Source organism: Thermoanaerobacterium thermosulfurigenes (genome assembly GCF_051201035.1).
GTDB lineage: Bacteria > Bacillota > Thermoanaerobacteria > Thermoanaerobacterales > Thermoanaerobacteraceae > Thermoanaerobacterium > Thermoanaerobacterium thermosulfurigenes.
Window position 1 is genome coordinate 1 of sequence record NZ_JBPODR010000014.1, and the last position, 57,671, is coordinate 57,671.

Below are 57,671 nucleotides of genomic sequence, written 5' to 3' on the forward strand. Positions count from 1 at the left end.
TGGTCTGCCCATGTTCATTTTTAATAATACTTTTCTTTTTCATTTGTAAATACTCCCCGATATATATTTTCTCTTATATATATCGAACATTTCGGCATTATTCTACACTCATATATAGAAAACTTTCTATGCCGTCAAAATTATTATTAGTTCGATATTATCTATATTTGTTGATATAAATTCGACATAAAATGTTATTTCCCTTCTATATATAAAATCGTTAATTTTCTTATATTTTAAGAATATAAACCTAAATAATTTATTAAACATCAAAATTCGTTAATGATTGTTTTTAATAAGTTTTGTAAATTTTATATGATATATTTAATATTTATATATCAATCTTTTTCAATAAAATTTATTTTTTACTTTTAGATTTTACTTCATACTTATTGTTAGTAAATTTTGAATTTAAGTAATCATCATTTAACACTTTTAATACTTCCCAAATATCCCTTTTATTCTTAAAATTTATTTTCTCATTAATCTCATCTAAACTAAAAGCTAACTCAAACTCTTGTTTGGCGTTTCTTATATCCTCAAATGTCAAGTCTCTATAATATTCATTATTACTTATATCTATTAATTTTTTTATTTTTTTAGGATCTGCTAAGCACCAATTAATAAAATCATCATTTATATCAATAATATTTAAATTTTTAATTTCTTCAAGAAATGTAATAGCATTATTTTTATATTCATCCATATAATTAAATATTTGCTCAAAATATGTTTTATTTAATATAAATATATTATTATTATAGTAAAAAGCATCAATTTTATTATCAAACAAAAATAAATCCTGAATTATTTTATTAAAATAACCATCTTTATAAAATAAACCAAATAGACCTTTTTTTGTTATAACTTTACTTTTATTATATTTTCTAAAATAAAATATATTATTATCGACTGATTCAATTCGAATACAATATGCCCATAGATACCTTAATAGCTCATCATCTATTCTAACTATATGGCTTAAATTCGATTCAATAATACTTCTAGTTATTTTACTAAAATTCGGCACATTCGCACTTTCTATATATTCAATTTCATTTTTATCTGAATAATAGCAAGGGTTATATTTTATAAAATCAATATCGTCTATATTTGAAATTTCTTCTAATACACTAACAAAAATCTGTAAAAAATCATTTTTTATGCCATAATTTATTACTGTATCAAAAATTTTGTAAATTAAATCGCTATTTTCTTTCTCTCTAGTAATTAGATAAAGATTTATTACAAGATTTCTATTTTCCTTTATTATCCCTAATAGTTTTTCTAATTCATTTTTCATTTAAATTGGCCTCCAAAATAACGTTATCTGCAATTTTTTCATATAATATAAATGAATTTGTTTTGCTTTTACTAATTATTTTTTTAGAAATTAATATATATGAATTATTATATTCATCGGTTATCTCATAAATATTATACTTTAATAAATTTAATATCGGATTCATAAAAATTAAATTTGAATTTATATATATCCACCCTATTATAAAAAACAATATCATTATCGATAATATATCATAAATGTTACTTAATTCAAATCCTATAAAAGGAATTATATATGAAACTATATAATTTAATGTTTCATCATTTTTAGATATTACTTTTGTTATTTTTAATTGTTTAGGAGCTATTATATGATTATTTAAGATATAAAACAATATCATATTTGATAATATTATAAAACTACTAAATAAAATTAATAAAATAATTACTTTTTTATTATTTAAACATTTAATATTTTTTAAGATAAGTATTGCGAAAAGTGGTGTATATGAACTTATAAATAAAAATATCTTTACCCATTTTTTCATAAATACCATCTCATTTACATAATATTTATTCGATCTATTTCAATAGCATAAACACAAAAATATCTATAAATCTTTTTATTGGTTTTAATTTCAATTAGTCCTCACTCCTCAATAGCTATATTGGTTAAAGTGATATACATTTGCCATTACTAAACCAGCATAATTTATTAAGTTCTCTCTCTTTGTCCAATTTTATAAATAACCCATATTTATAATTTAAATCATAATCTTTATCTGTAAATATCATAAGCTTAAGTCTATCCATAATTGTCGTCTTTATTATTTGATTTCTTTACCTCTATGACTAATAAATTTTGATTATTTCTCCCTCGATTATGTACAATAATATCAGGTTTAGCTAACTTATCAGCATCTATTTCTGTTATAAGTCTATCTATTTCGCATTTAAAAATTTTTTCATATTTCTTAAATGATTTTCCCTTTAATCTCTTCAGATCGTATCCATATCTATTGTATTCACAATCAACATTATAATTAAAAATACATCTTCCAAATATATAGCAAGCCTATGTGTTATTGATTGTTCATTAACATCATGCTCTAACAAATACCTATCATTATGGTATAGCTTATCTAAAGCATTTTTTTATTAATATCTCAATTCCTTCAATATTATAATTTTACACATAATATTTTTTATAAATCTCATCCATCTCCTTTAAAACTTTGTCTATAGAGTAATCTTGAATAATTTTCCTCCCATCATCTCCCATCTTCTTTCTTAAATCTTCACTTTCAATCAAATCTTGTAAAACATCAACAGTCGCATTTACATCGTCTAAAGGCACTAAATAGCCATTTACCCCATCTCTCACTAAATCTCTATTTCCTCTTACGTCTGTTGCTACAACTGGTTTCCCTGCAGCCATTGCCTCCATTATGCATCTTGGTAAGCCTTCTCTCATACTAGTCAAGGCAAATATGTCCGAAATATTTAATAAATCTGGTATATTATATCTAAAACCTAATAATTTAACTTTGCCGCTTAACCCATTCTCCTCTACATACTTTTTTAAGTAACATTCATATTCACCTGTCCCTACAATTAAATAATATACATTGCCAAGACTCTTTAATTTTATCAATGAATCTAATATCTGTTTATGATTTTTATTTGCATTTAATTCTGCAACAGTCAATATCACAATATCTTTCTCATCAAAACCAAATTCCTTTCTCATTTGTTTTCGTTTATTTTCATCACTTATAGTATATTTATCAATATCCAGTCCAACACCATGAGCATAAAAAACAGCGTTACTTTTTCTTAGCTTAAATCTTTTTGCTACATTATAATCTTCATCATTCATTGTTATAAGACCATCAGTCCAATGAGCAGCTAAACGCTCCATGGTATAATAAATAAGCCAGTTCTTTATTGACGCCCCTTTGTAGAAATGAAAACCGTGAGCAGTATAAATCACAGGTTTTGTCCCTGTTATTTTTGCAGCTAAACGTCCTAAAAAAGCACCAACAGGTGTATGAACATGGATTAATGAATATTTATTTTCTCTCATTATCTTTATTAATTGATTAAGTGCTTTTAAATTAGAAAATGAGTATGGAGATCTTTCAAAATCAATATCACAACATACAATTCCTAATTTTCTTAGTTCATCTCGTCTATTTCCCAATTTCGTCGCCACATGAACTTCATATCCCTTTTTTTGAAAATACTGTATGAACGGAATATGAAAATTTAATGTATGTGATTCAACTGTTGCTATAAATAAAATTTTCTTCATCAAATATCACCAGATTTTAATTTATTTACAAATTCAATTATTTACCACATTTTTTTAATTTATTTGTGTAATTTCCTGTAATTGTGCTCCTAATACGAACCAGTATAAAGCCATAGGAATATATATAGTAGGTGTTTCTGTTATTGCAACTATTGGCAATACAAGAGACATATATAAAAAAAATTCAACTTCTGTTTTTTTGATTATAATTCTAATTCGAGTTCCACCTACAAGCATGATTAAAAAACTAACTACATAAGCAACACTTCCTTGTAACATTAATCTAACCCAATCACTATCGATAGCATTTCCAAGAACCAATTCTGGAGAGCCAAATGTACCTAAAGGATAGATTTTTAATATTTTTAGACTTTGTTTCCAAACATCTACTCTCGTTGAAAAATTTTTATCAGCATAAATTCCATACAAAAAAACTTCTATTGCACTTTTCAATCTATTAAAAAATTCAAAATCTATAAAATTAAATTTTATAAAAAACATTCCAGTTAGTATTGTTAAAAAAAATAAAATATAGATTCTAAAAAATTTTTAAAAACTAAATTTTTTTGGTCTTATTAGATTGATGCTTAAACTTACTATAAAAAAGAAAATCAATCCAAAAAAGCTTCCTCGAGATTGACTTAAGATAAGAGTTAAAAAGCTTAGAGCAATTAAAATAAGTTTTAAATGTCCATTTACTAAATACAATGAAAATCCAAAAACTATTAATGCCCAAAACCCGAGTGTATTAGGATTTACAAATGTCCCAATGCTTCTTCCAAAGATCGGAGATGCATAGAGTTGTTGGGATGTTACATCCCACATATAAAAACGAAACCAAAAAATTCGTGGAATAAACCCTTTTTGATATAAAAATTGAAAGAGCGAATATAAGAATTCAATAACTATAGCTACAAATAAATATTTCCTAAATATAAACTCCCATGCTGTTATTCGCTTGCTAACCCAATAGCCAATTATTAAAAATGATATTCCTGATATTAAATTCAAATTGAATATAGTTCTTAAAGGATAGCTCATTAATAGAACTCCCATAATAGGAAGTAAAATCGTTAGAATAACAAAAGGACACCAATACGAAAAAAATTTGCTTCTAAATAACTTTAATGCACTACCTTTTGATTTTATAAATATGTAAAGAAACAATAAGACAGTTATCAAAGCAGGAACAGAAACTATTCCCTTTCCTCCTGTTTTAATTTTTAAAACAAATCTTTCCGCAAAAAGTACATAAAAAAACAGCCAAAATACAATAAATTTATACAGCAGATTATTGCTCTTATTATTGCTCATAATCACTCTCTCTTCCTTGCTATTTCTTTTAAAACTTTTTCTGTTTCTTCTGCCCTCTTATCCCAAGAATGTTCTTTTAAAACAACTTTCCTTCCTCTTTGCCCCATCTCTTTTCTCTTATTTTCGTTATCATAAAGATATTTAACCGCTTTTGCGATTTCTTCCGGACAATCCGGTGAAACTACTATACCGCATTGATGCTCTCTAATAATATCAGCTTGCCCTGGAAAGTCTGTAACAATAGCAGGTACCCCACAGGCTAAAATTTCATATACCTTTAATGGTGAAAGTCCTGTATTCGAACGATCGCCAAGATTATTCTTAGTGCTCAATCCAGCAACACTATTAGCTACTATTCCTGGTACTTCTTTGTAAGGTATTTTGCCAAGATATATAACTTTGTTATTTTCTCGTACTGCCTTTTCGACTTTTGGTCGTTCTACACCATCTCCCATTATTACCAGTTTTACATTTTCAGGCCACTCAGAATTTTGGGAAGCTTCTAATATCGTATCTATCCCCTGCCATGAAGCCAGTGCACCAAAAAATACGACATAGGGTTTTCCTAATTTATACTTTGACTCAGCATTTGGTGTAAACAAGTCAGTATTTGCTCCATTTGGGATTATATAAATATTTGAGTCTCTTAAGCTTCCAATTTCATTTATTATCCATTCTTTTAATTGAGGTGTGACCACAATTATTGCGTCAGATATTTTATACTGAACTTTAATTAACCACTTGAAGAAGCCTTTAAAATACCTTGTCCATGGCCACGCAATAAATAAATCTTCATAAGGCCCATTAATTTCTTGAACAACTGGTAATTTTCTTAATTTAGCAATTACAGAAGTAGGAAAGGCTGCAAAGTGGGATCTTATATAAATAATATCGTCTTTCTTTAATTTTATTAAAAGTTTAAGCTGTACAAATATAAATTCAAATAACCTTTGTAAAATACTAGGAGCAAAATCTTTTTTGCTGTAAGAAGGTTCAAAAAGTTCCACATCCCACCCTCTTTTTCTTAATCCGTTTATTATCTCATGTACATGAGCATAACTCGCCTGACCTTCTTGCGTTGCCTGTAAACATAAATATTTTAATTTCATTCCTAATCACCTTAATATTCATATCTATTGTTTAATAACAGACTCATATATCTGTATAAATTTTTTAGCATGACTTATATAACTATGATTCTCTTCTACATATTTTCTTGCGTTATACCCAATTTCTGCTCTTAACTCTTGATTCCTCTTAATGCTTTTAAGAGCTCCTGCAATTTCCTCCGGAGACTTTTGAGGAACTAAAATACCTGTTTGTCCATTTTTTACAATCTCTTTCATTCCGCCAATATTGCTACATATAACTACTTTGCCACATGCCATCCCTTCAAGCATTGATAAGGATGTAGCCTCTTCTACATCATCAGAAGTAATAGAGGGCACAAGTATAATATCTGCAAGTTGGTAGTATTCAACAATCTGTTCATAGGGAACAGCATCCAAAACAATAGCCCTTTCATCATTACCAAGTTCATTAATGATATTTTCTTTTTCCGGTCCTCTTCCAATAAAAATCATCATGACATCATTATCATCCATTAACTTGAGCGCTCTTGCTGCAAAAATTACTCCATTCTTTTTTACATACCTTCTCGGTACAAGTATTATATATTTGTCTGGAGAAATTCCTTTTCTTATACGCAACTCCTTTTTCTTCTCCTCACTTATTGGTTTAAAAGTTTCTGTATCAATAAAATTATAAATTACAAAAACTTTATCTTCGGGAATACCAAAACTATTTACTACATATTCCTTTAGCCTACTATCAACCGTAATAATAGCCTTAGCTCTTTCTAAAGCTATTTTTTCTATTTCCATAGCATAATCAAAAATGTCCATTTTTTCTTTTTCATTATAATCTCCATAGTTAATAGTCTCTCTAGCAAAATACCCATGTAAAGTAAGTATAATATTGCCTTTAATACCAACTGCCGATACAACATCGTGGCATTTACTACTTCGTATGAGTTAAAATTTATTTTATCATAAAATTTAATCATATTATCTATCGTAAATTTGAATTGGACGTATTTATTTCTAAATTTTTTTAGAATTTTTGTTATAAAAGCTATTTTGGGAGGAACATAATAGTAAGTATCCACGTTGACCCCATTATGTTGTAACCCTCTCTCTAAAAGAAATAAATGAACATGCTTACCCCCAGATTTTACAATATAAGGATTATCAACTGATGCTAATGCCACTTTCATAATTCCTCACCTACTCTCTTAAAGTTTTATTCAGTACAGATTTATATACTTCTAATTCTCTATCTATAATATTTTCCCAACTATATTGTAAAGCTCTTTCCCTAAGCTTTTCTGGCAATAAAGGACGATTTAGCAATTCTACAACGTTATTAGCAAAGATATTTACAAAATTTTCTTTTAACTCAACTACCCTCCCAAACTCCTCGCTTCCTATAACTTCTGGTATACCCCCTGCATTACTGCCAACAGTTGGAACTCCACATGCTAGGGCTTCTAAAATTACATTGCCCCATCCTTCTTCTGTACTTGGTAACACTAATACATCTAAGGTATTAAGCCAAATTGGTATATCGTCGTGCGGTATTCTACCTGTAAAAATAACTTCAAGATTATGTTCCTGACATTTTTTCTGGATATAGTTATATAATTCTCCATCTCCAATCACAATAAACTTTACACTGTTATAACTTTTTTTCACTAAATTAAAAATTTCCGGAAGTAATTGAGCGTTTTTAATAGGAATTAAGTTGCCTATAAACCCTACATATTTATAATCCGTTGATAATTGCAATTTTTCCCTTATCTCAAATTTATCCATTGGAATAAACTTTCTTACATCAACACCATTCGGTATAACTATGGAATTGTTACCTTTATATCCCAAAACTGAAGCGGCTATATCTAATAATTTTTTACTTACGAAAATTGCCTTATCGGCATGGTTTAATATTTCTAATGTACTTTTTCTAATCTCTAGATTTGCTTTTGGATATGTATGGATATCGCTTCCATGTGCAGTAACAACATAAGGTATTCCGTATTTTTCTTTAAACAACAAAGCTATATATCCAGTGGGATAAGTAGGATGTGCGTGAATTAAGTCAAATTTCGATATAGCAATAGTATTTTCTATTATACGAAAAAATTTTGTTTGTAGATGTTTGTAATATTTATCTTTGTCAATCAATCGAGTAAAATAATCGTAGATATTTAAGTGGTAGATTATATAATTGTAGTAGCTCATGCTTTTATTTTGATTTTTTACTCCTAAGTCAGGTGCATAAAAAGATTTATTTTTTAGCAAGTATACATATTTTGATAAAGTTGAATGTTTTACAACAGTAGCATATGCCTCGAAGTCAACCTTCCTCTCGATAATCTTTTCTATTCTCCTAGTTATAAATATACCCGCCATTGGATTTTCACTATAGGGAAATATATTGGTTAAATATAAAATTCTCATATTCTATCCCTCGGTTAAACGATATAATTCCTAATCTTTTAAAATTCTAATAATCTTCTCCCCGCTATTTCCTTCACCATAGATATGTTGTTGGACCTTGAAGTTCCTATTATCAACAAATAATTTATAAACTCTATACAACTCTTCTGAATCCACAAGCTTATTCCAACCTATCTCTACTAATTCTTTCCATCCTGTATCAGGCATAACAACTAAAGCTCTCTTTCCAGCAAAATAAGCCTCTTTCTGTAAACCACCACTATCTGTTATTACCATAAAACATTTTTCTAAAAGTCCCATTATGCTTAGATAATCAACTGGTTCTATAATAGTAACATTTTCTAACAAAAATTTTAAACCAAATTGATTTATCATTTTTTTAGTTCTCGGGTGCATTGGAAATATTACTCTCATATCATGGGCAATCTGAGAAAGACCACTCAATATACTTTTTAATTTTTCAGGATTGTCAGTATTGAAATCTCGATGTATAGTACACAAAATATATTCATTCTCTTTGAGTCCCAATTTTTCAACCATCTTATAGTCAAAATATGGTCTCATTTTTAAATATAAATCATACATTACATCGCCAACAAAATACACACCTTCTCTTATATTTTCTTTTTCAAGATTTTTTACAGCAAGTTCCGAGGGACAAAAAAGATATTGTGAAATGTGGTCAGTCACAACTCTGTTTATTTCTTCAGGCATATCCTTAGGCTGTTGTCTTATACCTGCTTCTACATGTGCAACAGGAATTTTTAATTTTGCTCCAACTAGTGCCCCAGCAACTGTTGTATTAGTATCTCCATATACAATGATTACGTCAGGTTTTTCTTTCATTACAACCTCTTCAAAAGCTATCATAATCTTACCTGTAACAACACCATGACTACCTGAACCCACATTTAGGTTATAATCTGGCTTTCTCATTTTTAAAACTTTGAAGAAAACATCTGACATTTCATAGTCATAGTGCTGCCCAGAATGGACCAGTATTTTTTGGATATCATTTTTGATAAAGTGCTTTTGTAAAACAGCTTCTTTTATAAATTGCGGTCTTGCACCTACCAAAGATATAACTTTCATTTTGACCTCCTATTTCATAAACTCTCTCGCCGGATTACCTATCACAATCTTACAATCTTCCACATCTTTTGTCACAACTGAACCAGCTCCAACAAAGGCATCTTCTCCTATTACTTTCCCGGGTAAAATTGTAGCATTGACTCCAATTCTACTTTTTCTTTTAGCGGTTACTCCTTTCATTTTGCTAAACCTGTATGGATCTCTTCCAGCAGAATTATCATTAGAAGTTGCGACACAAGGAGCAATGAAAACCTCATCTTCTATCTCTGAATAAGCGGTTATACAGGCATTCGTCTCTATTTTGCATCTACTTCCTATTTTGCAGTAATTCTCTATCGCAACATTTCTTCCTACAATAGTCATATCACCTATCACTACATCTTCTCTAACAGTTGCTAAATCAGCAATTAAACACTTTTTACCTATTTTACAGCCAGCATATATCACGGCAGAAGTACCTATTATACAGTCATCTCCTATCTTGCAAGGTGGTTTTTCTTGTTTGTCTTTAAAAATACTGGTCGCAGCTCTCATTGGTTGTTTGCCAATTACTGTGTTATCATCTATTCTCACATTTTTATCTATGATACTTCCTTTATATATAACCACGTTGTTTCCTATCACACAGTTATCTCCTACAACTACATCATCTTCAATAACTGTAAAATAACCTATTTTTACATTTTGTCCTATTTTGGCTTTTTCAGATATGTAATTCATTTCCCATCATTCCTTCATATTAAGTGTTGAAAAATTTTCTAAAGGAAACTCTACTGGTAATCTCGTTTTTCTTGATTTGTAAATAGCCAGCACTATTTCCATTGCTTTCTTTCCTTCTTCAGCACTTATATACGGTTCTCTGTTATTTAAAACTGCGTGAATAAAATCTCTATATAATGGTGTATGACCATATCCATATACCGAATCTGGATCATCATAATTAGCTTCTCTTTTTACTTCTTCCTCATTATCAAGATCGTCGTCGAATTTCCAATCGCTTATTTTATTAATAGCCACTCCACCAATTCTAGCTGTACCCCTTTCTCCAAATATGCTCAACGTTTCCTCAAGATTTTCAGGATATATACACGCACTTCCTTCAATAATTCCAATAGCCCCATTTTTAAAGCGGAGTACCGCTGCTCCCATGTCTTCTCCTTCAATATTTTTTAAAAACGTATCTGCTTCCGCATAAAGTCTGTCTACTGGTCCCATCATCCATTGTAATAAATCAATATTATGAATGCATTGATTCATTAATGTACCGCCATCTTGCTCCCACGTACCTCTCCATGATGCTTGTTTATAATAATTTTCATTTCTATTCCATCTAATATTAGCAACACCATGAATTATCTTACCAAATCGTCCATCTTCTAAAGCTTTTCGTAATTTTTGAACAGTTGAGTTAAATCTATTTTGATGGCATACCGTTATCTTTTTATTATATTTTTTAGCTGTTTCAATCATTTCGTCAGCATCTTTTATAGATAAAGCTATCGGCTTTTCAACAATGACATGCTTATTTGCTTTTAATGCATTTATTGCTATTTCAGCATGAGTACCCGAAAAAGTTGCAACACTAACTACATCTATATCATTTCTATTCAATAAATCTTCATAATTTTTATATATTTCTACATCACCAATAGCCAAACCTTTTTGATTAAATAATTCATTGTATTTTTCTTTTAATAACGTTGCTTTGTTAACGTCTAAATCACATAATGCAACTAATTGTGCATTATTATAATTATTTGCCAATGCCTCTATATGTTTAGGCGAAATCCTACCACATCCAATAAGTCCAAACCTTAATCTATCCATTTTGCCTCCTATAACACCTCAATTTTATTTTTATATTTATTTAGATTCTTCGTCGCATTTCTTGTATCAAAAACAAATTTTGATGTTTCTACAATGCCTTCATAATCATATTTTGAATGATCTGTAGTAATAACAACTATATCTGATGAGCTGAGCAAATCTGATGTTACTTCTTCTGATTTGTATATTTTCCCATTATATTTGAACTCAGGTATATATGGATCATTATATTTTACAATCGCGCCCTCTTTTTCCAATATTGATATTATCCTTAAAACAGGTGATTCTCTTAAATCATCAATATCTTTTTTATATGCCACTCCTAATAACAATACATTTGATCCGTTTAGAGGTTTTTTAAACTTATTTAAAATCCTCGATATTCTTTCAACTACGAATTCAGGCATATAATTATTTATTTCTCCTGATGTTTCAATTAACCTTGTATGATAATCATATTCTCTTGCTTTCCAAGTAAGGTAAAAAGGATCTATTGGTATGCAATGACCGCCAAGTCCAGGACCAGGATAAAATGCCATGAAACCATATGGTTTTGTTTTTGCTGCATCTATTACTTCCCATACATTGATACCCATCCTATTGCAAAGTATAGCCATTTCATTTGCCAATGCTATATTAATATTTCTAAAGGTATTCTCATATATTTTCTCCATTTCTGCTACTTTAGGACTAGATACTTCAAATACTTCCCCTTCAAGGACATTTCTATAGAGTGATGCAGCAATCTTTGTACATTCTTTTGTAACACCACCTACAACTTTTGGTGTATTTTTTGTTTTATATTTTTTATTTCCCGGATCTACCCTTTCTGGTGAAAAAGCAAGAAAATAATCTACTCCACATACTAGACCTGTTTCATCTAAAATCGGTTTTACAACTTCTTCAGTTGTTCCTGGATATGTAGTACTCTCTAAAACAACAAGCATTCCTCTATGTAAATACTTTGCAATAGACTTCGTAGAGTTTACAACATATGATAAATCAGGTTGCTGATTTTTATCAAGTGGAGTAGGTACACATATAGATACTGCATCTACTTCGCTCAAAAAGCTATAATCCCAAGTTGCCATTAATTCTTTATCAAAAACTAATTCTTCTAATTCATTATCTACAATATCACCTATATAATTTATACCTCTATTTACTTTTTCTACTTTTTCTCTCTGAACATCAAATCCTATGACTTTATACCCTGCTTTTGCTTTTTCAACCGCTAATGGTAATCCTACATAACCTAGCCCTATTACACCAATAACTGCCTTTTTATTATTTATCTTATTTAATAATTCTTGATATGAGCTGCTATTAATTTCTTCTGCTTTCTCCATGTTATCATGCTCCTTTAACAATTTTATGAAGGGTATCACTTATGTAATTTATTTCGTCATCAGATATTTCCGGAAACATCGGTATAGCAAATATTTTTTTGCATAAATCTTCGGCTACTGGCAAATCTCCTTGTTTATACCCTAAATTTGTATGAGCTTTTTGCAAATGCAATGGAACAGGATAATATATTCCTGTTGCGATACCTCTCTCTTTTAATTTCTGCATTATAATTTCTCTATTTTCACATTGAATACAATATAAATGATATATATGTTTTGCTTCTTTTATTTTATATGGAGTTTTAATAATGTCTGATAAATCGCTTAATAAACTATCGTATTTATTAGCAGCACTTATTCTCATGTTATTCCATTTATCAAGATATCTTAATTTTACTCTTAAAATCGCTGCCTGTAGCTCATCAAGTCTGCTATTATATCCTATTACTTCATTGTAATATTTCTTTTGGCTTCCGTGTTTTCGTAACATATCTACTTTTTCAGCTATATTGCTATTATTTGTTACAACCATTCCTCCATCACCATAGCCGCCAAGATTTTTTGTCGGGAAAAATGAAAAGCATGCGGCATCACCAAACGTGCCGACTTTTTGTCCCTTATATTCGGCACCCATTGCCTGACATGCATCTTCTATAACATATAGATTATGTTTTTTAGCAATTTCAATTATTCCATCCATATCACAAGGCTGTCCGAAAATATGAACAGGGATAACAGCCTTTGTTCTTTCTGTGATTTTTTCTTCTATTAAGTCAGGATTTATATTGTATGTATCTGGATCTACATCAGCAAAGACTGGTACAGCTCCTACATGAGAAATTGCTTCTGCTGTCGCAAAAAAAGTAAAAGGAGTCGTTATTACTTCATCACCAGGTCCAATGTTAAGTGCTTTTAATGTAAGTACCAAAGCATCTGTACCATTCGCAACTCCAATTGCATATTTTACACCTAAGTATTCTGCTATTTCTTTTTCTAATGCTTTTTCTTCTGGACCTAGAATATACTGACCATTCTCAAGAACATTTTCTATTGCTTCATTTATTTCGTCCTTTATGTCGCTATATTGGCGTTTTAAATTGATTAATTCTATTTGCATGTATACTAACCCTCTCTGTGAATTTTATAAAAAAAATTTATTTCTCACCTAATTATCCGAAATTATGATTTCGTATAATTCCCTTTAATATTTTTTATAAAAAATAAAAGGCTTAATTACCTTTATCGATCTAATTATCATTAAAGTATTTTTCTAAGTCCTCTATCTTATTAATTTCAAATATATTGTCTGCTATTTGAAGCAATGTTTTCTCATCTGCATCTTCAATTAACCTTAAATACTTTTCAGGTACATCATCAAATTTCTTCTTCAATAATCTTATGACGAGATTTTCAATACCTTTTTCCATGCCTTTTTCCATACTCTTTTTTAATTCTTCCTCAGTATATATTTTGAAGTTCGCTTCTTTTAAATTGTTTATTACATATTTCATCTGCTCTTCACTTAATCTGTCTGCATACATCTTAATCACCTCTGAAACTATACCCGGATCTACTCTTAAAGCTGCCTCAAAGCTTATTGTTTCGCCATAGGTATTCATGCACAAAAAATAAAAGGTTGATTACCTTTTTCTAATTTTCATTAAAGTATTTATCTAAGTCCTCTATCTTTTTTATATCAAAAATATTCTCGCCTATCTTTTCTAACTTATCTATATTTAACTCATACATTCTTTTTACATACAATTCCGGTATTTTGTCAAATTTTTTATTTAAAAGTTTAATTATTAATTCAACTTTTCCTTCAATCTTGCCTTCAGCCTTTCCTTCGGTCTTTCCCTCTTGTATCAACATTTCGGCTATCTTAGTCATTCTTATCGCTCCTTTCAATTTATTTTTATATTCCTCAGTCAAAAATTTATCACTTATCCCTATTAATGCACCAATCATATATGTCTTTTCATCTTCATCTTCTATCTTTTTCGCAAGTTCTACCGCATCTATTGCCATTTCATCACTGCTTTTTTTGCTCCCCATAAGTGGTAAAAATATTAAGTTCAATTTATCTATATCTGTCAGTTGTAATTTACTTTCAATTTTTTCGTTTAATTCTTTATATATTTTGTCACCATCATATTTTACTAAAAATACTTGATCTACTTTATATATTATTGATCCAATGTCTAATCTACCAATCGCTTCTTCTATCTTACCAGAATATATTACAACAGTTCTTATTGCTCTCTCATATTTATTATACAGTCTTGCATCATACTGCAAAAATCTCTTTATATCAGCTTTTTTATTTGTCGTTTGAAATTCCATATGCAGCAATGAGTCATCTACCAAAAGAAATATAAAATCCAGCCTATCTTCCTTAACTTCAATTGACGGTAAATTTGCAGGTATAACTGTCACTATTTTAGGTACATTTATTCCATAAAACTTAAGCGATTTATCTTTAAATTCTTGTGCCATTGATTTTAATATTATATCGTTATTCTGATAAGATATATCTAAATTATTATCCTTCACTCTTTTTCTCCTCTATATTACACTATCAATAATGTTAATTTACAATATATTTTTCTAAGTCTTCTATCTTATTAATTTCAAATATATTGTCTGCTATTTGAAGCAATGTTTTCTCATCTGCATCTTCAATTAACCTTAAATACTTTTCAGGTACATCATCAAATTTCTTCTTCAATAATCTTATGACGAGGTTTTCCATACCTTTTTCAATACCCTTTTCAATACCTTTTTCCATGCCTTTTTCAATACCTTTTTCCATGCTTTTTTCCATACTCTTTTTTAATTCTTCCTCAGTATATATTTTGAAGTTCGCTTCTTTTAAATTGTTTATTACATATTTCATCTGCTCTTCACTTAATCTGTCTGCATACATCTTAATCACCTCCGAAACTATACCCGGATCTATTCTAAATGCCGCCTCAATTAATCTTATTTTATTGTCATATTCTTTTGCTTCATTTATACTTGATATTACTTTCTCTATAGCATTTCTAAAGTGCATGTTATTTGACAAAACCATCAATGGATAATTTTCTTCTACGTTTTCTAACTCAGATAATACTATTATCTGTACCGGTATCCATTCATTATCTATATAATAAACACCACTATCTGAATTGTCTAATTTAATTTTATGTTCTGTTAAAAATGATATGAGCTTTTTAGGAAGATTGCTACATACAAATGTCAATGTCAATTCATCTATCTTTATATCATCAACTTCTTTTCGTGATCTGTCGTAAGCATTCATTATTGATTTATATAGATATACATAGCCTAATCCCTTGAAATAATCATCTATTGATACATAATCATCAGGAGATTTGTATTCTATTATATTGTATCTTTTAAATATCTGTCCTACTCTCTTATTAATTTTTACATCTTTTTCTTTTTTTATTATTATGACATCTATTCTTAAAGGCTCTTTTGATAGATATTCTTCTTGTTTTATTTCAACTTTTTCATCTTTTAGCTCTTCTTTTATTGCTGTTACAAAATCGCTGTGCCAATCATTCATTTTATTTTCTTTCTCCTTAAATTATATCACATTTCCCTCAAAATAGGTATAGCTTCGCCATACGGACACCAGTGAATAAATTCACCGTCTCCGCTTATAAAGCTTCTATGATCACCAGTAATATTTATGAGTGCCGAAACATCAGCATAAATGTTACTGGATATTATTACTACTTTCTATTTATTCGACATAAAATTTGAAAATCCTTCTTTTACTATCAAAATTTTTAATGAAATTTTAAAGTATGCAAAATATAAAGTAAGGCTGTATTTAATGCAGCCTTAAAAAATACTTGTAAAAGCTTAAGTCATTCGTCAGCTCTGGATGAAATGATGTAGCAAAAAGGTTTCCTTCCCTTGCAGCCACTATTTTCCCATTGTATCTAGATAGCACCTTTACATTTTCTCCTACATCTTCAATATAAGGCGCTCTTATAAACACTGCATCTATTTTATCTTTTGATACGTCAGGCATACTAAGTTTTGCAGTAAAGCTATCAAGCTGACTTCCATACGCATTTCTGCGCACTTTTATGTCCATAATACCAAGATAAACTTTATCATCATTTACGATGTGTTTAGCCATCAATATCATACCTGCACACGTTCCCCATATTGGCACACCCGACTTGTAAAGATCTACTATGGTATCTTTTAAGTCAAAGTCATTAAGCATTTTTCCTATGGCAGTGCTTTCCCCGCCAGGTAATATAAGTGCATCTATGTTTTTCAAAGTTTCTTTATCTTTTGCCTCTACGGGTATTATACCATTTAATCTTTTTAGTTTATCTACATGTTCTTTTACAGAACCTTGTATAGCAAGAACACCAACTCGCATTTTACCAACCCCTAGTTGCATATAGGTCTTTTTCTGAAAGATCCCTTATGTCGATGCTATTCATTGCTTCGCCTAATCCTTCTGATACTTCTGCTATTATCTCTGGTTTGTCGTAATATGTGGTAGCTTTTACAATTGCTTCAGCACGCTTTTGAGGGTTCTCTGATTTAAATATGCCTGAACCTACAAAGACTCCATCTGCTCCAAGCTGCATCATCAGCGCAGCATCTGCAGGCGTTGCAATCCCCCCTGCTGCAAAATTCACAACTGGCAGTCTCCCGTTTTCTGCTACATATTTTACTAATTCATAAGGTGCTTGCAATTCCTTTGCCGCTGCCATAAGCTCTTCTTCACTTAGAGTCGTAAGCTTTTTGATTTCAGCATTGATAGTCCTCATATGCCTTACTGCCTCAACTACATTTCCTGTGCCTGCTTCGCCTTTAGTTCTTATCATTGAAGCACCTTCGCCAATTCTCCTTAATGCTTCGCCTAAGTTTCTTGCACCGCAAACAAATGGTACTTTAAACTGCCACTTGTTTATGTGATATGATTCATCTGCAGGTGTCAGCACTTCACTCTCATCGATGTAATCTATCTTCAAAGCTTCCAAAACCTGTGCTTCCACAAAATGTCCTATCCTGACTTTTGCCATGACAGGTATTGACACAGCTTCTTTTATCGCTTTTATTATCTTTGGATCTGACATCCTTGCTACGCCGCCATGTGCCCTTATATCAGCAGGTACCCTTTCAAGTGCCATTACCGCAACTGCACCAGCTTTTTCTGCAATTACAGCCTGTTCAGGCGTTGTAACATCCATTATGACTCCACCTTTTAGCATCTGAGCCAGGTTTTTATTTAACTCATATCTTTCATTCATTGTACTTATTCCCCCTATTTAATATATAACAATTTTATTAATTTAAATCAATTGTATCTATTTAATACGAACATGTCAATCAGTACAATATGGATACAAAAAAGGATACATCACTGTATCCCCTTCAATACTTCTTTTGAATTTTGTATTATTTGCTTTGTAACATCCGTCATAGGTTTTGGCTCTTCTGACTTTGAATTAGCCTTATTAAACAAGTTTTCAACATCTACAGCCTTTTCAAGATATTCTTTCGCTTTTGCTTTATCATTGTTTTGCAGGTAAAACATCCCGACTTTGTTATAGGCATCTGCCAATTGCTGATAATTTTCTGGTCTTAAAGGCTGTACATCTACGGCTTTTTTAACATACTTAAGCCCATTATCTATCTGCCCATGTGATAGATAGAATGCTCCAAGCTGTGCTAAAAGCTGAGAGTTAAACGGCTCTAAATCAACCGCTTTTTGTTCTTGGGTCATTGCCTCTTGATAAGTTGCCGCATCTTTTGTCTGGTCAGCTATACTTGCCAATGTCTGGCCATAAGACATCCTGTACTTTGCATTCCATGGATCATAAGAAACAGCACTTTTGTAATACTGCATTGCCTGAGGTATATTATTAGTCTTTGCAAATTGGTCTCCTTTCTCTGCATATCTCAATGCAGTGGAAAGTGAAAAAGACATAAACATGACAACTATTCCAACTATCAAAATGCCAAAACTGTAGTATCCAGTGTACGATTTTCTCCCTTTCGCGGCAGCTATATTTTTATGTACCTTACATATGCTCATGCTGTTTATTATACCGATAAGGGAATATAGGGCTATTGTCACAGCAGACAGCGAAAGGTCAAAATCCATAGCGGCATGGGCATATATGCTCAATATGCCTACCGTAGCTGCTGCCAATAGTATCCTTTCATCTATATCTATCTCAGCCTTATAAAGCTTGATAACAGACAGTATCAACATCACCAAGAAGAATATCATCGCTGCAGCTCCGACTAAACCAGTATCAAGCAAGACCTGCATGAAATAGTTATGTGTCTGCGTCGTCCAATACAGGTATGACTGATATTTGAAGTAAAGTGACGCCCAAGCACCTCCACCTGCACCAAAAAGCGGATAGTCTTTAAAAATCTTAAATCCATCTTTGTAAAACTGCATTCGCTCAGAACTGCTGTGGCTTGTCAAGCTTATGTCTTGTATCCTTGACGCCACATTTTCAGGAAGGTATTTATATTTAAGCATTATATTTTGTACAGCACTTGGATCATTCTTAGGATAAATGTACGCCTTGTCAAATGTGACAGAAGTACCTTTAAAGTAGTTTGTAAAAGTAATGGCTAATCTTTTCGTGTCTTTCAAAGTAGAAAATTCTATCGTCTTTTCACCACTGAAAGCCTCTTTATCGTACACATCTTTTATCTTTGTAGGCTGATCAAGGTCATTTCTGCTTTCTATGGTAATATCGTACGCCCAATCTTTATTATCATCATTCTTTGATATGACATCGTACTTCAACACATATATTCTATCCGCATCGACGTCGACAAATCTTATGACGCTTTTACCGCTATCCGCTTCGTTTTGGCTATGACTTAGTGTAAGTGGCACTTCCGTTGTCAATACCATATAACCCGCTACAGTTGATACCACACCCACAATGACGATTATGGATATGCCTATTTTTAAGCTTATCTTGTTTACAACTTCAACCAAAAAACTTACAATGTACGTGAATAATAATGCTAAGATGCATCCTACAAGTATCCACATAACCAAATTGTGAGGCTTTGGTCCATTTACGACAGAGTTAAATTTAAGTATTGGCAGCGCTGACGCTATGATTACACCTATCAGGTAAACGAATGGCTCTACCCTTTTCCCTTTTGGCATCATTATTATAAGGAACAAAAACAGAAACGGAAACATCACCCAAGCGCCTCTGGATAATGTAAAAACATAAGCATAAAGCTGCATAAAAGCTTCTACTCCATAAAGTGCTTTTAAATACCTGTTTTTTGTGTACGATATGAGTGCAAAATTTACAAGCAAAAACGCCATCAAAAACGATGCAGCAGTATTGGCGTATTGAAATGTGGAATTAATCCTTCCTCCAACCCATGAACCATTGTAATTCACATATCCCGCTGCAGACAAAAGACCTACGAAAGCCACTCCAAATGAGCTTAAAACAAGTACATTCAAAAGTATCCATATTTTTTTCTTGTCATTGGCAAGTCTGCTGACCAAAAAATATACAAACACATAATCGACGTACTTTAATACTTCCCCTATTGCAGATCTTATATTTACAGCAAAAAACGTAGAGATGAGATATGCTCCTATTATTGATATTGCGGCATAATCCAGTCTTTCAGAGATTATCGGCTCTTTTTTTATAATCTTCATCAATGACCATATTACGACCACAACTGAAGTAATGCATATAGTAGGCAAAAATTCATTGTCAAAGTACATACCGCGAAAATACGGCGGTAAAGCTATAAGAAGAAGCAACGATATGTAAAATACAACATTTATCGCGTTTATGTAATTTGTGCTTCTTTTAGAAACATTAATGGTGACCTTGTTCTTTTTTGCTGCTTTTTGTGCCATATCGATTCTCCTTTATATATTTTATAAAAATGCACAAGTAATCTTATTCGACAAAAAAACTTAATTTCCTTCTTTTGAAATCATTTAACAAAATGCAGTGTGAAAAAAACTTCATCTTTATCCAATCACCATTTCCAATTGATAGAATATAATAAACTGAAATCAAATTAAATAGGAGGTATTCACATGAGAGGCAGAAAATTACTTATTTTCACTCTTATACTCATATTTGTACTTACATCTTTCTTATTTACCGGTTGCAAAGCAAAAGAGCAAAAGCTTACAAAGATAAACTTTATTGAAACTGTACATTCGATTTTTTACGCACCATATTATGTAGCAGTCAATAAAGGCTTTTTCAAAGAAGAAGGACTGCAATTAGAGATAACAACCGCACAAGGCTCCGACAAAGCTGCAACAGCAGTTGTATCAGGTCAAGCTGACATTGGGCTTCAAGGTCCAGAAACAACTGTCTATGTGTACAAGGAAGGAAAACAAGATTACCTCGTAAATTTTGCACAGCTTACAAAAAAAGACGGTTCTTTCTTAGTTGGGAAAAAACCAGAGCCTAATTTCAAGTGGGAAAATCTAAAGGGCAAAAAGATAATAGGCGGAAGACCTGGTGGAATGCCGGAAATGACTCTCGAATATATACTGAAAGAGCATGGTATAGACCCTAAAAAAGATGTAAATCTCGTGACGAATCTTCAATTTACAGCGACAGCAGGTGCTTTTATGAGATCAGATGCAGACTACGTAGCACTTTTTGAGCCAACTGCATCACAAGTGGAAAGTGAAAAAGGCGGATACATCGTGGCATCTGTAGGTGCCGCTGGACACGATGTGCCTTATACAACATTTAACGCAAGAAAAAGCTATATAAAAGAGCATCCTGACATCATCCAACACTTCACGAATGCAGTTTACAAAGGCATGCTATACGTGCAATCTCATTCATCAAAACAAGTAGCTGAAGACATAAAGTCTTTTTTCCCAGATACTGATATTAATATAATAGCAAAGGTAATCGACAGGTATAAAAGCATAGATGCATGGGGCACTACACCACAGATGAAGCCATCAGATTTTGATGCTCTTCAGAATGTCTTATTAAACGCTGGTGAGATTGATAGCAAAGTAGATCCAAATGCTTTAATCGACAACACTTTCGCCGATAAGGCTGTCGCAACCATAAAGAAATAGTATTGTGGGGACAACCGAAAGATTGTCCCCTGTAAGTATGATTAAATATGACAGGAGGTGCATCTGGTGAGGAAAGTAATGGTTGAGCTTTCAAACATATCTTTAAACTATCATACGATAAAAGGCGAAACAGAAGCTATAAAAGACGTATCATTTAATGTGTGTGAAGGTGAATTCGTAGGTGTCATAGGACCTTCCGGATGCGGCAAATCCACACTTTTATCCATAATAGCCGGCCTTTTAAAGCCGTCAAAAGGAAGTGTCGTTGTAAACGGTAAGGTCGGATACATGCTTCAAAAAGATCATCTTTTTGAATGGAGAAACATCATGCAAAACGTCCTTTTAGGTCTTGAGATACAAGGTGCCGTCAATGAAAACTCTATAAAAAACGTAGAAGACCTTTTGGAAAGATATGGATTATCCGATTTTAAATACCATTACCCCAACCAAATATCTGGCGGAATGAGGCAGAGAGCAGCACTAATCAGGACATTGGCCTTAAAACCAGACATCATGCTTCTCGATGAGGCTTTCTCAGCCCTTGACTATCAAACTAGGCTTGCAATATCTGATGAAGTGTGGACTATTTTAAAAAATGTCAAAAAGACAGCAGTCATAGTCACACACGACATCTCTGAAGCCATCGCAATGTGCGACAGAATCGTCGTCTTGTCTAATAGACCTGCGGTCGTAAAAAACATATATGAGATACATCTTACGTGTGACAACCGGTCACCTATAGGATGTAGAAAAGCACCTGAATTTAAAGAATACTTCAACGAAATCTGGAAGGAGCTCGATGTTCATGTATGAAGTATCGCAAAACATCTCAAAAGAGCATATAGAATTTTTAAAAAAAGTGAAAAGAAAAAATCTAGCCATCAAAATCACTCAACTATCCATACTCATTGCTTTTTTTGCCTTATGGGAAATAGCAGGAAGGCTAAAGCTTATAGATCCGTTTTTATTTAGCCAACCTTCTCGCATGATAAAAACCATCATAAACTTAAGCGAAGACGGCTCACTTTTTACGCATATATGGGTCACATTAAGCGAGACACTTGTCGGATTTGCTCTTGGAACATTTTCTGGCATAGTGATAGCCATATTGCTTTGGTGGTCTGACTTTGCCTCAAAAGTTGCAGAACCATACCTGATCGTCTTGAATAGCCTACCTAAAATCGCATTAGGACCGATATTTATAGTCTGGATGGGCAATGGCGAAGCACCTATTATAACGATGGGTCTGGCCATATCGCTGATTGTGACTATTATAAGCCTTGAGACAGGATTCAAACAAGTGGACGAAGATAAGATAAAACTTCTAAAGACGTTTGGTGCCACCAAATTTCAAATACTTACAAAATGCATATTGCCTGCCAGTATCCCCACTATCATGTCTGCCATAAAAATCAACATGGGTTTGTCTTGGGTCGGTGTCATAACAGGAGAATTTTTGGTATCAAAAGCGGGATTAGGATACCTTATCGTCTATGGAGGGCAAGTATTTAAGTTAGACATAGTAATGACAAGCGTTCTTATACTGTCTATCCTGGCCGCACTTATGTACGTACTATTAGTCTACATCGAAAAGAAAATCATAAAGTGGTAGTAATTTATATCATGCACCGCTTATGCTGGTGTATTTTTTTTTATTATGTGCTAAAATATCTTTATGAAAATAATTCGAGGTGATACTATATGAAGATAGCATTGGCACAATTGAATCCAACCGTTGGAGATATAAAAAACAATTGCGAAAAGATAATCATGAATATAAAAGAGGCTAAAAAAGCCCAGATGGATCTCATCGTCTTTCCCGAATTGTCTATAATCGGATATCCTCCAAAGGACCTGCTATACAACCCTGATTTTTTAGAAACTGCAGATAGAATGCTTAATGATATTCTCTTACCTGAGACAGAAGGCATCGGTGTCATTGTAGGAACCGTTACAAGAGATGAAGAAAAAGACTACTTGCTTCACAACTCAGCACTTCTCCTTTACAACGGCAAAATTGTAGGACAAGCAGATAAAACCCTTTTGCCAAATTACGATGTATTTGACGAGCAAAGGTATTTTGAACCAGCTAAAAAGCGCGCTTGCATAGATTTTAAAGGAGTGCGGCTTGCAGTTAATATATGTGAAGACATCTGGAACGACAAGGATTTCTGGGAGAGACCAAGGTACGATATTGACGTATTAGAAGAACAGTACAGCTTAAATCCAGACATTTTTATAAATATTTCTGCATCACCATACAATCTTGGAAAGCATGAATTAAAAGTCAAAATGGTAAAGCAAATATCAAAAAAATACAAGCTGCCTCTTATATACGTAAATCAAGTAGGCGGCAATGACGAGCTGATTTTTGATGGAAACAGCTTCGTAATAAATTCAAATGGCGAAAGAGTGGTAAATCTTAAGGCTTTTTGCGAAGATCTCGCTTTTATCGATACTGATGAGCTTGAATATCTTGCGTCCCTTAAAGACATAAATGAAAACATATCGTGGGTTCACGATGCGCTGATTTTAGGGCTTAGAGATTATTTTAGAAAGACCGGCTTTAAAAAGGCAGTGGTAGGCTTAAGCGGCGGGATTGACTCTGCTGTCACATGCGCCCTTGCAGTAAAAGCATTAGGGCGTGAGAATGTACTTGGTGTATCTATGCCGTCTCGTTATTCCTCAGAAGGTAGCAAAGACGATGCAAGAGACCTGGCACAAAATCTCAATATTGAGTATAGGGTAATACCTATTGAAGATGTCTTTAAAAGCTATATATCTATTTTTAATAAAGATGGCAATATTGTAGGTGACCTTGCAGAAGAAAATCTGCAAGCCAGAATAAGAGGCAATTATCTCATGTTCATATCAAATAGAGAAGGTCACATGGTCCTGACAACAGGAAACAAATCAGAAATAGCTGTAGGATACTGCACACTGTATGGTGACATGAGCGGTGGACTTGCTGTAATATCTGATGTTCCAAAGACAATGGTGTATGAGCTTGCAAAATATATAAATAGAGAAAATATCATCATTCCAATATCCACTATAGAAAAGGCTCCATCAGCCGAACTTAGGCCAAATCAAAAAGACACAGATTCTCTGCCACCGTACGAGATACTGGATGATATATTAAAGCTGTACATAGAAGAAGATAAATCGATAAGTGAGATCGTATCAAGAGGCTATGATGAAGCATTGGTAAAAGATGTGATAAGAAAGGTAAATAGCGCCGAATACAAGAGAAAGCAAGCAGCACCAGGTCTCAAAGTCACCACAAAAGCATTTGGCGTAGGAAGGCGAATGCCAATTGCACAACGTTTCAGACCATGATTTAAGGGAGGCTTAAATATTGTCTAAAAAATTAAAAAGCGATATAATGCTACTTTTAGTAACTGTCATCTGGGGGTCTACATTTGTCGTAGTAAAAAACGCTACAAGCATATTGCCAGTTTATAATTTTTTATTTTTAAGATTTTCCATAGCACTTATCATTCTTGTCATTATGTTTGGCAAGAGGCTGCTTCATATTGATAAAAATACATTTGCAGTCTCTATCATTGTAGGTATAATGCTTTTTTTGGGCTATGCATTTCAGACACTTGGCTTAAAATACACGACTGCTTCAAAGTCTGGCTTTATTACTGGATTTAATGTGGTGCTTGTGCCTATATTGGAAGCATTTTTCTTAAAAGCTAAATTGTCAAAGACATCATGGTTAAGCGTATTATTAGCACTTGGCGGGTTATTTCTCATGACAGCTAATATTGACTTGAAAATTAACTTTGGAGACTTTCTCACCCTCCTTTGTGCCGTATCTTTTGCGTTTCAGGTAGTCTTGATAGCAAAATACGCGCCATCAGTTGATACAATATCATTTGCAATAATTCAGATATTCGTCGTAACACTATTAAGCGGAATTCTTTCATTTGTATATGAGAAACCTACAATACCAACTGATAAAACCGTTTGGTTTGCCCTAATATTGACAGGTATATTTGCAACGGCGTTTGCATTGGCAGTTCAAAATACGATGCAGGCAAATACATCAGCCACGCATGCTGCCATCATATTCTCTTTAGAACCAGTTTTTTCAGCCATAACTGCTTATTTAGTATCTGGAGAAATCATGACATTGCGATCCATCATAGGAGGATTTCTCATGATAACAAGCATGATTCTATCTGAAATGCCGTCTAAAGATAATTTAAGGGCTTAAAAAGCCCTTTTTAATATGGTTTTATTATTTCACCTGACTTTGCATCTATTAAGCTTGATTCAACAGGGTCGTCCACTGTATAAACCGGTATTATGCCATTTGCAGTTTTGTAGTATTTCAGTGAAAAATTGCATGCTTTTAAGTATTTAATTGTAACTTCATCTTGTTTCATAATGTTGACAGGCTTTGGATAAGGTATATCGTAGTTTTTGTAAGTATATGCAGATATATTTCCATCTCCATCAACATCCACATTTACGCCATTGTTTATGAAAGGTATGTTGTAATGTTTTAATGGAAAGACAAAGTGGTACCCATAGACACTTTCATTTTTCTGATTTGCATTGTTAAATCCAAAATCAATGTACGGTAATAGCTCTTTAAAATTTTCTCTTACAAATGATTCCGCTTTATTGAGAGCTGTTTCCCGGGAAATTGATAAATTGAAACCGCTTTTAGTGCTTTTTAAAATATCAACTACATTTCCGGTATCTGCATTTACAGCAACGTGCAAATATCCTATTCCATTTAGTTTATTCCATGAGAATGTCCATACTTTTAAATTAAGCCCACCATATTTTTCAATGTAAGCTGTATCTTTTAATTCATAATTGCTTCCTGCATATTTTGCAGCTATTTTTAAGGCTTTCTCTTTGTCTACAGGTACTTTGCTTAATACAGGCTCCACATCCATTTTAATATTTACATTGCTTGGAGCACTTAGCTTTACTGCGTTTCCATTTACGTCTATTATATTACCTGTATACGCATTTATCATATATTGAGGCGATGGTGAAACATATACAAGTTTTACATCGCCTTTATTTCTACTGTAAATTACCGTATAAACCAATCTAGGTTTTAGATATTCTTTAAAAAGCTTTGTAGCCTCATTTATATCGATCACGTTTTTCAGTGTAGGCAAGTCCCCACCTGTCCAATCATATGTGTAATGAGTGACTAAACCTGTTTTTTTATCTACAGAAACATTTATTGTATCGTACAGAAACACGATACCATTTTCTTCTCTTCTCCATTTAAAGCCGTATTCATTGTAGCTATCATTTTTGTAATTTGCATCGTACTTGTACTTGCCTAAATTCTTAGGTCGCACTTTATCTAAAAATTCTTCTGCTATCTTTTTAGCATCGTTTCGCTTTATATTCTTGTTGCCTTTAAAATCGCTTATAAAATTGTACCTTATTATTTCACCTGTCGTAGCGTCTACAGTGACAGTGGTATTCTCAAAAACGTCATTTTTTGTGTAGCTTAAGATCCATACAGAGTCTTTATTTGTAAATTCTCTGTATTGAATATTCTCACTGTCGTATTTTATGTCTCCTAATTTTTCTTTCACTATAGATATGGCTTCTTCTTTTGAAATAACAGTTGAATTTTCGGTGGCATAAACATTAAATATTCCTGTCAAAATTATGAATGCAAATACAGAAGCTATTAATTTTTTCATATAAAAACACCTCCACTATTTTCTCCTATTTAGATTTTGGTCTAAATAGGATGTTTTTATACACAATGGTGGAGGTAAATTTTATATATTTTTGTATTTTTTTGCAATCGTCATTCTAACAAGGGCACGCCTCAATGCTGCCTTAGCGAGAAAATATTCTTTCTGGCTTTTCTTTTGCCTTAGCCTTTCTTCAGCTCTCTCTTTAGCTGCTTCAGCCCTTTTTATGTCTATCTCTTCAGGCCATTCTGCAGCATTAGCCAGTATTACGACATTGTCCTGCTTTACTTCCATAAATCCATGTGAAATGCTGGCTTCTCTCCATTCGTTGTCGTTTTTTATCTTAAGCGTGCCAATTCCCAATGCGACAGTCATCGGAATATGACCTTTTTGGACTCCCACTTCACCAGCACTTGTAGTAACAATGATTTCCTCCACATCGCCATCGTAGAATTTGCGATATGGAGTCAATACTTCGAGGTGATACTTGTTGTCCATGTTATGCACCTCACTTCATTTCTTCGGCCTTTTTGTACACTTCGTCGATGTTTCCTACCATGAAAAATGCTGCTTCAGGTATGTCGTCCATTTCACCGTTGACAATCTTCTTAAATCCCTCTATTGTCTCCTTCAATGGCACATATTTGCCTGGTATTCCCGTGAATGTTTCGGCAACGAAGAAAGGCTGTGACAAAAATCTCTGTATCTTCCTTGCTCTGTACACTGTAAGCTTGTCTTCATCTGACAATTCATCCATGCCAAGTATTGCTATTATATCTTGAAGCTCTTTGTACTTCTGAAGTATTTCCTGAACGCGTCTTGCAACAGTGTAATGTTCCTCACCAACTATATTTGGTTCCAATATTCTTGACGTAGAATCTAATGGATCCACTGCTGGATATATACCCATCTCAACGATACTTCTTGACAAAACCGTAGTTGCATCAAGATGTGTAAATGTAGTTGCAGGTGCAGGGTCTGTCAAATCGTCTGCAGGCACATAAACAGCTTGTACAGATGTTATTGATCCGCTTCTTGTGGAAGTTATCCTTTCTTGGAGTGCTCCCAACTCTGTCGCAAGTGTAGGCTGATAACCGACGGCAGACGGCATTCTTCCAAGAAGTGCAGATACCTCTGAACCTGCTTGAACAAACCTGAAAATATTGTCGATGAACAAAAGCACATCCTGATGCTTTTCATCCCTAAAATATTCAGCCATAGTAAGTCCTGTAAGAGCAACTCTCATTCTGGCTCCTGGTGGCTCATTCATCTGTCCAAAGACAAATGCTGTCTTGTCTATGACGCCAGATTCTTTCATTTCGTGCCACAAATCGTTACCTTCACGAGTTCTTTCACCAACACCTGTAAAAATGGAATATCCACCATGCTCTGTCGCTATATTTCTTATAAGCTCTTCAATTAAAACTGTCTTGCCAACGCCAGCTCCTCCAAATAAACCTATCTTACCGCCTTTTGCATATGGTGTAAGAAGATCTATGACTTTTATGCCAGTCTCTAAGATTTCTGTGACTGGGCTTTGCTCTTCGAAACTGGGGGCATCTCTGTGTATAGGCATGTACTTGTCTGCTTTTACTTCGCCAAGTTCGTCCATCGTCTTGCCTAACACATTAAACATCCTGCCAAGCGTACCTTCGCCCACCGGTACAGAAATTGGCCCGCCTGTATCAAAACATTCCATCCCTCTCTTTAGTCCATCTGTAGACGACATCGCAACACACCTTACAGTGTTGTCGCCTGTATGCTGAGATACTTCTACAATTATCTCATCACCTTTAAATGGGATTCTTATGGCATTGTTGATTGGCGGCAATTCTTCGTCGAAACGTATATCAACAACCGGTCCTATTACCTGTGTTATATAACCCTTATTCATATTAGCCTCCATTCAATTTAAAAATTTTTAAAGCCTAAACGGATGAACCTCCGATTATCTCAGAAAGCTCTTGCGTTATAGAAGCCTGCCTCAATCTATTGTACTCTAATGTGTACTTCGCAATCATCTTGTCAGCATTTGATGTAGCTCCATCCATCGCAACCATCCGCGAAAAGTGTTCTGATGCAAAAGCATTTACCAAAAAGCTATACACCAGACCTTTGATGTACTCAGGAACCAAAAGGTTAAAAACCTTTGTCGGCGATGGATCGTATATCATATCGCTTAGAATTTTGACATCTTTATCGCTGTTGAAATTCTTTATATCTAAAGGCAAGATTTTTACTGTTTTTACAATCTGCCTTAGACCAGCCATCTCAGTGTAAACAACGTAAATATCGTCTATTATTCCTCTGTCGTATATATCAACTAATAAATCAGATATCTCACCTGCTGCTGATGTGGTAGGATTTTGAGCTGTGTATAAAAATTCCACATCCACATTGTAACCTTTCTCAAGAAAATAGCTTCGGCCAACTTCGCCAATGACCATCAGATTCTGCGTATCACCATCTATGACTTCTTCTGCTTTTTTTATGACATTGTGGTTGTATCCACCGCACAATCCTTTGTCACCAGTTATGACAATTACTGCCTTTTTCCTTGTGCCTTTTGCTTCATGCTGTCTTTCAAAATAATGTGAAGTTGCTTCACCGCTATGAATAAGTATATCTTCCATAGTTGATTGTATCTTTTCATAGTAAGGTCTCACGTTATCCAGCATCGTTTTTGCTTTTCTAAACTTTGCAGCTGATATGAGATTCATAGCTTTTGTGATTTTGCGGGTCTCTTTTACGCTTTTTATCCTAAGCTGAATGTCTCGCTTTCCCATTATGCATCACCTTTCGATGCGTATTTGCTCTTGTACTCCTCAATAGCCGCCTTCAACTTTTCAATCGTATCATCTTCTAATTTTCCTGTCTCCCGTATAGTTTTCTTTATATCAGGATGATTTATGTCAATAAACTCCAACAAATCTTTTATGAACTTCTTAACATCTTGAAGCTCCACATCCATAAGGTACTTATTCATTACTGTGTATATCATTATAACCTGATCTTCCATTGAAATAGGCTGATACCTTGGCTGCTTTGTTATCTCAACAATTCTCTCACCTTGTCTTAACAAATCAAGGGTAGATTTGTCCAGATCAGATCCAAACTGTGCAAAGACCTCTAACTCCCTGTACTGCGACAGTTCCAATCTCATTCTTCCAGATACTTTTTTCATGGCTTTTTTCTGAGCAGCACCACCGACACGTGATACCGAAAGACCCACATTTATGGCAGGCCTTATACCTGAATAGAAAAGCTCTGACTCAAGATAAATCTGACCATCTGTTATTGATATGACGTTTGTAGGAATGTAAGCTGAAATATCGCCTGCAAGTGTTTCTATTATCGGCAATGCCGTAATCGAGCCGCCACCCATGTCGTCGGATAGCTTAGCCGAACGTTCCAAAAGCCTTGAATGGAGGTAAAATACATCTCCAGGATATGCCTCTCTTCCTGGTGGCCTTCTCAAAAGAAGCGAAATCGTCCTATATGCCACAGCATGTTTTGATAGGTCGTCGTAGACTATGAGGACGTCTTTTTTGTCGTACATAAAGTGTTCTGCCATCGCACAGCCTGCATATGGTGCCAAATATTGAAGCGCTGCTGAATCACTGGCAGTAGATGCTACTACTGTCGTATATGACATAGCCCCAAACTTTTCTAATGTATTTACAAGTCCAGCAATAGTCGAAGCTTTTTGTCCAATTGCAACGTATATACAGTAGACATCTTTATCCTTTTGATTTATTATAGTATCTACCGCTATAGCAGTCTTTCCTGTCTGCCTATCTCCTATTATGAGTTCCCTCTGACCTCTGCCTATCGGAATCATAGCGTCAATTGCCAAGATACCTGTCTGCAACGGTGTATCGACAGACTTTCTCTTTATTATAGGTGGTGCTGGATACTCCACAGGCCTTGTGCCATCACTTTTTACAGGGCCTTTCCCATCCAAAGGCTGACCTAATGGATTTACGACTCTGCCTAAAAGGCCATATCCAACAGGTACTTCCACAACTTTTCCTGTTCTTTTTACTATTGTACCTTCTTTGATAGATTCAGGATCCCCTAAGACAATTACACCTACGCTATCTTCTTCAAGGTTCATCACCATGCCGTATACGCCACTCTCAAACTCTACCATTTCGCCGTATATGGCTTCATCAAGACCGTATATCTTCGCTATGCCATCTCCGGCTGTTATAACGCGTCCTACGTCCTCTGTTTTAATGGCAAAATCAAAATTCTTTATTTTGTCTTCCAGAATTGATGTGATTTCTTCAGGTTTTATATCCATATATTCACCTTCTATTTTTAAAGTCTTTTCAGCTTGCACTTACTAGATTTTTAAGCATAGTTTCAAGTTTTCCTTTTATAGAGCCATCAATAACTTTATTTCCTATTAAAATCTTCAATCCACCCAGTATAGACTCATCAACTGTAGGATTCAAATTGACTGTTTTTTTGAAATTCGACTCCAATCTGCTCTTAATAGCGTCAAGTGTCTTTGAGTCCAGTGGGTGTGCAGAGATTAATGTGGCATTTATGATGCCTTTGTAATCTAAATACAATTTCTCATATTCATTAAAAATCTCCTGAAAGATGTGTTCCCTGTGTTTTGATATGATCAATTTTATGAAATTTATGACTTCTTTATCATAACCATTTAAGATGTCATCTATCAAGCGCATCTTTTGCTTGATATAGATACCTCTTGTTGTAATAATTCTATATATTTGCTTATCTTTCAACATTTCAGATATACTTTTAAGCTCACTGTAGTATTTTTCTATGCTGTCATTTTCTATTGCTGCGTTAAAAAGAGCACGTGCATATTTTTTTGCTATTACTTGTTCCAAGATGCACCTGCCTCCTTAACCACATCATTGATGATCTTATCATCATCGATGTTGATATTGCCAATAGCCTTTGATGCAGCCTCTATTATAAGGTGCGACAAGCTAACTCTAAGATCGTGCATCGCTTTTATCTTCTCCGTCTCAGCTTCTTCTTTTGCCCTATCTATTATGGCTTTTGCTTCTATGTTAGCCTCTTCTATGATCTTTTCCGCCTTTTCTTTTGCATACTTTTCTGCTCTGTCGATGATAGCCTTCCCTTCATCATCTGCTTTTTTCAATATTTCTTCGTATTGTGCTTTTAATTCGTTAGCTTCATGAACCTTTCTATCTGCTTCATCCAGAGAATTCTTTATCCTCTGTGACCTTTCTTCCATGAATTGTGTAACTGGTTTAAACAAAAACTTTCTCAATATCAAATACAAGACGACAAGATTTATAATGGTGAAAATAAAAGTATACGGATTTATAAGGCTCAATTTATTACCTTCTTTCGTATCATTATGGTTTCATGAAGAATATTATCAAAAAGGCAACTAAAAGACCGTAAATGGCTGTTGCTTCAGACAAAGCACCTCCAAGGAGTAAAAACTGCATTACACTGCCTCTGGATTCTGGCTGCCTTGATACAGCTTCAACCGCCTTTCCTGTAGCAATACCTATACCTATTCCTGCTCCAATACCTGAAATTGCAGCTATTCCTGCTCCTATAGCCAATAAATTCATTTTCATCTCTCCTTTTAATTAATTTAATTATATTTTTTGTTAAAATTTTAAATCATCAGCTAAATCGCTTCAAATTAAATTATATTACTATTCAACTGCTTCTTCAATATAAAGCATAGTCAAAAATACAAACACCACCATCTGTAGTGCACCATCGAATAAGTCAAAGTATATGCTGAATATGGCTGGTACGACTATTGGTACTACTTTGCTTATTAAACCCATGATTATAAAGGCTGCTATGATGTTGCCAAATAACCTGGCTGCAAGTGACAGTGGTCTTGTGAACATATCAAGAATTTTCATAGGGAAAAAGAATGGCATCGGTTCAAAAAATGATTTTGCATAGCCTTTCAAGCCTTTGGCCTTAATCGACGCGATTATGACAACTATGATAGACATGATTGCCAAGGCTGAGGTTGCGCTTAAGTCTTTTGTAGGAGGTGTCAAACCAAATAAATCGATAGTGTTTGCAAGTATCAGATACAAGGCAACAGTCCCTAAGTACGGCGCAAATGATGCCCAGTACTCTCCTAATGCATCTTTTGTGAAAGAGTTTAAGCCATCTATGATAGTCTCAACAAAATTCTGCACGCCAGTAGGAACTTGATTCCAACCTCTGGTGACTATGAGAGAAGCTATCGTCAATATGGCCATTATTATCCATGTAACTACGACTGTAGTTGTGACAGGAATGCCTCCAAGTATGGGAATTGTAAACACTACCGATTGTCCTATTTCCACTTATATCACCCCTTTCGCTCATTGATAAATACAATTATAATACTTCATGATGTAAATTTCAAATCCTTTTTTCATGCAATAATTTAGCATGAATTTTTTCTCTTTATCATTATTCGCTTATTTACTTATATATGCTTAATCAAAACAAAAATTCCGGCTTTTCCACCTCATCCATTATATCGTCAATCATTTTATATACTTTAATATTTATTGTTATTAAAATCAATAATTTTATTAAAAAATTTTACTCAATTGTCGTACCATTGGCTTCAACAATTGAATCTAAGTAGGTGTAGACATCATCTACACCTGCCTTTTTTAGTGAAGAAAATGGTATGATCTTCTCCTTATCAACCGAAAGCGTCTCAGATATGACTTTCAAAGACATCTGCATCTCATATCTTTTCAACTTGTCTGACTTTGTAGCAACTACTTGAAAATTTATATTTCTATTTTTTAAGTAGTTAACCATTAAGACATCGTCATCTGTAGGTTTATGCCTTATATCAACCAACATTATAGCACCTACCAAGTATGCTGATGTATTTAAGTACGTTTCAATGTTTATAGACCACTGCTTCTTAAGCTCTTTTGATACTTCTGCATAGCCATAGCCAGGAAGATCAACTAAGTAGAAAGTATTGTTAACAATGTAGAAATTAATACCTTGTGTCTTTCCAGGTTTTTGACTTACCCTTGCAAAATTGTTTCTATTTACTATTGCATTTATAAAAGATGACTTTCCTACATTGGACCTGCCTATTACTGCAATTTGCTTAAGTCCATCATTTGGATACTGCGTCTTGTTGTATGCTGAAACCTTAAGTTCGATAGACTTTACCTTCATATTTGTTCATCACCTACTAACGACAATTTTAAAACTTCGTCTATGTTTGATACAAATTTAAATTCCATTTTCTTCTTGACGCTTTGTGGTATCTCATCTAAATCCCTTTTGTTGCCTTCAGGTGCAATTACTTTAAAAATGCCTGCTCTATGCGCCGCCAACACTTTTTCCTTTAAGCCACCTATCGGCAAAACCTTACCAGTAAGAGTTATCTCACCTGTCATGGCAATATCGCCTTTTACAGGAACTTTCTTTATTGCAGATACCATAGCAGTTACCATTGTTATACCTGCTGATGGACCATCTTTCGGTATCGCACCTTCAGGCACATGTATGTGAATGTCTAAATTTTTGTAAAAATCGCTATCTATCCCCAAAGCATCTGCATTCGATCTTATGTAGCTAAAACCTGCTTGTGCTGATTCTTTCATCACGTCTCCCAACTGACCTGTCAATGTAAGTTTCCCGCTTCCAGGCATCGTGGTCGCTTCAACTGTAAGTGTGTCACCGCCAACTCTCGTCCACGCAAGTCCTGTCACCATGCCTACTTTATCTTTTAGATTGGCCTTATCTACCCTGTATATTGGCTTTCCAAGGTACTTTTGCAGGTTTTTCTTGCCTACTTTTATAGACTTTTCTTTATTTTCTACTATAGCTTTTATGGATTTTCGCACGACTTTTGCAATGTTTTGCTCAAGCGACCTTACACCAGCTTCTCTGGTGTACTCAGATATTATACCTACGATTGCCGAATCTTGTATCTTTATGATGTCTTCATTAGCACCGTGCTCTTTTAAAATTTTTGGAATCAAATACTCTTTAGCTATGTTCAACTTTTCTTCTTCAGTATATCCAGAAATGTATATGACTTCCATTCTATCTAAAAGCGGAGCCGGTATCGTATCAAGTGTATTTGCTGTTGTTACAAATAACACTTTCGACAGATCGAATGGCAAATCTATGTAATGATCTCTGTACGTAGAATTTTGCTCTGGATCCAAGACTTCCAGCATGGCCGATGCCGGGTCACCTCTAAAATCAGAGCTCATTTTATCGATCTCATCAAGAAGAAACACCGGATTCTTTGAACCAGCGATTTTCAAAGAATTTATTATGCCACCTGGTATGGCGCCGACATACGTCCTTCTGTGACCTCTTATCTCGGCTTCATCTCTTACTCCACCCAATGACAGCCGCACAAATTTTCTGTTCATGGCTCTTGCAATTGACTTTCCTAAAGAAGTCTTACCTACTCCTGGAGGCCCTACAAGGCACAAAATAGGGCTTTTCATCTTCTCGTGGAAACTTCTCACGGCCAAAAACTCTAATATTCTCTCTTTGACTTTTTTTAATCCATAGTGATCTTCATTTAATATTTTCTCAGCTCTTTTTATATCAAGCACATCTTTCGTTTCTTCATTCCACGGAAGGTCCAAAAGCCAATCGATGTACGTCCTTATGACAGAAGCCTCTTGATAGCCTGGCCCCATCCTGCTTAACCTTCTTAATTCTTCTCTCGCTTTTTCTTTTACATAATCAGGCAAATCCTTTGATTCGATTTTTTCTTCATACTCGTCTATTTCTTGATCAATCTCGTCAGCTTCACCAAGTTCTGCCCTTATTGCCTTTAATTGTTCTCTTAAATAGTATTCTCTTTGACTTTTGTCTATCTGCTTGTGAACCCGCATGTTTATCTTTTTCTCAATTTCAAGTATATCAAGCTCTTTTAAGATAAATCCTAATAATTTTTCCAACCTTTCTCTCGGATCAAAGCACTCTAAAAGCTCTTGATTCTTGTCTTGATTTAAGCTTAAATGTTCTGCTATTACGTCAGCTAACCGCCCAGGTTCTTCAATCGTTACAACATTATAAATGCTGTCCAAAGGTATTTTTGATGAAATGCTTATATATTCTTCAAAAGCCGATGTTACACTTCTCATCAATGCTTCTAATTCGCTGTCTTTCTCCACCTCCGAATCTATCTTCTCTAAAACTTCCACTTCATAAAAACTTTCGTCGCTAATAAGATTTTTTAACTCTGCTCTGGAGATGCCCTCAACTAAAACTCTTACGACTTCTCCTGGAAGTCTAAGCATCTGTTTTACTTTTGTTATTGTGCCTACTCTATATATATCATCTATTGAAGGTTCGTCTATATCAGCTTGTTTTTGCGTAACCAAAAAGACGAGTTGGTTTCTAAGCATTGCTTCTTCAATAGCTTTAACGGATTTTCCCCTTCCTACATCAAAGTGCATGACCATGTACGGGAACACTGTTATGCCTCTTAGTGGAACCATCGGTAATATGTATTTCTTGTCCATAAAGTCACCTCTTTTGCCTATTTGCCTTATGATAAATATATTATACATTAAAACATTCTAATCTCAAAAGTTAAAAGATCACACTTTTCAAATCATCTGCAGTTATCTCATCTCTCCCATGCTTTAGCGCTTTAATAGCCAGATGTTGAAGCATACCTATAGCATCTTCTCCATTTTTTGCAGCATCAGCAATTTTTATACACACTTCATCATCAACATAAAACATTCCCTTGTTGGCAGAATTTTTGATTATATCTGCCAATACTCTTTTATCGTATTCCTTAAATTGAATGATTTCGCATAAATCTAGCAATTCATCTGGTAAAAGTGCAGAATCATCTACATTAACAGCAAGACGAAAATCTGCCGGAAATCCTTCTTTTAAAAAGCGTTTCACATGATCTGAAACATTTAAAATCAATCTGTCTTCATAGTACACTTTTTTCGATTTCATCACATCTAAAAGCTTTAAAATATTGTTTGATGTCAAGTTTTCTAAATTATCAATGTAGAGAATCCCATTATTCGCCCTTGTGACAAGCCCTATTTTTATTTTTTTTATCTTACGGGAGCCAAAATCTATTTCAAATACATATCCAAACAATGAATCGCGAATAAAATCATCATTGTACTTTTTATCAGGGTAGTATTCAACGAACTCTCCGCTTTTAAAGAAGCTTTCTTCACTACTTTTAATCTCTTTAAAGCACGTTCTTAAAATATCTCTTTTCCACGTACCACCTGGACCAGTTAATATCATGCTTTTAGGATTTTGGCTCCGCAAATTATTTAATATTTTTAGTACAGCTTCATCTTGTCCTAAAATATCATCAACTTTTTGCACTCTGCACTTTTCTTTAAGAGGTTCATCAAGATGCATTTGAATGAATTTTTGCCTCTCTTCATATGTCATTTCAATATTTTGTGTCATAAAAAACCTCCTTCTACATCTGATATTATGTGATAGAAGGAGGTTTTTATATACTTACTAACTACGATACAGACTCAGATTTCTTGACTCTCTTTTTTGTCTTTTGGGACTCTGAATAAACAATCGTAGGTGGAGCATTGTTCAATACTGTTTCTTCCGTTATGATGCACTTCTCAATATTATCGCTGGATGGTATCTCATACATCACATCAAGCATAAGCTCTTCAAGTATTGACCTTAATCCTCTCGCACCAGTCTTCCTGTCTATTGCCTTTTGAGCAATAACGCTTAGGGCTTTTTTGTCAAATTCAAGTTTTACGCCATCTAGCTCAAACAGCTTTTCATACTGCTTTGTAAGTGCATTTTTAGGCTCTGTCAGTATTCGTATCAAAGCATCTTTATCAAGAGAATCAAGTGTCACAACAATCGGAAGCCTTCCGATAAACTCTGGAATAAGTCCAAATTTCAAGAGATCTTCAGGCATGATATTCTTTAAGATTTCACCTATTTTCTTCTCCTGTTTGCTTTGAATCTCTGATCCAAATCCTAATGACTTTTTGCCTATCCTGGATTCTATTATCTTTTCAATGCCATCAAATGCACCGCCAACAATGAACAAGATATTCGTAGTATCAATCTGTATGAATTCTTGATGAGGGTGTTTCCGTCCACCTTGAGGTGGAACATTTGCCACAGTACCTTCCAAAATTTTTAAAAGTGCTTGCTGTACACCTTCACCAGAGACATCCCTCGTAATCGACGGATTCTCTGATTTTCTGGCTATCTTATCAACCTCATCAATGTACACAATGCCTTTTTCTGCCTTTTCTATGTCATAATCTGCCGCCTGTATAAGCTTAAGAAGGATGTTCTCCACATCTTCGCCTACATAACCCGCTTCCGTAAGTGATGTAGCATCTGCTATTGCAAACGGCACATTAAGCATTCTAGCTAATGTCTGTGCAAGAAGCGTCTTGCCAGAACCAGTAGGGCCTAACATGAGAATATTGCTTTTTTGAAGCTCAACATCGTCAGATTTTACTCTGCTATTGATCCTCTTGTAATGGTTGTAAACCGCTACTGCCAACGCTTTTTTCGCTTTGTCTTGACCTATTACATACTGGTCAAGAAACTCTTTTATCTCCTTTGGCTTCGGAAGTTCACCTATCTCTACATCGATGTTTTCTTCAAATTCTTCATCGATGATTTCTTGGCAAAGCTCTATACATTCGTCACAGATATATACGCCTGGACCGGCAACTAATCTTTTTACCTGATCCTGTGACTTCCCGCAAAAAGAGCACTTCAACTGTTTTTGATTATCATATTTAGCCATTTTTTCACCTCTTCCGGGGCCTATTTTCTCTTAACTAATATCTCATCAATGAGCCCATAAGCTTTTGCTTCTTCTGGATCCATGAAAAAGTCCCTTTCTGTATCTCTTTCAATTTTTTCTAATGGTTGTCCAGTCCTCTCAGACAATATCTTATTTAGTTTTTGTTTCATTTTTATAATTCTCTCAGCGTGAATCTTTATGTCTGTAGCTTGACCCTGCGTGCCTCCTAATGGCTGATGTATCATTATCTCGCTGTTTGGCAGCGAAAATCTCTTGCCTTTTGCGCCTGCAGCAAGTAAGAAGGCACCTGCCGATGCTGCCATACCGACACACATCGTAACAACATCAGGTTTTATATACTGCATCGTATCGTATATAGCGAATGCAGATGTTATAGAACCACCAGGGCTATTTATATAAAGCCAAATATCCTTATCAGGATCTTCTCCCTCTAGAAACAAAAGCTGAGCAACGACGAGGCTTGCTGATACGTCGTTTATCTCTTCTCCTAAGAAGACTATCCTGTCTTTTAAAAGCCTTGAATATATGTCGTAAGAGCGCTCTCCTCTATTTGTTTGCTCTACAACTATAGGCACTAAGCTCATATTATCACTCCTCTTTATCTATAATTTTACTATTCTCAAAAATAAAGTCAATCGTCTTAAAGTAGACTATATCGTCTTTTATATTGTTTATCTGTGACTCAGTCAGCTCTTTCTTCAAATCTTCTAATTTTACATTGTAATTTGTTGCCATTTCACTAAGTCTTTTATCTACTTCTTCATCTGTAGCAGTTATATTCTCTATTTTACCTATCTTATCGATGACTAACTGCGTCTTAACTCTCAAAGCTGCATCATCGTGCATTTCTTTCCTCAAGTCTTCTTCTGTCTTTCCTGTTATCTCTAAGTATTTATCAAGATCCAATCCTTGATATCTGAGATTGTAATCGAGATCTCTTAAAGATATGTCAATTTGCCTATCTACCATTATTTCTGGTATGTCAACTTTAGAATTCTCTACAACTGCTTTTACTACATTTTCTTTCATTTCTTCTTTAGCGCTTAAATCATACTGTTCTTGCAATTCTCTCTTTATGTCTTCTTTCAATTCATCTAAAGTATCAAACTCGCTTACGTCTTTTGCAAAATCGTCATTTAACTCTGGCAATTCTTTGTGCTTTATTGAAAATATCTTTACTTTAAATACTACATCTTTTCCCTTTAACTCTTCAGCCCTGTAGTCATCAGGGAATTTGACATTTACATCAAACTCCTCATTAACGTTATGTCCAACGATTTGCTCTTCAAATCCAGGAATAAATGTCTTAGAGCCTAACTCTAATGAGTAATTGTCGCTTTTGCCGCCTTCAAACGGTACACCATCTAAAAATCCTTCAAAGCTTATGTCAACTATATCGCCCATCTGAGCTGCTCTGTCTTCCACTGGTACTACTCTCGCATTACTCTGTCTCATCTGTTCAAGTCTATTATTAATATCTTCGTCTTTAACATTATACTCTACTTTTTTGACTTCTATACCCTTGTACTGTCCAAGCTCTACATCAGGCAATACTGGCACTACTGCCTCTATAATTAAATCTTGGCCTTTTCCAATCTGTAAAATGTCAATTGTTGGATTATCTATCGGCTCAAGCTTCAGAGTATCAATCGCTTCTTGATATGCATCCGGAAATACATGCTCTATAGCATCTTCATAAAGCACACCTTCACCATAGTACCTTTCTATGATAATCCTCGGAGCCTTTCCGCGCCTAAAACCCGGTATGTTAAATCTACCTACATTTTTTTTGTATGAAAAGTTTAATCCTTCTTCAAATTTTTCCTTTGGAATATTTAACTCGATTGTTGCAACACTGTTCTCTATTTTTTTAAGATTACTGCTCATTAAGTAAATCCTCCTATTCATTTGTTTGCGTTAATAACTTCTATTTATTATATCATAAAAATTATTTTAAGCAAATGTCTATACTTTATTTTATCATTTTCTAACATAAATGAAACTATTTTTATACGTCTTTAAAGCGCAATTCTTTTGTCATCATGTCATATCCGACAACGCTATTTTCAAATACATCCTTAGCATACTTTAGATATTTGTCTGGATTTTTTAATGATGGGCTAAAATGAGTCAGCCAAAGCTCTTTCACGTTAGCTTCTTTTGCCACTAAAGCTGTCTCTAAAAACGTGGAATGGTATTTTTTTATCGCTTTTTCTTCATCTAGCGGATCGCCGTACATTCCTTCTCCAATGAAAAGATCGCTATTCTCAGCAATTTTTATAAGATCTTTTGTAGGACGAGTATCAGTAGAATAACTTACTTTTAAGCCTTTTCTGTCTTCACCTAATACCATTTGAGGTGTGAAGATTACACTGCCGTCTTTTATAATGCTTTCGCCGTGCTGAAGTCTATGCCAGTACTCTAATGGTATGTTTAATTCCCTTGCTTTTTTTGCATCAAATTTCGGAAGCCTTTTAACTTCGAAGCTGTAAGCAAAGCACAATGATGTATGTTGAACCACGACATTTTTCACTGTTATTTCCCCGACATTTAAGGAATATCCATCTTTTAATTCAGTATATTCAATTTCAAACGGTATCTCCACAAAAAGAACATTTAAAAGATTTTTCAATACGTCTATTCCTTCAGGGCCCATTAAATTAAGCTTATTTTTCCGTTCTTGGTTTATCATCTGATATATTATGCCAGGAAGTCCCATAATATGGTCTGCATGGTAATGCGTGAAAAATATCGTATCTATATTTAAAAAGCCCCACCCTAATTTTTGAAGCGGAACTTGCGTGCCTTCACCGCAGTCCACCAATATAGATACACCACCATACCTCAATATGAGTGAAGATAGGTTTCTGCCAGGTACAGGCATCATACCTCCTGTACCCAATAAGCATACGTCAAACATATAAAATCCTCCGGATCGTCAAAAATCAACCATTGTAAAGGCTTCTTAAAAGTTTTATTTCCTCTCTATAGCCTTCAAGGTCATTGGGCGTCTCCAATATGAATGGCAGATGTTTTAGACTTGGATGATTTATGACTCTTGCTATAGCATCTATTCCTATATAACCTTTGCCGATCTTCTCATGCCTGTCTTTATGGCTACCCATCGGATTTTTGCTGTCATTTAAGTGTATAGCAAAAAGTTTATCTAGCCCTATGATCTTGTCAAATTCCTCTAATACGCCGTCAAGATTATTTACTATATCATAACCCGCATCATAAACATGGCATGTATCAAAGCACACACCCATTTTCTCTTGCAATTCTACTCTGTCTAAAATCTGTTTTAATTCTTGAAATGTCTTTCCTATTTCTGAGCCTTTTCCTGCCATAGTCTCTAAAAGCACGATTGTAGACTGATTTAGCTTTAATATTTGATTTAACATATTTGCCGTATACTCTATCCCTGTATCAACGCCTTGCTTCACATGGCTCCCTGGATGAAAATCGTAAAGATTACCTGGGAGATATTCCATCCGCATAAGATCGTCTGCCATGACTTCTTTAGCAAACTCTCTCGTCCTATCGTCAGGTGATGACGGATTTAGAGTATATGGTGCATGTGCGACAACTTTAGAAAAATTATTTTTATTCGCAATTTCTACAAATGAATTGCAGTCATTTTCATCTATATCCTTTGCCTTGCTTCCCCTTGGATTTCTCGTAAAAAATTGCAGCGTATTGGCATCAAGCTTTAACGCTTCTTCCGCCATAGCCTTATATCCATTTGAAACCGATAAGTGACATCCTATATATAACATAAATTTCCTCCTAAAATACATTCAAAAGACAGAGGTCTTTTTCTTCATTATAATATATGACTGCAATTTCTCCAAATAAAAATCCAGTGAAATAACTGTATTTACAACAAGCCACTGTTAAAACCTATACCTTAAAAAACTTTCTACAAAGTAATCAATGGCTTTTAACTTTCCTTTGACTTTTAGCTTTATGCCGGCTTTTTTACACAAATCGTCTAATAAATTTAATACATAGTCATCTCTTACAATGATAGTATCAGGTTTACCATAATTTAAAATATAATTAACCGTCATACCAAATATGATTTCCATCTCGTTATCGTCTGGGAAAATAAAATCCTGATCTACTATAAGTCCTGATGTACTTTCTGCTAAAATACATAATCTCTCCATGACAGGAACATCGTATTTTTCATCTCTTATAGCACCAGTCAAATAAGCTATGTCGACTTCTATTTTGCTTTTATTGGCTTCTTGTCTATTAATCCTTTCTACAAGCAATTCATCCTGTAAAACAAGCTGTGGATAGTCAGGCTCAGGTAAAAGAATTGGTGCTTCTTGATTAGTCCACAAGTTTTTCGTTTTATTGTACATGCGAAGTAGAGTATTGCCTTTTTCAAAATTAACTTTCACATTTCCATCAACATAATCTTTAAGCGCTTCAAATAAATGCTTAAAAACTTCCATTTCAAATAAGACCTCTTCTTTATCTAATAGATATGGCACATAACCTTTTTTAAACGAATGAAAATAAATCCAATTGTTTTTGCCGCGGAATTTAAGCCCCAAATCTTTTACAAGCTTTAACTCTTCTTTTGTCAATTCTTCCCTATTCCCAAAATGGCACATAAGCACATTATCGTCTTGAAACCTTATTTTTTGTATATCAGGTATATCATCTCTTTTAGCCATCGTGTAAAAATTGTTCATTGCATCAAATCCCATATAAGTACCAATGCCGAAAAATTCTCCACCTTTGCCCATTATGCTGCAGTAGACAGGTTCCTCCGCACCGGGCAGTAACATTGTTATTATATCCATATCATATAAATACTCCCATGGCTTTAACTCTTTTATTTTGTTCGCAACATCGTACAACTCTTTCCATTCATCTAAAGTAGCTTCATTTCTCATTATTCTTAAACCTCCATAGTTTTTAATCAAATTCTATTTTGTATTTTTAATAATTCCTCTTCCCAAAATGTCAAGTACAGTAAAATCAATGTCAGCTCTTTTATTAGAACCTATCCTCTGAAATTATGAACACATAGAAGAACATTCTCCAACTTTCTATACTTTTTTATTTGTCAATAGCACTACCGTTTCTACATGATGCGTGTGAGGAAACATATCAACACATTTTACTTTTTCTACTTTGTACTGCCTCTGTATCAGCATTTTCAAATCCCTAACAAGGGACACAGGATTGCATGATACGTAAATTATCTTTTCTGGGTTTAATTTTATGATGTCCATTACAGCTTTTGGATTTACTCCAGGTCTTGGAGGATCTAATACGACCACATCTGGCTTATCATTTATCTCTTTTATCCTTTGTGCGACGTCGCCTGCTATAAACTGTATATTATTAAGCCCGTTTAATCGCGCATTTTCTCGTGCAGCATCGGCGGCTTCTTCAACAAGTTCTATGCCTACGACTTTTTTAGAAAGTGGTGCCATTATCATTCCTATAGTTCCTGTGCCACAGTACAAGTCAAATAAAATTTTATTGGATATATCACCTGCAAATTCCCTTGCTACACTATAGAGTCTCTCGGCACATTTTGAATTAGTCTGAAAAAATGAAAATGCGCTTATCTTAAATTTAAGACCAAGTATTTCTTCCATTATATAGTCTCTGCCGTACAAAACTTCAAGTTTTTCACATTTAACCGCATCAGAATAGCTATCATTTACTGTGTGCAATATACCGACAAGTTTTCCTTTTAATTTTATATTTCTAAGCTCACTTGCCAGTTTACTAAAATCATGTTTTTTCTGGGATGTTGTAACGATATTTATGAGAATTTCACCTGTATTTGCCGCTTTTCTAATGACTAAGTTTCTCATGTAGCCTTCGTGTGTCTTTATATTATAGTGTGGCAAGCTGTGCTGTTTTGCATAATCCAAAACATTTTTTAAACATGCGATAAAATCGCTGTCAACAATCCTGCAATCTTCCGTCGTTATAATGTCATAATACCGCCCTTTTATGTGAAGTCCTAATTGCATTATACCATTATCATCTATTCCAAATGTGTACTCCATCTTGTTTCTATACGAAAAAACATCAGGACTTCCTACAATCCCTAAAAACTCAAAACCTTTTATTCCTGCTTCATCAAGAAGGCTTTTTACATAATCTTCTTTTAATTTTAATTGATCTTCATAATTTATATTTAAATATGCACAGCCGCCACATTTGCCAAAATGATTACATACATTATCATGTTCCAAAGGTGATCTCTCGATTATATCTACAACATCTGCCTCAATTCCCTTACCTTTTATTCTTTTTATTTTTGCCTTTACCTTTTGTCCTTTAATGGCACATCTCACTTTAATAATACTGTCATCTAAATATGATAACCCGTAACCTTCTAAATTCATATCATCTATATTAATTATTATTTCTTCGTTTTTCTTCATATCGCATTACCCCTAACCTATTTATATACAATATATATACCATACAAAGTAAAATACGTCAAAACAACCTGCATCCGCATTTTATCACACAAATATATATTTATGAATATTATATATTGAAAACATTAAATGGAGGTTTTATATATGTATGAGTATAATGGATTTTATATACAAAGTTATGATACAGGACAAAAAGGCTTAGCCGAAGCCTATATACCAATACAAAGGTATGTATCATCGTATCCTCCTGAACAAGGTTTAAGGCGTGGAACGATTTTCCCAGAATTAGATAAGCCTTACAATGAGGAAAAATCAAGGGGGTACTGACAATGGACGCAAATCAAGTGGCTCTCATTAAAAAAATAATGGAATTGGATTTTGCTTGTATTGACTTAAATCTCTACCTTGACACACATCCTGATGACCAAAAAGCATTAAGAGATTACAACTATTATAGCCAACAGTCAAGATCTCTAAAGACGCAATATGAGCAGCTTTACGGTCCATTGATGTCTTTTGGCGAAGTACCTTCGCAATGCAACAGATTTAGGTGGGTAGATGACCCATGGCCATGGGAAATCCAATATTAAAGAGGTGATACTATGTGGGTGTATGAAAAGAAGTTAGAATATCCTGCAAATGTATGTAAGCCAGACATTAAGATGGCCAAATTTTTAATTGCACAGTATGGTGGACCAGATGGCGAATTAGCTGCAGCGTTGAGATACCAGACTCAAAGATACACAATGCCTACAGGGCAAGCAAAGGGAACATTGACAGATATATCCACAGAGGAATTCGGTCACTTAGAAATAATCGCTACATTGGTCTTTAAACTGTTAAAAGGCGTACCAGTAGAAGAGTTAAGGAGAGAAGGCCTCGGAGAACAGTACACAGAACACGATAGAGCTCTTTTTTATAGCGATACGACAGGAATGCTTTGGACAGCAGCGTACATTCAAGCAAAGGGTGATGTAATCGCAGATCTTCATGAAGACATGGCAGCAGAAGAAAAGGCAAGAGCAACGTATGAACACCTTATAAATCTTACAGATGACCCTTGTGTAAAAGATACATTAAGATTTTTAAGAGAAAGAGAAATTGTACACTTCCAGAGATTTGGAGAGACTTTGGATCTGGTGCAAGAACACTTAAGAAGCAAAAAGATATTTTAAAAGCCGGGATACCCGGCTTTAATTTATTTCACTAAACACCTTATCTGCTATCCTTACAGCTTCTTGTGCGTTTGAGCCATAGTAATCAGCTCCAATTTTCATCGCATAATCCTTTGTAAGTACGGCACCGCCTACCATGATTTTTATATCATATTTTTCTCTTAATATTTTAATGGTCTTTTCCATATTATTTAGCGTAGTTGTCATCAAGGCACTAAGCCCTATCAGTTTCGCATTTGTCCTCTTAACTTCATCTGCAATTTTAGACGGTTTGACATCCTTCCCAAGATCTATAATTTCATAGCCATAATTTTCAAGCAGCACTTTTACTATATTTTTACCTATATCGTGTATATCGCCTTCAACTGTTGCCAGTATTATTTTACCCTTTGAGCCCATCCCTTTAGGCATTTTTTCCTTTAAAACCTTAAAAGCACTTTCAACAACTTCAGCAGAATTTAAAAGCTGTGGAAGAAAATATATCCCTTTGTCATACTTATCTCCTACATCTTTAAGTGCAGGTATTATCGTATTGTCTACTATGCTTAATGGTTCTACGCCTTCATTAAGTATTTCCAACACTAATCTATCTATATCAGCCTTTTTGCCTTCTAATATATCTCTGTAAAGCACCTCTCTTGCATTACTATCTGTTTTTTTCTCTACAGATAATACTGATGTCTTATTTATCCCATCATCTTTCTTATATGTATTTATGTATCTTTCGCATCTTTTATCCCTTGATGATAAGACCATCGAAGCATTCAATATATCCATTGTTATCTTATCATTTGGATTGACTATAACAGCATCTAAACCGTATGATATCGCCATCGCAAGAAATGCAGTATTTATAAGTTGACGCTCAGGCAATCCATAAGATACGTTGCTAAGTCCTATGACCGTACTTACTCCAAGCTTAGACTTAACAAGTTTGATGGCTTTTAATGTTTCAATTGCTGCTGTCTGCTCAGATGACACTGTAAGAGCAATACAATCAATTATTATATCCTCCTTTGGTATTCCATACTCTAAAGCAGCTTTTACAATCTTCTCAGCGTTTCTAAGTCTTTCATCTGCATCTTTAGGAAGACCATCATCACTTATTGTAAGTCCTATAACACTTGTACCGTATTTTTTGACAATAGGCAACACTTCTTGTAAACTTTTCTCTTTTGCACTGACAGAATTTATAATAGGCTTACCTCTGACTATCCTAACTGCTTTTTCAATCGCCCTTACATTGCTACTGTCTATCTGCAATGGTACGTTGACGATGTTCTGTACCTGTGAAACGATTCTAGACATCAATTCCTCTTCGTTTATACCAGGCACACCGATATTCACGTCAAGTACGCTTGCCCCAAGCTTTTCCTGCGATACAGCTTCGTCGTAGATAATATTAAAATTGCCTTCTTTGATAGCTGCACTTAATTTCTTCTTTCCTGTAGGATTTATCCTTTCGCCGATTACACACACAGGATAATCGCTGCCTATGAAAACAGTCTTTGTATTTGATGAAACTGCTGTGTATTCTTTCACGGCAGTTTTTTTCTCTGTGTCATGTATCTCAGCTTTCAAAAGCTTAATAAAATCTGGAGTTGTCCCACAACAACCACCAACAATAGATGCTCCGCATTCTAAAAGCTTTTTTGTCTCGACGGCAAATTTCTCTTTCGTAATGTCGTAAAGAGTCAATCCATCCTCTAAATGAGGCATTCCTGCATTTGGCTGCGCCAAAATTGGTATCCTTGAAACTTCAGCCATCTTCTTCACTATGTCTGCCATCATGTCAGGTCCCGTAGAGCAATTGACACCTATGGCATCAAGGCCAAGCCCTTGAAGACTTACTACTGCTGTAACAGGGTCTGTCCCCATAAGCGTCCTTCCATCTTCTTGAAACGTCATGGTACAAATTACCTTTAAATTAGTATTTTCCTTTACAGCGAGAATAGCCGCCTTCGCTTCTAATATATCTGACATAGTCTCAATAAGCGCCAAATCGACACCGGCTTTTTCCCCTTCTACAGCAACCTCTGCAAAAGCATTATAAGCCTCGTCAAATGTCAGCTTGCCAAAAGGCTCCATCAGTTCGCCAATAGGTCCCATAGAAAGAGCAACAGCTTTATCACCAGCAGCTTTTCTGGCTATCTGCACTGCACTTTTGACTATTTCAGGCAATTTATCCGAAAGATTGTAGGATCTTAATTTTATTCTATTGGCACCAAATGTATTTGTCTCAATAACATCTGCCCCTGCATCTATATACGATTTGTGGATTTCATATACTATATCCGGATATGAAAGATTGTAATACTCTGGGCATTCTCCTGTTTTAAGTCCTTTTTTCTGAAGCATAGTGCCCATTGCTCCGTCAAAGACGATTATGCTATTCTTTAAATTCTTAAAAATATCCAATTGCAACATCTCCTTATGATGACTACAATACTTCTTCTATATCATTTTGTCTTATGTTTTTTACGCCATTTACAATGTCAACAACTATATCTGTCTTGCCAAGTGGCATGATATGAACACCACCCACTTTATCTTTTATCTTGTTTATAAATTCTATTGCAATTTTTATCCCTTCACCTTTTTCACCGTCTTTTAACCTGTCTATTATTTTTTCAGGTATCTCGATGCCAGGCACCTTTTCGTTCAAGTTTAAAGCCATCTTATAGCTTTTAAGGGGTAGTACCCCTACTAAAATTGGAATATCAAATTGCTCTACAGCATCAAGAAATCTGTATAAAATCTCATCATCATAAACAGGCTGAGTCTGTATGAAAGATGCTCCACTTTCTATTTTCGTCTTTAATTTTTCTATTGATTCAGGTCTTAAATCATTTGGATTTGCTGTTGTTCCTATGCAGAAATTTGTAGATGATTCTAATTTATTTCCACTGTAATCAAATCCATCATTTAGGGACTTTGCTATCTTCACAAGACCTACAGAATCTACGTCGTACACGCCTGTTGCCTGTGGCACATCACCTCGCTTTGGATCGTCTCCTGTAAGGGCAAGGATATTTCTAACTCCAAGAGCATATGCACCCAAAAGCTCTGCCTGAAGACCAATAAGATTTCTGTCCCTACATGTTAAGTGAAATATGGTTTCTATGTTTAGATGATTTTGCAAAAGATGCGCCAATGCAATAGGGCTCATTCTCATATTTGCCATAGGACAATCAGTTATATTTAAAGCATCTGCTATTCCATATAATTTTTTCGCTTCTTCAATAGAATTTGAAATATCAGCTCCTTTTGGCGTCGATATCTCCACAGTTATGACAAATTGCTTATTTTTAAGCTTTTGACACAAATTTTCAGAATTTTGCAAAACGACCCCTCCTTAAAATAAAAAAACTCTTCGCCAAAAGAAGAGATATTTTTGCTCCCATCTTTCAGCGATATGCTGCTGGAATTGGCACCGTGATATCCGGTTGCCGAGCTTCATAGGGCCAGTCCCTCCGCTACTCTTGATAAGAGTTTACTATATTAATTTATTAAATTATATGATACCGTCCTCTGGTACAATTGTCAATGAAATATTTGTTGAAATGTTAAAATTACTTAGGCTTTTTGCTTAGATATTTTAATTTTTGATAAAATGCAAATCATATATATGAGGTGATTTTATGAGGTACAGAAAAATTGTAGAACCAGTAGTAGCAATAGCATCTGGCCTTGATGAGATACAAAACTTAAATACCGCTTTAAACTTATTACCTTTGCAAAATCTAATCGAAACGGGTAATACCGTTGTAATAACGCCAAATTTCGTTAAAAGCAAGCCTCCTCAAAGCGGTACGATAGTAGGACCAGATACATTGAGAGCCCTTATAAGATACGTAAAATCCAAAAATCCTGGCAGGATTGTTATTGCCGCTGGCTCTGGTGGAGATCCTACACCTAAAGTTTTATCTGATAATAGATTTGATAAAGTCATTTCAGAAGAAGGCATCGAATTTGTAGATTTAAATTATGGCCCTTACGTAGAATTGCTGCTGGACGACTGTCTTTTAAAATCCACAAAAGTAAATGAACTTTATGAAAAAATGGATGTACTAATTTCATTCACTCAAATGAAAATGCATGAAGAAGCTACAGTATCGCTTGGAATCAAAAACATAGCTTTAAGCTGGCCTCCCGCAGAAATACATGGATTTCCCAAAAAAAATTTAGGCATACACGATGACCTTCACAATTTCATAAGGGCCATGGCTGAAAAAATATCTATAGATCTTACAATATTAAGCGGTCAAGAAGCGATGATAGGCACAGGGCCATCAGAAGGAAAGCCTATCAATGCAAACATGATAATAGCAGGAACAGATCCTGTAGCAACAGATACAGTAGGTGCCAGAATGTTCGGACTTATGCCTCAAGGCGTCAACTACTTGTTTCAATGTGCTAAAAGAGGTGTAGGTACGGGTGAGCTTAAAAACGTCACTATTAAAGGCATACCATTACAACAAGCCGAACTGAATTTCTCTACGCTGGCATATGGCTATGGCATCGCCCTAGATTCAAGCGGAATAAAGCAGATGGTGCCAGGAAAAGCTTAAAGATAAGGGTTTAGTCTCCCTTATCTTTATTTTTTAAAGATACTTTTTAGGTATTCAATGCCTTCTTTTAAATCGTCAATATCTTTATAGTTGTTTCTGTAGACTTCCATTATGATAGATCCATTGTAATCCAATTTTTTTAACTCTCTATTAAGCTTTGCAAAGTCAAACATTCCTCTACCTGGAAGGTACAGATTGCCGCAATCATCGTAATCGCATAAATGGACATTGATAAGTTTCTCTCCCATTGATTTTAAGTATTCAAATGGATCTTCCTTGCTTTTCATCGCCTGCTTTATATCTAAGGTGAAATAAACATTTCTGCTTTTCACAGACTGTTTTATTGATGTAGCAAATTCCGGATACGAAAACCAGCACCAATAGACATTTTCCCAAGAAAATTTAATCCCATATTCTCCTGATGTATCAGCTATATAATCCACATATTTCGCAATCTTGTCAAAATCAATATTAGGCGTCGTGTCCTTTTTAACGGCAGGCCCATGAAAAACGTAAATCTTTGCCTTAAGTATCTTTGCAGCCCTCAATACTTTAATAAGCATCTTTGAGGCGTCGTTCCTTTGCCTTTCAGTTGCTGAAAAAAGCTGCGGTTCAAACTGAGTTCCTATTGCATGTACTGAATTAACTTCAATGCCGTATCTATCTAAATCATCCCTCATAGCTTTGCAATAATCTTCATCATACTCGCTGTAAGATTCTAAAAAGACTTCCACATTCCTTATACCCATTTTAGCTATTATCGGAATCGTCTCTTCTGTAAGATAGTCAGGATAAAAACAAGCCGTCGATATGCCTACTTCCATTTCATCACCATCCAAAAACAATTCTCATATATAATATTATACATGAAATCTTTCCGACAAAAAAAGATATGCCAATCGGCATATCTCTCATGACTATCTCTTTAGCCTCTTTTCTAACTCCTCTTTTTCCTTCTCGTAACCAGGTTTACCTAAAAGTGCAAACATATTTTTCTTGTATGCTTCCACACCTGGTTGATCAAATGGATTTACACCATTTAAGTAACCGCTTATACCGCAAGCCATTTCAAAGAAGTATACAAGGTATCCAAAATTGTAAGCAGATATTTCAGGCACATTTACAATCAAGTTAGGCACTCCACCGTCATTGTGAGCAAGCACCGTGCCTTCAAAAGCTTTCTTGTTAACGAAATCTACTGTCTTACCAGTCAAAAAGTTAAGCCCGTCAATGTTATCCTTGTCCTCATTTATTGTTATCTCTTTAAGTGGCTTTTCAACATTTATGACAGTCTCAAACATTATCCTACTACCATCTTGAATAAATTGTCCCATTGAGTGTAAATCTGTTGAAAAATCCACTGATGCCGGATAAATACCTTTATGATCTTTTCCTTCACTTTCACCAAAAAGCTGTTTCCACCACTCTGAAAAATAGTGAAGTCTTGGCTCATAGTTGACTAAAATTTCAACAGATTTACCTTTTCTGTAAAGAGCATTTCTTACAATAGCATACTGCATACTTAAATTTTCTTTGATATCCGGCTTTTTGAAGACTATAGATGCATCGTACGCACCTTTCATCATTTCATCGATATCTATACCTGAAGCCGCTATAGGAAGCAGACCTACAGCCGTTAAAACCGAGTATCTTCCACCTACATCATCAGGAATCACAAATGTCTCATATCCTTCTTCATCAGCCAGTTTTTTAAGGGCACCTTTCGCTCTATCCGTCGTAACATATATCCTTGACTTTGCTTCTTCTTTTCCGTATTTTTTCTCCAGGAAATCTCTGAAAACTCTAAAAGCTATAGCTGGTTCTGTAGTAGTGCCAGATTTTGATATGACGTTTATAGAAACGTCTTTTCCTTCCAATATTTCTAATAAATCTTGAAGATATGTAGAGCTTATGCTGTTTCCTGCAAAGTATATCTCTGGCGCTTTCCTTACAGATTGCGGTAAAACATTGTAAAATGAGTGTGTAAGCATCTCAATCGCTGCTCTTGCACCTAAATATGAACCACCTATGCCGATTACCACAAGTGCATCTGAATCTGATTTTATCTTTTCTGCAGCTTTTTTAATGCGAGCAAATTCTTCCTTGTCATAATCCTTAGGCAAATCAACCCATCCAAGGAAATCGCTTCCCTGGGCTGTCTTATTAAGCACCATATCTAATGATAGAAGCGCTTGCTTCTCAAGATATGATATTTCGTGCTCATTGACAAAATTTAGCGCATTTGAATAATCAAAGTTCAATACATTTGTCATATGTAAACCTCCAATCTTTTTTTACATCTCATATTTTATACCATATGATACATATTATCAAGCTTTAGCTGAGAAACATATCGTTTGCAATCATCTTGCCTGTATGTGTCTTGAAATTTTTCTCAATAATATTTGCCACATTTTCTTTATCCTCGTACAATTCGTCTTCTTCGATGTTGACTAAAAGATCCGATTCCCATATTATCTGAAAATCAATCCCATCATTTTTAAACGCCGTATGATGTCCGCCTATAATGTATGCAACTCTATCTATAATATCCTCATCTTCATTATTTTTTAGCATTATCTCTCTTGCAATCGTCGGTCCTTCTATTTCCTGATATTTGCCGGATGAACTACCGTACTTTTCCTCAGCCTTTTTGATACCAATATCGTGCAAAATTGCGCTTATGTATATAACCTTTTTCGTTTTTTCATCTGCAATATGCTCACCATAAGCAATTCTATCAGCATAATTAAGCACTTTCAATGCGTGATTTATTCTTTTTAAATCTGAACCATAGTATTCTTTAAGCTCAACAATGTATTTAAGCCTTGACATAATCTCATCTCCCCCTTATCTTTTCTTTAATTATTATTTTTGCATAATGATAGTTTACCGTCAATAAACATTTCGTTAAATTTTGAAATTAATTTTATAGTGGTTATAATATAGATGGAGGTGTTTTAAATGGATGCAATAGAAGTATTAAAACAAAGAAGATCTGTTAGAACTTTTGAAGATAAACCGATACCAAAAAATATTTTAGAGGACATCATCGACTGCGGAAGATTAGCTCCATCAGGAAACAACGCTCAACCATGGCATTTTGTGGTTGTCACTGATAAAGAGACTCTAAAGTTTATATCAGAGAAGGCTACATACGGCAAATTTATAAAAGATGCGGCAGCATGCGTCGTAGTATATTGCGAGAAAGACAATAGACATCAGCTGGAAGACGGATCGGCGGCAACAGAAAACATCATGTTAGCAGCAAAGGCACACGGCATTTCTTCATGCTGGGTCGCTGGATATGACCGCAGTTATGAAAATGACATTAATGAGCGTCTACACGTTCCTTCTAATCTAAGGATGATTTCCATCATTCCATTAGGATACAGTCAAGACAATCCAGCCCCAAGAAACAAAAAATCATTGCAAGACGTAATCCATTGGGAGAAGTTTTGATGTCTAACTTCTGTATAATTTTATTAAGCCTGGTAATAGCCCAGGCTTTAATTCTTTTAAAATTTTTTTATAAGTGATAAAATTAAATTATAGAATATTTTGTGAAAGAAGGGGTAATATTGGAAACTGCAGTTAAACGATTTTTAAGGTACGTAAAATATGAAACGACATCAGATGAAAACTCTTCGAAATGTCCAAGCACAGAAGGGCAGATGGCTTTTGCAAAAGTTTTATCTGACGAATTGAAATCCATAGGACTTGAAGACGTATCTGTTGATGAAAATGGCTATGTAATGGGCACCATATTATCAAACGTTGACGAAGAAGTACCCGTAGTAGGATTTATAGCCCACATGGATACAAGCCCTGATATGTCAGGAAAAAATGTAAATCCTCAGATTATAGAAAACTATGATGGAAATGATATAGTCCTAAACAGAGATCTTAATGTAGTCTTGTCGCCAAATGATTTCCCTGAATTAAAGCAGTACGTAGGAAAATCATTGATTACAACAGATGGAACGACTCTATTAGGTGCCGATGATAAAGCAGGCGTTGCAGCAATCATCACAGCTTGTGAATATCTTATTTCACACCCTGAAATAAAGCATGGCACGATAAAAATATGCTTTACACCAGATGAGGAAATTGGAAGAGGTGCTGATAAATTTGATGTAGAAAAATTTGGAGCAGACTTTGCGTATACCATCGATGGTGAAAGCATTGGACAGCTAGAGTACGAGAATTTTAATGCAGCTTCAGCCAAAATAACCATACACGGCAGAAACGTCCATCCAGGTATGGCAAAAGGCAAAATGAAAAATTCAGTGTTGATTGGAGTAGAACTTGCTTCCATGCTTCCACTTGAAGAAACACCTGAGAATACAGAGGGATATGAAGGCTTCTATCATCTGACCAATTTTGACGGAAATGTAGAAGAAACCCACATGCAATACATAATAAGGGATTTTGACAAAGAAAACTTTGAAAACCGAAAAAATTACTTGATAAATTTAATTAGCAACTTAAATGAAAAATACGGTGAAAACACTGTTGAAATAGACTTAAAAGACCAATATTACAACATGAGAGAAATAATAGAAAAGGATATGAGGGTAATCGATATTGCAGTAAAAGCCATGGAACTAGCTGATGTCAAACCTAATGTTTCCCCAATAAGAGGAGGAACAGATGGTGCAAGGCTTTCATACATGGGCCTCCCTACTCCCAATATCTTCACCGGCGGTCACAATTTCCACGGCAGATACGAATACATACCTACTTTTGCTATCGAAAAGGCTGTGGAGGTAATATTGAATATTGTAAAACTTGTAGCAGAAGGATAATTTTAAAGGGCCAATAACTGGCCCTTTTACCTTAATTTCTCTTTCAAAAAAGTTACAGACTCATCTATGGCTCTTTTTTCCCAATCAAGCCTATTAAAAGTATGATCTGAACCGTCTATTGATACTCTATGACCTTTTTCTTTATAAACTGTCTTTAAAATCTCCTCAGATACAGTGTATGGAACAGCTTCATCTTTAGTACCATGAATTATAAGTACATCTTTGTCAAATCCTTTTGCAGATTGGAAAATATCGATATTAACTATATCGGATACAAATCCTTTCCCTAAGGCAAGACCTCCTATGTCCAAAAATCCATGTTGACTAAGCAAATTCCCTGCTTCGCTTTGAGATTGGAGTATAACTATATCTCTCATGTTAAAAGCAGGAGCCCATAACACTAACGATTTTACTATGTTTTTGTACTCATTTGCAATAATTGCAGCTATAGCACCACCCATGCTAAGTCCTAATATACCTATATTATCAATATCTGTAGCTGGGTGGTTTTTGATAAATTCTACTATATTTCTTGCATCTTCTAATTCACCGCTGAATGTCATGTCTACAAAATCTCCATCGCTTTCTCCAGAACCATAAAAATCAAATCTGACGCTGCCAATGCCTACCTTTTCCAGCTCTCTCGACAATTTTACAAATATGAAATGTGACTCCACTTTGTTGCCAGTAAAGCCGTGAAATATAGCTATCATTGGTACTTTTCCGCTTGCACTATTAGGAATGTGCATCATACCTCTCAATGTCTTAGATCCATACGTCAGTTCAACTGGTTTTTGCATACCATCACCTCCCTTTTTCTAAATTATACCATAAATTATATAAAATCAAAAATTTCATCAATGCTTACGATGTTAACTTCATTGCAAAACAAATCACTTTCAGCACATACAGCCATTTTGTAGTCATCGTCTACGCAATACTGTTTAAAATGATATTTGTTATCTTTCTCGCTTAAAAGCTTAATCTCATCACCAATTTTTATAGTGAAAGAACTTAACGGTATATGAAGTCCCACTCCTAACGTCTTTACATAGCTTTCCTTTAAAGTCCAAAGAGTAAAAAAATAATCTATTTTATCCGGCGCCCTCATCATGTCTTCAAACTCATCGCGGGAAAAAAAACGTTTAGCCACATTCAAATTGACATCTCTAATTTTTTCAACGTCTACGCCAAGGTTTTTTCTATCAACGGCTACAGATACCCATTGGCATGAATGAGATATGCTGAAAAATATGCTTTTATCCTTCAAAAAAGGCTTCCCATATTCATTATTATAAATTACAACATCCTCATTATTTAATCCAAATTTTTCAATCAATATAATCCTAAACATCACATCTGCCAAAAGCGTCCTTACAGCATCTTCACGCTTTTTAA

General features: G+C 34.4%; 58 protein-coding genes and 1 riboswitch (1 of these 59 running past the window's edge). Of the genes, 11 read left to right on the top strand and 47 right to left on the bottom strand.

Annotation, left to right across the window (positions count from 1 at the left end; genetic code table 11):
* Positions 1-358: 358 nt before the first annotated feature.
* The 21 genes from HNR52_RS07010 to HNR52_RS07110 form a co-directional block, all read right to left on the bottom strand.
* A complete protein-coding gene (locus HNR52_RS07010) occupies positions 359-1,303 on the bottom strand; it encodes a Kiwa anti-phage protein KwaB-like domain-containing protein (protein WP_435620107.1) in 945 nt (314 codons plus the stop codon).
* Complete coding sequence (locus HNR52_RS07015; RefSeq protein ID WP_435620108.1) at positions 1,293-1,832, bottom strand: KwaA family protein; 540 nt, start codon at positions 1,830-1,832, stop codon at positions 1,293-1,295. Before HNR52_RS07015 ends, HNR52_RS07010 begins: the two co-directional genes overlap by 11 nt.
* 124 nt (positions 1,833-1,956) lie before the next feature.
* Positions 1,957-2,097 carry a hypothetical protein gene (locus HNR52_RS07020; protein WP_435620109.1) on the bottom strand — a complete coding sequence of 47 codons (141 nt, stop codon included), beginning with the start codon at positions 2,095-2,097 and terminating at the stop codon, positions 1,957-1,959.
* A 376-nt stretch (positions 2,098-2,473) separates the two neighbouring features.
* Entirely contained in the window at positions 2,474-3,598 is a 1,125-nt protein-coding gene (locus HNR52_RS07025) for a glycosyltransferase family 4 protein (RefSeq protein WP_435620110.1), read from the bottom strand.
* A 54-nt stretch (positions 3,599-3,652) separates the two neighbouring features.
* Entirely contained in the window at positions 3,653-4,099 is a 447-nt protein-coding gene (locus HNR52_RS07030; RefSeq protein WP_435620111.1) for a hypothetical protein, read from the bottom strand.
* Positions 4,100-4,147: 48 nt separating this feature from the next.
* A complete protein-coding gene (locus HNR52_RS07035; RefSeq protein WP_435620112.1) occupies positions 4,148-4,912 on the bottom strand; it encodes a hypothetical protein in 765 nt (254 codons plus the stop codon).
* A gap of 2 nt (positions 4,913-4,914) precedes the next feature.
* A complete protein-coding gene (locus tag HNR52_RS07040; protein WP_435620113.1) occupies positions 4,915-6,021 on the bottom strand; it encodes a glycosyltransferase family 4 protein in 1,107 nt (368 codons plus the stop codon).
* Positions 6,022-6,045: 24 nt separating this feature from the next.
* The gene (locus HNR52_RS07045; RefSeq protein WP_435620151.1) at positions 6,046-6,900 is read right to left on the bottom strand and encodes a glycosyltransferase family 4 protein; all 855 of its coding nucleotides are present in this window, start codon (positions 6,898-6,900) and stop codon (positions 6,046-6,048) included.
* Positions 6,786-7,187: a hypothetical protein gene (locus HNR52_RS07050; RefSeq protein WP_435620114.1), complete on the bottom strand. Its 402-nt coding sequence runs from the start codon at positions 7,185-7,187 to the stop codon at positions 6,786-6,788. The genes HNR52_RS07045 and HNR52_RS07050 overlap by 115 nt, the downstream gene beginning before the upstream one ends.
* Before the next feature lie 10 nt (positions 7,188-7,197).
* Positions 7,198-8,430, bottom strand: coding sequence for a glycosyltransferase family 4 protein (locus tag HNR52_RS07055; RefSeq protein ID WP_435620115.1), 1,233 nt, complete (start codon positions 8,428-8,430; stop codon positions 7,198-7,200).
* 30 nt (positions 8,431-8,460) lie between these two features.
* Positions 8,461-9,522: a non-hydrolyzing UDP-N-acetylglucosamine 2-epimerase gene (gene wecB, locus HNR52_RS07060; protein WP_435620116.1), complete on the bottom strand. Its 1,062-nt coding sequence runs from the start codon at positions 9,520-9,522 to the stop codon at positions 8,461-8,463.
* Between the two features lie 9 nt (positions 9,523-9,531).
* The gene (locus HNR52_RS07065) at positions 9,532-10,242 is read right to left on the bottom strand and encodes an acyltransferase (RefSeq protein ID WP_435620117.1); all 711 of its coding nucleotides are present in this window, start codon (positions 10,240-10,242) and stop codon (positions 9,532-9,534) included.
* Positions 10,243-10,248: 6 nt separating this feature from the next.
* A complete protein-coding gene (locus HNR52_RS07070) occupies positions 10,249-11,349 on the bottom strand; it encodes a Gfo/Idh/MocA family protein (protein WP_435620118.1) in 1,101 nt (366 codons plus the stop codon).
* Between the two features lie 8 nt (positions 11,350-11,357).
* Positions 11,358-12,698: a nucleotide sugar dehydrogenase gene (locus HNR52_RS07075; protein ID WP_435620119.1), complete on the bottom strand. Its 1,341-nt coding sequence runs from the start codon at positions 12,696-12,698 to the stop codon at positions 11,358-11,360.
* 4 nt (positions 12,699-12,702) lie between these two features.
* Positions 12,703-13,815: a DegT/DnrJ/EryC1/StrS family aminotransferase gene (locus HNR52_RS07080; protein WP_435620120.1), complete on the bottom strand. Its 1,113-nt coding sequence runs from the start codon at positions 13,813-13,815 to the stop codon at positions 12,703-12,705.
* A 130-nt stretch (positions 13,816-13,945) separates the two neighbouring features.
* Entirely contained in the window at positions 13,946-14,317 is a 372-nt protein-coding gene (locus HNR52_RS07085) for a DUF4351 domain-containing protein (RefSeq protein WP_435620121.1), read from the bottom strand.
* 31 nt (positions 14,318-14,348) lie between these two features.
* The gene (locus tag HNR52_RS07090) at positions 14,349-15,251 is read right to left on the bottom strand and encodes a DUF4351 domain-containing protein (protein ID WP_435620122.1); all 903 of its coding nucleotides are present in this window, start codon (positions 15,249-15,251) and stop codon (positions 14,349-14,351) included.
* Positions 15,252-15,285: 34 nt separating this feature from the next.
* Positions 15,286-16,272 (bottom strand): DUF4351 domain-containing protein, encoded by a 987-nt coding sequence (locus HNR52_RS07095; protein WP_435620123.1) that lies wholly within the window; start codon positions 16,270-16,272, stop codon positions 15,286-15,288.
* Positions 16,273-16,542: 270 nt separating this feature from the next.
* Positions 16,543-17,109 carry a pyridoxal 5'-phosphate synthase glutaminase subunit PdxT gene (gene pdxT, locus HNR52_RS07100; protein WP_435620124.1) on the bottom strand — a complete coding sequence of 189 codons (567 nt, stop codon included), beginning with the start codon at positions 17,107-17,109 and terminating at the stop codon, positions 16,543-16,545.
* 1 nt (position 17,110) lies between these two features.
* Entirely contained in the window at positions 17,111-17,989 is an 879-nt protein-coding gene (pdxS, locus tag HNR52_RS07105; RefSeq protein WP_013788566.1) for a pyridoxal 5'-phosphate synthase lyase subunit PdxS, read from the bottom strand.
* A gap of 110 nt (positions 17,990-18,099) precedes the next feature.
* Positions 18,100-20,607 (bottom strand): O-antigen ligase family protein, encoded by a 2,508-nt coding sequence (locus tag HNR52_RS07110; RefSeq protein ID WP_435620125.1) that lies wholly within the window; start codon positions 20,605-20,607, stop codon positions 18,100-18,102.
* 186 nt (positions 20,608-20,793) lie between these two features.
* On the opposite strand from HNR52_RS07110, the gene HNR52_RS07115 reads away from it, so the two are divergent.
* The 5 genes from HNR52_RS07115 (at position 20,794) to HNR52_RS07135 (ending at position 26,035) form a co-directional block, all read left to right on the top strand.
* Entirely contained in the window at positions 20,794-21,810 is a 1,017-nt protein-coding gene (locus HNR52_RS07115) for an ABC transporter substrate-binding protein (protein WP_435620126.1), read from the top strand.
* Positions 21,811-21,876: 66 nt separating this feature from the next.
* Positions 21,877-22,623 (top strand): ABC transporter ATP-binding protein, encoded by a 747-nt coding sequence (locus tag HNR52_RS07120; RefSeq protein ID WP_041592116.1) that lies wholly within the window; start codon positions 21,877-21,879, stop codon positions 22,621-22,623.
* Positions 22,616-23,422, top strand: a complete 807-nt coding sequence (locus tag HNR52_RS07125) for an ABC transporter permease (protein ID WP_435620152.1) — start codon at positions 22,616-22,618, stop codon at positions 23,420-23,422. Before HNR52_RS07120 ends, HNR52_RS07125 begins: the two co-directional genes overlap by 8 nt.
* 89 nt (positions 23,423-23,511) lie before the next feature.
* The gene (locus tag HNR52_RS07130; RefSeq protein WP_435620127.1) at positions 23,512-25,149 is read left to right on the top strand and encodes an NAD+ synthase; all 1,638 of its coding nucleotides are present in this window, start codon (positions 23,512-23,514) and stop codon (positions 25,147-25,149) included.
* Between the two features lie 19 nt (positions 25,150-25,168).
* Positions 25,169-26,035 carry a DMT family transporter gene (locus tag HNR52_RS07135; RefSeq protein ID WP_013788572.1) on the top strand — a complete coding sequence of 289 codons (867 nt, stop codon included), beginning with the start codon at positions 25,169-25,171 and terminating at the stop codon, positions 26,033-26,035.
* A 10-nt stretch (positions 26,036-26,045) separates the two neighbouring features.
* Here the strand turns inward: HNR52_RS07135 and HNR52_RS07140 are convergent, their stop codons facing one another.
* The 19 genes from HNR52_RS07140 to rlmD form a co-directional block, all read right to left on the bottom strand.
* On the bottom strand, positions 26,046-27,503 hold the full coding sequence (locus HNR52_RS07140; RefSeq protein WP_435620128.1) for a PepSY domain-containing protein: 1,458 nt from the start codon (positions 27,501-27,503) through the stop codon (positions 26,046-26,048).
* 81 nt (positions 27,504-27,584) lie between these two features.
* On the bottom strand, positions 27,585-27,998 hold the full coding sequence (locus HNR52_RS07145; protein ID WP_435620129.1) for a F0F1 ATP synthase subunit epsilon: 414 nt from the start codon (positions 27,996-27,998) through the stop codon (positions 27,585-27,587).
* A gap of 10 nt (positions 27,999-28,008) precedes the next feature.
* A complete protein-coding gene (gene atpD / locus HNR52_RS07150) occupies positions 28,009-29,394 on the bottom strand; it encodes a F0F1 ATP synthase subunit beta (protein WP_013788575.1) in 1,386 nt (461 codons plus the stop codon).
* Positions 29,395-29,428: 34 nt separating this feature from the next.
* A complete protein-coding gene (gene atpG, locus HNR52_RS07155; RefSeq protein ID WP_013788576.1) occupies positions 29,429-30,286 on the bottom strand; it encodes an ATP synthase F1 subunit gamma in 858 nt (285 codons plus the stop codon).
* Positions 30,286-31,806 carry a F0F1 ATP synthase subunit alpha gene (gene atpA, locus HNR52_RS07160; RefSeq protein ID WP_435620130.1) on the bottom strand — a complete coding sequence of 507 codons (1,521 nt, stop codon included), beginning with the start codon at positions 31,804-31,806 and terminating at the stop codon, positions 30,286-30,288. The genes atpG and atpA overlap by 1 nt, the downstream gene beginning before the upstream one ends.
* Positions 31,807-31,834: 28 nt before the next feature.
* Positions 31,835-32,368: a F0F1 ATP synthase subunit delta gene (locus HNR52_RS07165; protein ID WP_435620131.1), complete on the bottom strand. Its 534-nt coding sequence runs from the start codon at positions 32,366-32,368 to the stop codon at positions 31,835-31,837.
* On the bottom strand, positions 32,356-32,844 hold the full coding sequence (gene atpF, locus HNR52_RS07170; RefSeq protein ID WP_435620132.1) for a F0F1 ATP synthase subunit B: 489 nt from the start codon (positions 32,842-32,844) through the stop codon (positions 32,356-32,358). Before atpF ends, HNR52_RS07165 begins: the two co-directional genes overlap by 13 nt.
* A 22-nt stretch (positions 32,845-32,866) precedes the next feature.
* Positions 32,867-33,091: an ATP synthase F0 subunit C gene (atpE, locus tag HNR52_RS07175; RefSeq protein WP_013788580.1), complete on the bottom strand. Its 225-nt coding sequence runs from the start codon at positions 33,089-33,091 to the stop codon at positions 32,867-32,869.
* Between the two features lie 87 nt (positions 33,092-33,178).
* A complete protein-coding gene (locus tag HNR52_RS07180; RefSeq protein WP_013788581.1) occupies positions 33,179-33,835 on the bottom strand; it encodes a F0F1 ATP synthase subunit A in 657 nt (218 codons plus the stop codon).
* Positions 33,836-34,079: 244 nt separating this feature from the next.
* On the bottom strand, positions 34,080-34,682 hold the full coding sequence (gene yihA, locus HNR52_RS07185; protein WP_435620133.1) for a ribosome biogenesis GTP-binding protein YihA/YsxC: 603 nt from the start codon (positions 34,680-34,682) through the stop codon (positions 34,080-34,082).
* On the bottom strand, positions 34,679-37,003 hold the full coding sequence (gene lon, locus HNR52_RS07190) for an endopeptidase La (RefSeq protein WP_013788583.1): 2,325 nt from the start codon (positions 37,001-37,003) through the stop codon (positions 34,679-34,681). The genes yihA and lon overlap by 4 nt, the downstream gene beginning before the upstream one ends.
* 70 nt (positions 37,004-37,073) lie before the next feature.
* Positions 37,074-37,934 carry a sigma 54-interacting transcriptional regulator gene (locus HNR52_RS07195; protein WP_435620134.1) on the bottom strand — a complete coding sequence of 287 codons (861 nt, stop codon included), beginning with the start codon at positions 37,932-37,934 and terminating at the stop codon, positions 37,074-37,076.
* A gap of 61 nt (positions 37,935-37,995) precedes the next feature.
* A complete protein-coding gene (clpX, locus tag HNR52_RS07200) occupies positions 37,996-39,270 on the bottom strand; it encodes an ATP-dependent Clp protease ATP-binding subunit ClpX (protein ID WP_013788585.1) in 1,275 nt (424 codons plus the stop codon).
* A gap of 20 nt (positions 39,271-39,290) precedes the next feature.
* Positions 39,291-39,875, bottom strand: coding sequence for an ATP-dependent Clp endopeptidase proteolytic subunit ClpP (gene clpP, locus HNR52_RS07205; protein ID WP_013788586.1), 585 nt, complete (start codon positions 39,873-39,875; stop codon positions 39,291-39,293).
* A 4-nt stretch (positions 39,876-39,879) separates the two neighbouring features.
* Positions 39,880-41,178: a trigger factor gene (tig, locus tag HNR52_RS07210; RefSeq protein ID WP_013788587.1), complete on the bottom strand. Its 1,299-nt coding sequence runs from the start codon at positions 41,176-41,178 to the stop codon at positions 39,880-39,882.
* 121 nt (positions 41,179-41,299) lie between these two features.
* Positions 41,300-42,211 (bottom strand): ribonuclease Z, encoded by a 912-nt coding sequence (locus tag HNR52_RS07215; protein WP_013788588.1) that lies wholly within the window; start codon positions 42,209-42,211, stop codon positions 41,300-41,302.
* A 25-nt stretch (positions 42,212-42,236) separates the two neighbouring features.
* Positions 42,237-43,070 (bottom strand): deoxyribonuclease IV, encoded by an 834-nt coding sequence (locus HNR52_RS07220; RefSeq protein ID WP_435620135.1) that lies wholly within the window; start codon positions 43,068-43,070, stop codon positions 42,237-42,239.
* A gap of 117 nt (positions 43,071-43,187) precedes the next feature.
* Positions 43,188-44,204 (bottom strand): DUF7309 domain-containing protein, encoded by a 1,017-nt coding sequence (locus HNR52_RS07225; RefSeq protein ID WP_435620136.1) that lies wholly within the window; start codon positions 44,202-44,204, stop codon positions 43,188-43,190.
* 156 nt (positions 44,205-44,360) lie between these two features.
* Positions 44,361-45,719, bottom strand: coding sequence for a 23S rRNA (uracil(1939)-C(5))-methyltransferase RlmD (gene rlmD, locus HNR52_RS07230; RefSeq protein WP_435620137.1), 1,359 nt, complete (start codon positions 45,717-45,719; stop codon positions 44,361-44,363).
* Between the two features lie 144 nt (positions 45,720-45,863).
* Here rlmD and HNR52_RS07235 point away from each other — a divergent pair, with 144 nt between their 5' ends.
* From HNR52_RS07235 to HNR52_RS07245, 3 genes are read left to right on the top strand one after another with little or no spacing between them, the layout of a single operon-like run.
* Entirely contained in the window at positions 45,864-46,046 is a 183-nt protein-coding gene (locus HNR52_RS07235; RefSeq protein WP_013788592.1) for a spore coat associated protein CotJA, read from the top strand.
* A 2-nt stretch (positions 46,047-46,048) separates the two neighbouring features.
* Positions 46,049-46,309: a spore coat protein CotJB gene (locus HNR52_RS07240; protein ID WP_435620138.1), complete on the top strand. Its 261-nt coding sequence runs from the start codon at positions 46,049-46,051 to the stop codon at positions 46,307-46,309.
* 12 nt (positions 46,310-46,321) lie between these two features.
* The gene (locus tag HNR52_RS07245; RefSeq protein WP_013788594.1) at positions 46,322-46,894 is read left to right on the top strand and encodes a manganese catalase family protein; all 573 of its coding nucleotides are present in this window, start codon (positions 46,322-46,324) and stop codon (positions 46,892-46,894) included.
* An 18-nt stretch (positions 46,895-46,912) separates the two neighbouring features.
* Here the strand turns inward: HNR52_RS07245 and HNR52_RS07250 are convergent, their stop codons facing one another.
* Together HNR52_RS07250 and HNR52_RS07255 are read right to left on the bottom strand one after the other, a co-directional pair.
* Entirely contained in the window at positions 46,913-49,321 is a 2,409-nt protein-coding gene (locus HNR52_RS07250; protein ID WP_435620139.1) for a homocysteine S-methyltransferase family protein, read from the bottom strand.
* A 13-nt stretch (positions 49,322-49,334) separates the two neighbouring features.
* Entirely contained in the window at positions 49,335-50,237 is a 903-nt protein-coding gene (locus HNR52_RS07255; protein WP_435620140.1) for a methylenetetrahydrofolate reductase, read from the bottom strand.
* Positions 50,238-50,291: 54 nt separating this feature from the next.
* Positions 50,292-50,386, bottom strand: a riboswitch (SAM riboswitch).
* Positions 50,387-50,535: 149 nt separating this feature from the next.
* Here HNR52_RS07255 and HNR52_RS07260 point away from each other — a divergent pair.
* Entirely contained in the window at positions 50,536-51,465 is a 930-nt protein-coding gene (locus tag HNR52_RS07260; protein WP_435620141.1) for a DUF362 domain-containing protein, read from the top strand.
* A 26-nt stretch (positions 51,466-51,491) separates the two neighbouring features.
* Here the strand turns inward: HNR52_RS07260 and HNR52_RS07265 are convergent, their stop codons facing one another.
* The 3 genes from HNR52_RS07265 to HNR52_RS07275 all read right to left on the bottom strand — a co-directional run bounded on the left by HNR52_RS07265 (position 51,492) and on the right by HNR52_RS07275 (position 54,300).
* Entirely contained in the window at positions 51,492-52,304 is an 813-nt protein-coding gene (locus HNR52_RS07265) for a sugar phosphate isomerase/epimerase family protein (protein ID WP_435620142.1), read from the bottom strand.
* A 78-nt stretch (positions 52,305-52,382) separates the two neighbouring features.
* Positions 52,383-53,738, bottom strand: a complete 1,356-nt coding sequence (locus HNR52_RS07270; RefSeq protein WP_435620143.1) for a glucose-6-phosphate isomerase — start codon at positions 53,736-53,738, stop codon at positions 52,383-52,385.
* Positions 53,739-53,802: 64 nt separating this feature from the next.
* The gene (locus tag HNR52_RS07275) at positions 53,803-54,300 is read right to left on the bottom strand and encodes an HD domain-containing protein (RefSeq protein WP_435620144.1); all 498 of its coding nucleotides are present in this window, start codon (positions 54,298-54,300) and stop codon (positions 53,803-53,805) included.
* A 129-nt stretch (positions 54,301-54,429) separates the two neighbouring features.
* Between HNR52_RS07275 and HNR52_RS07280 the strand changes: the two genes are divergently transcribed.
* Positions 54,430-54,927: a nitroreductase family protein gene (locus HNR52_RS07280; RefSeq protein ID WP_435620145.1), complete on the top strand. Its 498-nt coding sequence runs from the start codon at positions 54,430-54,432 to the stop codon at positions 54,925-54,927.
* A gap of 119 nt (positions 54,928-55,046) precedes the next feature.
* A complete protein-coding gene (gene pepT / locus HNR52_RS07285) occupies positions 55,047-56,273 on the top strand; it encodes a peptidase T (RefSeq protein ID WP_435620146.1) in 1,227 nt (408 codons plus the stop codon).
* 26 nt (positions 56,274-56,299) lie between these two features.
* On the opposite strand, the gene HNR52_RS07290 is transcribed toward pepT, so the two are convergent.
* Both HNR52_RS07290 and HNR52_RS07295 read right to left on the bottom strand, forming a co-directional pair.
* Complete coding sequence (locus HNR52_RS07290) at positions 56,300-57,073, bottom strand: alpha/beta hydrolase (protein WP_435620147.1); 774 nt, start codon at positions 57,071-57,073, stop codon at positions 56,300-56,302.
* A gap of 35 nt (positions 57,074-57,108) precedes the next feature.
* Positions 57,109-57,671 carry the 3' portion of a 4'-phosphopantetheinyl transferase family protein gene (locus HNR52_RS07295; RefSeq protein WP_435620148.1) on the bottom strand. The gene runs 106 nt beyond the window's last position, so the window shows 563 of its 669 coding nt (coding positions 107-669); its start codon lies beyond the right edge, outside the window — the gene reads right to left on this strand; it ends in the stop codon at positions 57,109-57,111.

Bases quoted from the DNA above. Each gene is read 5' to 3' on its own strand.
- HNR52_RS07010 (WP_435620107.1), bottom strand. From the start codon at position 1,303: ATGAAAAATGAATTAGAAAAACTATTAGGGATAATAAAGGAAAATAGA.
- HNR52_RS07015 (WP_435620108.1), bottom strand. From the start codon at position 1,832: ATGAAAAAATGGGTAAAGATATTTTTATTTATAAGTTCATATACACCA.
- HNR52_RS07020 (WP_435620109.1), bottom strand. From the start codon at position 2,097: ATGGATAGACTTAAGCTTATGATATTTACAGATAAAGATTATGATTTA.
- HNR52_RS07025 (WP_435620110.1), bottom strand. From the start codon at position 3,598: ATGAAGAAAATTTTATTTATAGCAACAGTTGAATCACATACATTAAAT.
- HNR52_RS07030 (WP_435620111.1), bottom strand. From the start codon at position 4,099: ATGTTTTTTATAAAATTTAATTTTATAGATTTTGAATTTTTTAATAGA.
- HNR52_RS07035 (WP_435620112.1), bottom strand. From the start codon at position 4,912: ATGAGCAATAATAAGAGCAATAATCTGCTGTATAAATTTATTGTATTT.
- HNR52_RS07040 (WP_435620113.1), bottom strand. From the start codon at position 6,021: ATGAAATTAAAATATTTATGTTTACAGGCAACGCAAGAAGGTCAGGCG.
- HNR52_RS07050 (WP_435620114.1), bottom strand. From the start codon at position 7,187: ATGAAAGTGGCATTAGCATCAGTTGATAATCCTTATATTGTAAAATCT.
- HNR52_RS07055 (WP_435620115.1), bottom strand. From the start codon at position 8,430: ATGAGAATTTTATATTTAACCAATATATTTCCCTATAGTGAAAATCCA.
- wecB (WP_435620116.1), bottom strand. From the start codon at position 9,522: ATGAAAGTTATATCTTTGGTAGGTGCAAGACCGCAATTTATAAAAGAA.
- HNR52_RS07065 (WP_435620117.1), bottom strand. From the start codon at position 10,242: ATGAATTACATATCTGAAAAAGCCAAAATAGGACAAAATGTAAAAATA.
- HNR52_RS07070 (WP_435620118.1), bottom strand. From the start codon at position 11,349: ATGGATAGATTAAGGTTTGGACTTATTGGATGTGGTAGGATTTCGCCT.
- HNR52_RS07075 (WP_435620119.1), bottom strand. From the start codon at position 12,698: ATGGAGAAAGCAGAAGAAATTAATAGCAGCTCATATCAAGAATTATTA.
- HNR52_RS07080 (WP_435620120.1), bottom strand. From the start codon at position 13,815: ATGCAAATAGAATTAATCAATTTAAAACGCCAATATAGCGACATAAAG.
- HNR52_RS07085 (WP_435620121.1), bottom strand. From the start codon at position 14,317: ATGAATACCTATGGCGAAACAATAAGCTTTGAGGCAGCTTTAAGAGTA.
- HNR52_RS07095 (WP_435620123.1), bottom strand. From the start codon at position 16,272: ATGAATGATTGGCACAGCGATTTTGTAACAGCAATAAAAGAAGAGCTA.
- pdxT (WP_435620124.1), bottom strand. From the start codon at position 17,109: ATGCGAGTTGGTGTTCTTGCTATACAAGGTTCTGTAAAAGAACATGTA.
- pdxS (WP_013788566.1), bottom strand. From the start codon at position 17,989: ATGAATGAAAGATATGAGTTAAATAAAAACCTGGCTCAGATGCTAAAA.
- HNR52_RS07110 (WP_435620125.1), bottom strand. From the start codon at position 20,607: ATGGCACAAAAAGCAGCAAAAAAGAACAAGGTCACCATTAATGTTTCT.
- HNR52_RS07115 (WP_435620126.1), top strand. From the start codon at position 20,794: ATGAGAGGCAGAAAATTACTTATTTTCACTCTTATACTCATATTTGTA.
- HNR52_RS07125 (WP_435620152.1), top strand. From the start codon at position 22,616: ATGTATGAAGTATCGCAAAACATCTCAAAAGAGCATATAGAATTTTTA.
- HNR52_RS07130 (WP_435620127.1), top strand. From the start codon at position 23,512: ATGAAGATAGCATTGGCACAATTGAATCCAACCGTTGGAGATATAAAA.
- HNR52_RS07140 (WP_435620128.1), bottom strand. From the start codon at position 27,503: ATGAAAAAATTAATAGCTTCTGTATTTGCATTCATAATTTTGACAGGA.
- HNR52_RS07145 (WP_435620129.1), bottom strand. From the start codon at position 27,998: ATGGACAACAAGTATCACCTCGAAGTATTGACTCCATATCGCAAATTC.
- atpD (WP_013788575.1), bottom strand. From the start codon at position 29,394: ATGAATAAGGGTTATATAACACAGGTAATAGGACCGGTTGTTGATATA.
- atpG (WP_013788576.1), bottom strand. From the start codon at position 30,286: ATGGGAAAGCGAGACATTCAGCTTAGGATAAAAAGCGTAAAAGAGACC.
- atpA (WP_435620130.1), bottom strand. From the start codon at position 31,806: ATGGATATAAAACCTGAAGAAATCACATCAATTCTGGAAGACAAAATA.
- atpE (WP_013788580.1), bottom strand. From the start codon at position 33,091: ATGAATTTATTGGCTATAGGAGCAGGAATAGCTGCAATTTCAGGTATT.
- yihA (WP_435620133.1), bottom strand. From the start codon at position 34,682: ATGAAGGTAAAGTCTATCGAACTTAAGGTTTCAGCATACAACAAGACG.
- lon (WP_013788583.1), bottom strand. From the start codon at position 37,003: ATGGACAAGAAATACATATTACCGATGGTTCCACTAAGAGGCATAACA.
- HNR52_RS07195 (WP_435620134.1), bottom strand. From the start codon at position 37,934: ATGACACAAAATATTGAAATGACATATGAAGAGAGGCAAAAATTCATT.
- clpX (WP_013788585.1), bottom strand. From the start codon at position 39,270: ATGGCTAAATATGATAATCAAAAACAGTTGAAGTGCTCTTTTTGCGGG.
- clpP (WP_013788586.1), bottom strand. From the start codon at position 39,875: ATGAGCTTAGTGCCTATAGTTGTAGAGCAAACAAATAGAGGAGAGCGC.
- tig (WP_013788587.1), bottom strand. From the start codon at position 41,178: ATGAGCAGTAATCTTAAAAAAATAGAGAACAGTGTTGCAACAATCGAG.
- HNR52_RS07215 (WP_013788588.1), bottom strand. From the start codon at position 42,211: ATGTTTGACGTATGCTTATTGGGTACAGGAGGTATGATGCCTGTACCT.
- HNR52_RS07220 (WP_435620135.1), bottom strand. From the start codon at position 43,070: ATGTTATATATAGGATGTCACTTATCGGTTTCAAATGGATATAAGGCT.
- HNR52_RS07225 (WP_435620136.1), bottom strand. From the start codon at position 44,204: ATGAGAAATGAAGCTACTTTAGATGAATGGAAAGAGTTGTACGATGTT.
- rlmD (WP_435620137.1), bottom strand. From the start codon at position 45,719: ATGAAGAAAAACGAAGAAATAATAATTAATATAGATGATATGAATTTA.
- HNR52_RS07235 (WP_013788592.1), top strand. From the start codon at position 45,864: ATGTATGAGTATAATGGATTTTATATACAAAGTTATGATACAGGACAA.
- HNR52_RS07240 (WP_435620138.1), top strand. From the start codon at position 46,049: ATGGACGCAAATCAAGTGGCTCTCATTAAAAAAATAATGGAATTGGAT.
- HNR52_RS07245 (WP_013788594.1), top strand. From the start codon at position 46,322: ATGTGGGTGTATGAAAAGAAGTTAGAATATCCTGCAAATGTATGTAAG.
- HNR52_RS07250 (WP_435620139.1), bottom strand. From the start codon at position 49,321: ATGTTGCAATTGGATATTTTTAAGAATTTAAAGAATAGCATAATCGTC.
- HNR52_RS07260 (WP_435620141.1), top strand. From the start codon at position 50,536: ATGAGGTACAGAAAAATTGTAGAACCAGTAGTAGCAATAGCATCTGGC.
- HNR52_RS07270 (WP_435620143.1), bottom strand. From the start codon at position 53,738: ATGACAAATGTATTGAACTTTGATTATTCAAATGCGCTAAATTTTGTC.
- HNR52_RS07275 (WP_435620144.1), bottom strand. From the start codon at position 54,300: ATGTCAAGGCTTAAATACATTGTTGAGCTTAAAGAATACTATGGTTCA.
- HNR52_RS07280 (WP_435620145.1), top strand. From the start codon at position 54,430: ATGGATGCAATAGAAGTATTAAAACAAAGAAGATCTGTTAGAACTTTT.
- HNR52_RS07290 (WP_435620147.1), bottom strand. From the start codon at position 57,073: ATGCAAAAACCAGTTGAACTGACGTATGGATCTAAGACATTGAGAGGT.